This is a genomic window from Clostridium sp. C8-1-8 (assembly GCF_009928445.1).
Classification (GTDB): Bacteria; Bacillota; Clostridia; order Clostridiales; family Clostridiaceae; genus Clostridium_AR.
This window is the reverse complement of record NZ_JAABNO010000002.1, coordinates 1-57,671: the sequence shown is the minus strand read 5'-3', so window position 1 is coordinate 57,671 and position 57,671 is coordinate 1. Positions and strand designations below refer to the sequence as shown.

Genomic DNA, 57,671 nt, shown 5'->3' with positions numbered 1-57,671 from the left:
CATCCCAAGGTCTCTACAGCTGGTAGCTTTCTTACCAGTGCATTTCTCTTAAGCATTCTAGATACCCCTAGAGCAAGCGCTACAGTAACTATAGCAGGTAATCCTTCAGGTATAGCTGCAACTGCAAGACTTATACCTAACAGGAACATCTCAGTCAAATCATTTCCTCTTACTATTCCCATAACGGTAACAACAGCACATATTACTATACATAGAATAACTAAAACTCTTCCTAAAGACTCTAGTCTTTCCTTTAAAGGAGACTTCTCCTCTTCTATGTTTTGAAGTAAATTAGCTATCTTACCCATTTCTGTGTTCATTCCTATTTGGGTAACTTTAATAAATGCCTTTCCCTTTAACACGTTAGTGCCCATAAATACACTATTATCTTTTTTATTTGTACTTTTGTTTACACCTACGGACTCTCCTGTAAGAAGGGACTCGTCCACCATCAATCCAGTACATTCCACTACTTCTCCATCTGCCGGAACTCTGTCACCGGATTCTAACACCACTATGTCTCCTATCGTAAGGAATCTAGCGTTGATAACTTTTATGTTACCATCTCTATATGCCTTGCAGGTAGGCGCAGCTAAGGATTTTAGTGCCTCCAATGATTTTTCTGTTCTAAATTCCTGTATAAAACCCATAATAGCATTGATTATAACTATTATTAAAATAGTTATAGCATCTGCTTTTTCTCCCATCAATCCTGATACTATAGTCGCTCCTATAAGAACCCAAACCATAAAATCATTGAATTGGGATAAAAATAATATCACAGGAGAGACCTTTTTTTTATGACTTAGTTCATTTAAGCCAAAATTTTTAATTCTTCTTTCTGCCTCAGAAGAAGATAGTCCTCTTATAAGTTCCTTTTCCTGTATCACACTTCAGTTCCCCCTTTTTTCTGTAACATCTATAATAATATATGTAGCCATGCTATAAGTTAGAACATTGTAAATAATATCTTTACAGTAAGAATCTTTACAATTTATGTCCTAACTATTAGAATATATAAGTATAATAAATTATCACAAAGGAGGATTATTTCAGTGAAAGACGTTATATATGTTACTGGTCACAAAAATCCTGATTCAGATTCTATATGCGCAGCTATAGGGTATGCAGAATTTAAGAACAAAAGCGGAGAGATCCCTGCTATTCCAGTAAGACTTGGAGAACCAAATCAAGAAACTCAATTCGTATTAAATTATTTTGGAGTAGAAAAACCAGAATTTTTAGAAACAGTTAAACTTAAGGTAGAGGATTTAGATTTCGATAGAATCGAATCAGTTACTGCTGAAGTGTCATTAAAACAAGCTTGGAATGTGATGAAGGATAACAATGTTAAGTCTATCCCCGTTGTTGACTCTCACAAGCGTTTAGCAGGTATTCTTTCAACAGCAAACTTGACTTCTAGCTATATGGATACTTGGGACAATTGCATCCTTGGAAAAAGCAGTACTCCTATAGAAAATGTATTAGATGCATTATCTGCAGAAGCACAATACATAAACAAAGAAGCTAAGGTTTATCCTGGTAAAATTGTTGTTGCTGCAATGCAACCTGATACTATGAAGGAGATTGTTTCAACTGGCGATATCGCTATAGTTGGAGACAGAGCTGAAACTCAAGAAACTCTTATAGATATAAAGGTTTCTCTAATAATAATTACAGGATCACACAAGATGAACGAAAGACTTCTTGAAAAAGCAAGAGAAAATGGAGTTACAGTAATATCAACTCCTTACGATTCCTTTACTGCTTCAAGATTTATAGTTCAATCAGTTCCTGTTGGCTATGTTATGGCTAAAGATAACCTAGTATCCTTCTCTACAGATGAACTAGCAGATGATATAAAGCATGTTATGGCAGAAACAAGATACAGAAGCTATCCTGTAGTAGATGCGGAAAACAAAGTAGTTGGAAGCATTTCAAGATATCACTTAATCTCTAACCATAAAAAGAAAGTGATTCAAGTTGACCACAATGAAAGAGGTCAATCTGTTAATGGACTTGAGGATGCAGAGATACTAGAAATTATAGATCATCATAGAGTTGCTGATATACAAACTGGTAATCCAATATACTTTAGAAATGAGCCTCTAGGAAGTACTTCTACAATAGTAGCTAAGAGATTCTTTGAAAATGGACTTACTCCATCAAAGGAAGCTGCTGGATTACTTGCCAGTGCAATAATATCAGATACATTACTATTTAGATCTCCAACTTGCACTCCAGTAGACAAGGAAATCTGCCTAAAGTTAGCTGAAATAGCTGGAATTGAAGCAGAAGCTTATGCTAAAGAGATGTTTAAAGCTGGTACTTCTTTAAAAGGAAAAACTGTTGAACAAATCTTTAACCAAGACTTTAAACCTTTCAATATAGAAGGAATAAAGGTTGGTGTAGCGCAAGTTAATACAATGGATATAGAAGGCTTTATGCCATTGAAGGATGAAATGCTTGCTTACATGGAAAGAAAAGGAGAAGAAGCTGGACTAAAGGTAATAATGCTTCTTTTAACAGACATAATAAATGAAGGTTCTCAGCTGCTAGTTGCAGGTAAAATGCCTGAAATAGCTGAAAGAGCTTTCAACGTTACGCTTGTTGATAACACTGCTTATCTTCCTGGAGTTCTTTCAAGAAAGAAGCAAGTTATCCCACCAGTAACTAATGCCATTGCAAATCTATAATAATTAGTAAGATTTAAAAAAGCTAACATTAATTTGTTAGCTTTTTTTGCGCATCTGACTTTTCTGAACGTATGTGGAGAAATTCTGGCAGGCAACATGATTTTATTTTTTACTTTTTACCCTAAATAGCTATTTTAAGCCTTTGATATTACTAGTTTTAACTAGTAATAAAGCTTACCTTTCTACGAAAAAGATATGATTTTCCATTATACTTTCGCGAAGGTTTTAGTCTTCATATGGTATTAATAGACAGTAAAAAAAGTCAAGGTAAAGAATTAACCTTACCTTGACTTTAAGTTATTGATCATACCCCACATCTCATCTGCAGTAGTTATTGCCTTCGATCCAAGCTGGAAAGCTCTTTGAGTTATAATCATATCTGAAAATTCCTTACCTACATCTACATTAGCATTTTCTAGATATCCTTGAAGTACATCCACATTATTACTTTTTAATACCTGAGCTCCATCTTTAGGAACATAAAGATTATCTCCTACAGAAGTAAAAGCATCGCTTCCTGTTGCAGTGTATATAGGAACTTGTCCCACTGTAACATTACTACCTTTTAAAGTGATAGTACCTTTAGAATCTATTCTAAAGTTATCATCTCTCATTCTCTCATCTAGAGATACATTATCTTTATTGTAGCCTGCAGCATATTCTACATCTAGTCTATTTCCCTTTGAATCAACTAAATTGCCTAAGGAATCAATCTTGAAGGATCCATCTCTGCTATAGGCCACTGACCCATCAGATTTTTTAACTCTAAAGTATCCTTCTCCATCTAAGGCCATATCAGAAGCTTTGTTTGTCTGTTGTAACTGCCCTTGAGTATTATCTCTAACCCAAGAAGAAGTCCTTACTCCTGTACCAGTAAAAGAGTTCTTATCACTAACAGGATATCCTTGTCTATCTAAACTTTCCTTAACCAGGTCCTTAAAAGAAACATCTACACGTTTATAGCCTGTAGTACCAACATTAGCTAAGTTATTGGATATAGAGTCTAGCTTTTCTTGGTTTGCAAGCATCGCGCTTTTACCATTCCATAAAACTCTAAACATGTTTACCTCCTATTATCTCACTGAACCTATCTCATTAGCAGCCTTTGATAAAGTCTCATCCATAGTTTGTACTACTTTTTGAGTTGTTTCAAAGCTTCTCATAACGGTCATCATATTCACCATCTCATTAACTATGTTAACATTTGATTTTTCAAGAGTCTTTTGTTTTACACTTACCTGTGCGTTGTAATTAGGATTTTCACTTGCCTCATACAGATTGTCTCCAAGCTTTTTTAGATTCTTGTAGTCATTAAAATCGGCAGTCTGAATCTTATACTGAGGAGCCCCATTAACAATAACATTATTACTGTTATCAACGTTAAAGCCTCCATTGCCCACATTAATTGGTTCAGTTGCACCAGTTTTTATATTTCTTCCAAGAACACTATCACCTTCGCTAGTAACTAAATATCCTGCTGTATTAACTCTAAACTGTCCATCCCTAGTAAAATATGTATTATTGCCTCTTTTTACTGAGAAGAATCCTCTTCCATCAATGGCCATATCAGTATCTTTATCTGTACTTGAAAGATCACCTTGTGTAAACTTAACATCTGTTCCATCAATAGTTGCTCCAAGACTTAAGCTTCCTATGGTATTTTTTACATTTTGGCCAGCTACAACCTTATCCTTATTTTGAATTAATACATCTTGAAACTTTTTCACCTTAAGGTCTTCAGATTTGTATCCATTGGTATTTGCATTTGCCATATTACTTGTAATAACATCTTGCTTTGCCTCTAAAGTTACCATAGCATTTACAGCAGTATATAAACCTCTAATCACTTTTTCACATCCTTATTAAATATTACTTTGCTTTCATCCTCATATATCATACCATACCCTCTAGCCTTTTCTTCAATGGTTGCTCTAGACATACTTCTGTTATATTGATATCCAAACATGCAGAAAGTACCTATTAAAATTCCTATACCTATTCCAATTAGTAACTTTTTATCTGCTAAAAATAGGAATATCTCTCTTATTTTCTGTATAATCCTTTTATTAATAGTACTTCCCCCTTTCCTATAGCAAGCTCTTCACAGATTTGATCATCTGTAAAACCTCTGTCTAAAAGTTCCTTAACTGCTCTTGCTTTATCAGAAATCACATTCTTACTTGGATTTTTTGTTTCAGTCTCTTCATTATGCTCAACTTTAGCTTCAGTATGGTCTTCATCATCAGTATCAATATCCAAATCTAATATATCTATTCTATTATCGTTATCTTCTGAACTGTTCTTTATAGCTTTTAATCTTTCTATTTCTAATTGCAACTCTAATATAGTCTCACTGAACTCTCTTCTAAGTTTAGCTATTTCTATATCATGATCATTAACGCCTTCTTCTCTTTCTCCAAGAATTTTATCGAAGGACTTATCTTCTTTTTTTAAAGCTCTATAGTTTATCACAATAAGCAAAATTGCAATAATAATAAGTACAAATGGCATATTAACAACCTCTTTATATGTAATGAAGCTTCTTCATCGCTGCTCTAAGATTTCTTATAGCTCTACTATGTAATTGACATACTCTAGACTCCGATACCTCTAGTACCTTGCCTATTTCCTTAAGCGTCAGACCTTCGTAATAATATAAACTTAACACTATACCGTCTTTTTCATTTAGAAGCCCTAAAGCTTTACTAAGTACTTCTACCTCTTCTTTTTCTTCTAAAGTCTTTTCTGGACTAGGACTGTTCTTGTCTTCAATAATTCCCATAATAGAAATATCATCGTCTTCAGAAAATATTATATTTTCTAAGGATACAACTGATATGTAGTTTATATAGTTCTCTACTTCGCCTACATCCTCTAAGGACATATTTAGTGCTTTAGCTATTTCCTCATTGCCTGGTTCCCTGCCTAAGCTTTTTTGAAGAGAGTCTATAGCTTCATTATATCTATTAAGTTTATCCATAGCGCCTTTAGAAATTGGACTGTTTCTTCTTATCTCATCAATCATAGCACCTTTAATTCTTATAGAAGCATAAGTTGAAAACTTCATTCCCTTGCTCTCATCAAATTTATTCATAGCGTCCATAAGACCTACCATACCGTACCCAACTAAATCATCATATTCCACGTATTTACTCTTTCCAAGAATAACTCTAGATGCTATGTATTTAACCAGTGGTATGTATTTCTCTACTATCTTATCTCTATACGCTAAAGCACCTTGCACTGCCATATAAGTTCCTCCTTTAGAGTAGTTCTCTTTGTTTTCTCATTATATCGAATACCATTCTAATAATTCTATCCCTTGTTCTTTCATCTATTTCATCGAACACAACACCATATATCCATTTCTTATCTTCTGTAGCTTCCACTCTAACTACTGTTCCCTTAACAAATAGTTCTTGAGTACCATATTTAAGCTGAGATATTATCTTATCTCCTTTAGCTATCTGTTCCTTAACCTTTACTCTCATGCCTCCACCGCTTAAATCAAGCAGTATAGCATTATTCAATCTGAGTTCATCTATATCTGCTAAAGAATAATCTCCAGTTATGTAATTTATTATTTGAGCAACCTTTACTCTAACATAATCTCTTCTTTGAATTCTTTGAATTTCAAAGGGATTTGCCATTACATACATAGATATATTATTCTCTTGTGATCTAGAAATTATAGTAGATTTAAACTTATATACATCTCCATCATCACAAAAACTCATAAACTCTAAGTCTATACCTCTTGGAACTGTAAGATACTCACCCTCAGATACAGGAATGTTTATATTGAAGAAATTCTCTTCCAAGTCCTGTACCTGACACTTATAAATCTTTTCCTCATAAAGTACATCAAGTCTGTTGTTTACTGCCAAAGCTAAATTGCCCATTTACTTCACCCCTACGAAAACATCTTAAATATCTTTTTAAATAATCCTTGAACTCCAGTACCATCATCCTTAGACGCCGCTCCAAGTAGAGAATTACCTATATCTTGAATACATCCTGCAGCATCAGAAGATGGATATCTTACTATAAATGGCATTTGCTCTCTAACAGCCTGAACTAGCTTTCTATCATCTAACACGCATCCTAGATAGTTTAATTTCATAGTTAAAAATCTATTGACTACGTTATCAAATTTTGAAAAAGTATCTTCACCTTCTTTATAGTTAAGTGCCTTATTAACAACTATATTTGCCTTATTTTTTATCTTAAAATGGCTAGTTGCCTTAAGAAGACTATAGGCATCTGTCAGTGATGTAGGTTCTGGTGTAGTTATAACAATAAGTTCATCACAACATGATATAAATGCTAATACGGTTCTATTAATACCAGCTCCGGTATCCATGAAAATATAGTCGAAATCTTCTATCTGAGAGATTTTGTTTAAGAATACCTCTCTTTCTCTCTCAGTAAGATCTTCTACTTTATTAAGTCCTGATCCACCTGGTAATAACTTTATTCCATATGGTCCTGTAGCCAAAACATCATTTAAATTTTTATTATTATTTATTACATCAAATATATTATACCTCGAAGATATTCCCATTAAAACATCATCATTGGCCATTCCTATATCAGCATCAAAAATTAATACCTTTTTGCCCATCTTTTGCATATGAATCCCTAGATTTACTACAAAGTTGCTTTTTCCAACCCCTCCCTTTCCGGAGGTTATAGTTATTATCTTTCCTTTTTTTGATAAAGAAGGATTGCTACTCTGCGCAAGCTTCCTAAGGCTCTCAGCTTGATCTAACATATATTATCCTCCCCCATAATGAGCTTAGCTATCTTTTCTTTTGTAAAAATAGTTATATCATCTGGCACGGTCTGCCCTGTGGTCATAAAGCTTATAGGCTTATCTGCTAATTGCAATATATTTAAAATTGAGCCATATACAGAGGTTTCATCTAATTTAGTTATTATAACATGGTTATAATTTAAGATTTTGAACCCTTCTACTATGGATTTTATATCCCTATTTTTAGTTGTAGCACTTATAACCAAATGTATGTTATCTGAATTCACCTTTTGAACAAAAGCTCTAAGTTCAGATATCTGCATGGAATTCTTACTGCTTCTTCCTGTGGTATCTATAAGGATTACATCACAGTGTTCCATGGACTTTACTGCATCCTCCATCTCTTTAGTAGTAATAACTACTTTAAAGTCTAGATTCATGATTTCAGCATAAGTTTTTAACTGGTCTACAGCACCTATTCTATATGTATCTACGGTTATTAGTCCTACTTTCTTCTTTTCAATAAGAGCCATTCTTCCTGCAAGTTTTGCGATAGTTGTAGTCTTTCCTACTCCTGTAGGTCCTACTAAGACTACAGGGCCTTTCAAATCAACATTTTCTACAGCTATACGCTTCTCTATTGCTTCTTTTAAAGTGTTTTCATCTTGTTCTGCAGATAGGGGAATGTCCTTTATTATGTTCTCCACTAAATTTTCTTCTATATCATTATTTATAAGGCTTTTTCGAAGATTTTCATAGGGCTTTTCTTTAGCATCTTCTCCAGATATAACCTTGGTGATTAAACTTTTCATCTCTCTCATTTCTTTTACTAAATAATCTTGATTACTTTGTGAAGGATACTGATTTTTTGGTGTATCCTTCACATCTCTGATATCTTCTCTTTTATACGAATAATCAGTTTCATTTCTTCTTTCTGAACTATAACTTTGGCTGGCTTTAGAGCTGGAAATCTGATCATTCATCAGTTTTTTAATACTTTCAATCGAGTTTTCTAAAGTGTTTTCTTGCTTTTTATTATCAGTATTATCCTTTTTTGATGAATTCTCTACAGCAGCTGTTACTTCAATCATCCTAGGTGAAAATAATCCAAAAAAACCAGGCTTTTTTATTTTTCTTTGACTTATTATAACAGCGTCTTTTCCGAGCTCGTATCTTATCCTCGTCATAGCTTCATTCATACTCTTTACCATATATCTTTTAATTAACATTAAAACGTCACTACTCCTTCAGTTCTAATCTCTACGTCATTAGGAATCTCATTTAGAGATATTACCATAACATGAGGAAATACCATCTCAATAAGCTTTCTGAAAGGAGCTCTCACATTAGGGGATACTAAAATAACTGGTTGATTGTTGAAAAAATAAACAGAATCTAAAGTATTCTTTATAGAATTAAATATTATCGTTGTAGTATCTGGATCCACTGCAGGGAAAGAGCCGTTAATAGACTTCTGAACATTACTTGCTATAACCTCTTCTATTTGTGGATCTAAGGTTACAACAGATACTCTTCTGTTCTCATCAATTATTTGATTACATATAGTTCTTGACAATGCAAATCTAACATATTCAGTGAGAAGCTCAATGTCTTTAGTATTTCTAGAGTTATCTGCTAAGGATTCCATAATGGTTACCATATCTTTTATTGGAACCTTCTCTCTTAAAAGACTTTGCAATACCTTTTGTAATTCTCCGATTGTTATTAAATCTGGTATTAATTCATCTACAACTGCACTATACTTTTCTTTTGTATTATCTACTATTAGTTTAACTTCTTGTCTGCCTAATAATTCATATGAGTGAGCTTTAATTGTTTCAGTTAGATGAGTTACCATAACTGTGGTTGGGTCAACTACTGTTAATCCCTTAATTTCAGCATCTTCTCTTTGATCTTTATTTATCCACATAGCTGGAAGTCCGAATGTAGGCTCTATGGTTCTAATTCCTGGAATATCTACATTCTCACCAGCTGGATCCATACATAAAAGCATGTTTGGCATCATTTCTGAGCTTGTTACTACTGTTCCTCTAATCTTTATAACATATTCATTAGTTTTAAGCTGGAGATTATCTCTTATTCTAATAGGTTGTACAACAATACCCATTTCAATAGCACATTGTCTTCTTACTGAAGCTATTCTTTGAAGTAAATCTCCTCCATTGCTTTCATCCGCTAGAGGAATAAGACCATATCCGATCTCTACTTCCATAGGTTCAACAGATATTAAGGTCATAACATTCTCAGGTTCTTTTCTTTCTACTTCTGCTATTGCTTCTTCTTCTTGTACGATTTCTCTTACTATCTTAGCTTGCTCATCTTTATATAAAGCATATGCTGCTGCTCCAAAGCCTGCAGCCATTATTAAAAATGGAACCTTAGGCATAGCAGGGATTAAAGCTAAGAATAACATTAGTGCTGAAGCAAGTCCTAAAACAATAGGGAAACCTGTTAACTGTTTAGAAAGAACAGAACCAAAGTTTTCTGAATTACCAGATCTAGTAACCAATATACCAGAAGCTGTAGAGATTAAAAGCGCTGGCACCTGGCTCACAAGACCATCACCTATAGAAAGTCTAACGAACTTTTGAGCTGCTTCTGCTATTGGAAGATCCATCATAACTACTCCGATAATTATTCCACCTAGAACATTTATCATTGTGATTACTATAGCAGCTATGGCGTCTCCCTTAACGAATTTAGACGCACCATCCATGGCTCCATAAAAGTCAACTTCAGCTTGAAGATCTGCTCTTCTTTTTCTTGCAGTTGTCTCATCTATAATTCCTGCATTTAAATCAGCATCAATACTCATTTGCTTACCTGGCAAAGCATCAAGTGTAAATCTAGCTGCAACTTCTGATACTCTTCCAGAACCGTTAGTGATTACAACAAACTGAACTACCATTATGATTAAGAATATTATAATACCTACAACGTAGTTACCCCTGATAACAAACTCACCAAAGGCATCTATTACCTGCCCTGCATATCCTCCTGTAAGTACAAGTCTAGTAGAGGATATATTGAGTCCTAGTCTAAAAAGCGTTGTAACTAGCAATAATGTTGGGAAAACTGATAACTGCAATACATTGGTAGTAAACATTGTTATTAGTGCTATAACCACTGACAAGGTTATATTAAGAGCTATTAGTACATCTAGCATACCTGCTGGAAAAGGTATTATTATCATTAATATGATTCCAATAACACCTAAAGCAACTAGTACATCTAGATTCTTTTTTAAGCTTAACTTTTTACTGGTTCCTTCCATAAATTAACCTCATCCCTTTCCTACTTCTTTTTCATCTTAAAGACTAAAGCTAGAATCTCTGCTACCGCTTGATACATATCTGCTGGTATTTCTCTGTCTACATCTACCTGCTCATATATAAGCCTGGCTAGAGGTTTATTCTCTAGTATAGGAATATCATTCTCTTTTGCTATTTCCTTTATCTTAAGAGCTACATTATCAGCACCTTTTGCTAGTACTCTTGGTGCCTCCATGTTCCCCTCCTCATACTTTATTGCTATTGCTAGATGGGTTGGGTTTGTAATAACTACTGTAGCATCTGGCACTGCTTGCATCATTCTCTTTGTTGCCATTTCTCTTTGTCTTTGCTTTATTTTATTTTTTATCTGAGGATCTCCTTCCATCTGCTTGAACTCTTCTTTAACTTCTTGCTTTGACATCCTCATTTCTTTACTGTACATTCTTCTCTGCATAAAATAGTCTGCTGCAGCTATTACAACTAAAACTAAAGTTATTTTCATAAATATATTTAGTAGAAGCCTTTTAAACTCTGCACCTAGAGATGGCAAATATATATTGCCTATATTTATAATCTCCATGTAATTTGATTTTACAAAATCGTAGCCAATATATGACAACACACAAACTACTATAAAGTTTTTGCCTAACTCAACGAAATTTCTTTTAGAGAACATATTCTTTAATCCTTTTAATGGATTAAGTTTTCCTAAAGAAGGTTTTAGAGGTTCACTTGTAAATAAGAAACCACTCTGTGCTATAGAAGATACTATACCTATAACCATTATAGGTACAACTATAGGGATCAAATCCTTAAGTATCCTGTATACCACCATTAGGGATAGTCCGTTTAGGTAGCTTATGTTTATCTCTTGGTGAAAGTTATTTGACAAGAAATATATTAGATTATACTTCAAATCAGTAGATACATAGCCTCCTAAAATAGCTATTACAAGTGTACAAGCTACTAATGTCATAGCTAGGTTTACATCCTTACTACGAGCAATCTGTCCTTTTTTACGAGCTTCAGATTTCTTTTTAGGAGTAGCTTCTTCTGTTTTATCTTCTGCTGCAAATATCAAAACTAGGGGGATAGCCTTATATATGCCTTTGTAAACATCAGGCAAATAACTAAAGGCAGCTACCATAGCTTTAGCTATCATTGGAAGAGCTATCATAAATGCAGCCATGCCCACTAGCATCTTTATTGGCATGCCAAGTATCATAATATTTAACTGAGGTACTGTTCTTGATATTAGACCCATAGTTAAATCTGTTATTATTATTATCAATACTATTGGTATTGCAATTTTCAATCCTATTATAAAATACTGAGTAAAGGAGTTTATTATAGTCATTACGCTGTCCTGGAATATAATGCTCTTTCCTATTGCTACAACTTTATAACTACTAGATAACTCTCTTATCAGCATGTGATGTCCATCTACTATAAAAAATATCAATATTGCAAGCCAGTATAAAATTCTGGATAGAAGTGTTGATTGATTCTTTGTGACTGGATCAAACATAGAAATCATGCCTAGACCTATCTGTTGATCCATAAGGCTTCCTGCCATCTCCACAACGTAAAATATCATAGATGTGACAAAGCCCAAGGTTATTCCTGTCATAACCTCATTTAATGCATAAATTATAATAGTATAATTGCTTTGGATATTTTGTACGGCACCTATATCTACAGTGCCTACAAGTATAAACGCTAATATTACATTTAAAGATATTTTAAAGGTTGCAGGTGTTCCCGAAGGGAAAAAATTAGGTATTATCGTAAAGAATGTTACCAGTCTTAAGAATATAAAGAAAGTAGCTAAGTAATATGCTGTATCAATCAATCTTATCACCCTTAATGAACTATATTAGATATAAGTTGAAAAATACGTTCTGTAAAAGACATAAGTTGCGTTAACATCCAACTACCTAATAATAATCCTATCGCTGCAACAGCTACAAGTTTTGGAACAAAAGTAAGTGTCTGCTCTTGTATTTGAGTAGACGCCTGAAAAATACTTATTAATAAACCTAACACTAGTGAAACCACTAAAAAAGGTGCTGAAAGATATAATGCAGTTGTTAATGCATCTTTTATTATTCCTATAACTAATTGTTCACTCATAATAACTCACCTCAAGAAAAACTCAAAATTAACGATTTCACTAGTAAGTACCATCCATCTACCAATACAAATAAAAGAAGTTTAAATGGTAGAGAGATCATAGCTGGTGGTAACATAAACATACCCATGGACATTAATACGCTGGATACTACCATATCTATTATTAAAAATGGCAAAAAAATCAAAAAGCCAATTTGAAATGCCGTTTTTAGCTCACTGATTGCAAAAGCTGGAACCACAACATATAGTGGAACATTATCTTTAGTTACTTTTGTTTCATCAAGTTTTGCTGCTTCTATGAAAAGTTTCAAATCTTTTTGTCTAGTTTGTTTAAGCATAAACTGCCTTAATGGCTTTGAACCATTATCTATAGCCTGTTGCTGAGTTATCTTGTTGTCGAAATAAGGTTGCAAAGCATTGGTGTTAATATCATTATACACTGGCTGCATAATAAATATAGTCAAAAATAATGCCAACCCAATCAAAACTTGGTTAGGTATAGACTGTTGTGCTCCAATGGCATTCTTTAGGAAAGAGAAAACCACCACAATCCTTGTAAAGCTGGTCATCATGATAAGAAAAGATGGTAACACTGAAATTAGTGTAAGCATTACCAGCAATCTTATATTTGATACATAATCTTTAGGATTGGTTGATCCTCCAACAGAAAAATTTATGTTTGGCACAGGGGTGTCCTGTGGAGCTGCTTGTGCTTTATAAGTTACAAGTCCAACAAAAGCAAAAGCTAATATTAGAATAAATATGTATTTTTTTTTATATTTCATTTTATTTTTCCTTTGAATCCTTTTATCTTTATATTTCCTATCATATCAGAGTACTTCTTCATCATCTCTTGGCCATATTGCTCTTTATTTGCAATTATGCTTTTCATTGTCTCCTCATCAAGTTCCTCAAGTTTTTCAGTACTATGTGGGGAACAACTCATAACATAACCTTTATCTCCTGTCTGAAGAAGTACTATTGATATCTCTTTAGATAATTGAATCTTCTCTATTACTTTTATATATCTGCCTTTTTGTAAGCTATTATACTTGTTTCCAGTAAGTTTTAAAGATATTAATACCAAGCATAAAGTAAGTACTACTCCAAATACCAACTTTATAATAATAAAAAATAATTCCATATTATAATCATCCCTTACTGTACTATAAGTTCTTGGAAGTATGCCTCTATAAACTGTCCTTGTGATACTCTTTTATTAAGGTTATCAATAAGTTCTTTTTTTACATTTTCTAAATTTGTGGACTTAAAATCCTCTGCTTTTTTAGATTGCAAGTATTCAAGTGCTGTTGATTGAAGCGCAATAAGGTCTTCTGTAGCTTCTGTTCCGAGCTTTTTATTTGTCTTATCATAACCTACAGAAAGCTTTGCCTTAAGATAATGCTTTTCCTTATCATCGCTTAGATTAACTGTGTATTCACCTAATTCTAAGTAGGTTTGTTCTACTTTTACAACCACTTTAGTCTCAGGTGTAGCACTTTTACTTTTTTGATAAAAATAGAATCCTGCAAAGCTTCCTATCCCAATCAATATAAGAACTAGTAAAGCTATAATAATAAGATTGCTTTTCCCCCCAGGGTTTTCTGACTTTTCTTTTTTTGCTTTTTTCTCTTTTTTCTCAGCCATTACTTCTTCTCCCTTTCCGTTGCTACTATCAAAATGTTTATTCTTCTATTTTTAGCCCTATTTTCTGGTGTAGAGTTATCAACTAATGGTTTAGCATCACCATAACCAGAAGCGGTTAATCTAGTAGAATTAATATTTCCTTGATCAATAAAGAATTTAACAACATTTACTGCTCTAGAAGCAGAAAGATCCCAATTACTTTGAAACCTATATGTATTTATTGGAGCATTATCAGTATGCCCCTCAACAATTATATTATTTGGAACTGACTTCAATAGCTTACTTAACTTTTCCATAAGACTTTTACTTTCTGGAATAAGATCCGCTTTTCCGGTTTCAAAAAGAGTACTGTCTCTCAATTGAAGTAAAACTCCACTATCATCTTTTAAAACCTCTACCGAAGCCCCCAACTTATTTTCTTCTATAAAGTTATTTGCGTTTTCATACAAAGCATTAAGGTTTGCTTTTGCATTTAAACTTTCTTTAGTATTATCTAAAGCAGAAGTACTCTGCCCATTACCTGAAGTGCTTTTGCCACTTAGAACCTTTTTAGAAGCTGTTTCTATTTTTCCCTGATCCATAGTAGAGAATGCATATAGAATAACAAAGAATATTAGTAAAGCAGTTATAGTACTAGAAAAAGTAGTAAACCACTGATTTTCTCTTACTTCTACCTTATTTAAATTTCTTCTCTTCCTAGCCATTGGTTAAAAGCTCCTTTTGCATTTAAATTTCCCTTTGAGTACTCTGATTTTTCCTCAGGCGAAAGGTAATTTATCAACTTCTGTTCTATTATTCTAGGATTAACCCCTGACTGTATGGCTAATATCCCCTCTAAGATCATCTCTTTTGCTGACACTTCTTTTTCATTTTTATAATTTAAATTTGCTGCTATAGGATTAAGTATTGCATATGCCAATACCGCTCCATAAAATGTTGCCATAAGAGCCTTTGCCATTCCAGATGCTAAGGTACTAGTATCACTTAAACTTCCTAACATCCTTACAAGACCAAGTAATGTACCAATCATACCAAAAGCAGGTGCATAATTGCCCCACGTCTTAAATATATTGGCACCTTTTATATGTCTTTCAGAAACCTCATCGATCTCTAAATCCATTATCTCTTTTATTGTTTCCGGTTCAATTCCATCTATGACCATCCTAAGCCCACTTTTAAGAAACTCATCATCCATGGTACTTAAGTCTTTCTCTAAAGATAATAAGCCTTCTCTTCTAGCTTTTTTAGATATATTTGTAAACTGCTTTAAAATCTCTATTTTTGAATAGGCCACCTCTCTAGTGGATGCCATAAATATTTTTCCTATTTTCTTTATTTCATCTATGGAATAGTTTATAAGTAATGCACAGAAAGATCCGCCTATGGTTATCATTAGTGAAGGCAGATCAAAAAACATTTTAATTCCTGCGCTGCTACTCATGCCCCAGATCAACATTATCAAGCCAAGAAACAGCCCTATTAAAGTAAGCGAATCTAACTTTTTCATGCCTTACCTCCTACTATTTTAGGGTAATTATCTTATTTTTATATCTTATAACTTTGTCTACTACCTCTTCTACAGTTTCTAACACTATATACTTCTTTCCATTGGTAAGAGTTATTATAGTTTCTGGAACTTCTTCAATTTTTTCTATATGTTCAGCATTTAATACGAACTCTTTGTTGTTCATGCCAGTAACATTAATCATCAAAGCCTCCTATTTATTTGTATGGGACATCAATTAGATGTCCCATATATTTTTACTATCTCTTTAGGTTTATTATATCTTGAAGTATTTCATCACCAGTGTTGATCATCTTACTGCTTGCTTGGAAAGCTCTAGTTGCAGTAATCATATCTGTAAACTGCTCTGCAAGGTCTACGTTTGACATTTCAAGCATACCTTGAAGTGCATCTCCAAATCCCTTACTGTTATCGTCATCTCTTGTGTTTGATCCACTCTTTATTGTAGCTTCTCCAGAGTTTACTGATTGAGAATAAAGGTTTCCGCCTTGCTTTGTAAGACCAGAAGCATTCTTAAATGCAGCCATAGCTACTTGTCCAAGCGCTGCCACCTTACCATCTTCAAGCACTCCATTTATAACTCCATTTTTATCTATTGTGTAGCTCTTTATTCTAAGTTCTGTATCTGTTCCTGGAATTTTAACCTTTTCTGGTATTCTTAGTGTTTTTAATGCTCCATCATAAGCTCTAACAGTCTTAGTTCCATCAACGTAAGTAACATCTCCATTTGGATCTAAGCTTTCTACTGGTGTACCTCCATCAGTAGCATCTGAAGCTGATTGAGTTTGAGTTAAAGGTCTTATTGTTCCACTTACAACTAAAGTTTGATCTATTTGCGCATTCTCTAAAGCATTTTGAATTTCTCTGTTTATTCTATCTACAGTCACTCCAGGAGTTACAAAATCTCCATTAACTATTATTCTCTTATTTGTAGTATCTACAGATACAGATGGCTTAGTTCCTTGAGTTACAGTACCTATTTGTACTGAATAATTATTTAATGCTGCCCCTGGACCTGCTGCAAGACTCAATCCTAATATATCTCCCTTAATTTGAGGAGCTTGCTTTTCAGAACCTCCAGATATATCATTTGATACCAAACTTGTATAAGTTTTCCCAGTTCCACTTGCTACTGTTATCGCATAAGTTGAATCATAGTTACCAGCAGTAACTGTTGGAGAAGATGCATTACCAGTTTGTATTGCAGGTGATGCTGCTATAACTGCATTTCTAATAGCAGTTTGCAATTGAGCGGAGCTCACTGCATTTGGTGTTAAAAAGTCTCCTGATACCTTTATTACCTTATTGGCAGTGTCAACATTTGCATTTACAGTACTAGCTGATACATCTGCAATTTGGAAGGTATATCCATTGTATGTTGACCCTACTGGGAAGGATATTCTTAAATTAGCAAGAGTTACATCCGTTGGCTTGCTGTCATCACTACCATTAGCGATCTTACCTACCGCTGTAGAATCCGTCAAACTTGTACCTGTAACATTAGTTATTTGAGGAGCTGTGATGTTGTTCTTATTTAATTCAGTATTGAAAAGTCCTTTAATGCTAGCAATATTAGTTGCTGAAGTTGCAGCTGTAGTAAAGTCTCCATTTATAGTAATAACCATATTGGATTTATCTACAGTTACTGAAGGAGTCTTTCCAGTGGTAGTATCACCGTACTTTATAGAATAACCATTTAATTTTCCACCATCAGAGAAAGTAAAGCCTAATCCACCTATATCCGTTTTTGGATTTCCTGAACCATCAACAATATTTGGTACAGCCTTGTATGCTCCTAATTTATCAGTTGAAACATTACTTTGAGATAAAGTAGAAAGTGATCCTGTTATCTTGTCAACAGTTTGAGTAATCTTACTAGCTTGAAGCTGTTGATTTATAATATCCTTTAAGTCATCTGTACTTACGTTACCATTTACCATATCTGCATCTATTATTATCTTATTAGGACTTGTTGTTACATGTGCTCCAAGTGAAGTTCCTGCACCTATTTTACCAAATTGAATCACAAATCCTTCTAGTTGCTTACCATTACCAAATTGAAAGGTTAAGCCTCCAGCAGACACATTAGCTGGTGCTGCATCATCAAGACCTCCATTTGTCTTATCAGAAGAAAGTTTAGGAATAACATCTAATTTTCCTGCAACAGATACCGTTTGAGCTATTCCAGCAGATGATAAAGCTTTATTTATAGCTGTTTCAACCTGAGATGGTGTTAAAGCTCCTGCAGTTGCAAAATCTCCACTTACTACTATTTGTTTATTATCTTTATCGACATTTGCTGAAGTTACAGTTTGTGGTCCAACTTCTCCTGCAACTACCTTATATCCATTTAATGCTGAACCAGGACCAAATTTAATATCTAACCCATCTAAACTAACTTTGCTAGGAGCAATTCCGCTAGGTGATACTGAAGTATCATCGTTAGTCAATGCATATCCCATAACTCTATAACCATCAGCAGTTATTAGATTTCCTTGTTCATCTAAACTAAAAGCACCATCTCTAGTGTACATAAGCTGAGCTCCTGAGTTTGTTAAAGATTGAGCTGTTATGTTATGAGCTCCTGATCTTTGATTAACTTGAAGTTGATTATCTCCAAATACTGCTGCACCTTTACTTACCATGAAGAAGCCATCGCCGTCTATAGCCATATCTAAAGCTCTTCCTGTTGGTTGTAAGTTACCTTGCTTCATTACTGAGTCTATACTTGCAAGCTTTACTCCTAGACCAACCTGAGCAGAGTTTATACCACCTTGATTTGCATTTGGTGCCATTGAATCCTTAACACTTTGGCTAAGCATGTCCTGAAATCTTGCTGTTGAAGATTTAAAGCCTGTTGTTCCAACGTTGGCTATATTATTACCTATAACATCAAGCTTAGTTTGGTTAGCTTTCATTCCACTGATTCCTGAGTACATTGATCTTAACATATATATTGACCTCCCAAAATTTTTATAATTAATACCTTGCTTCTTTCCTTCCACAAGGTGAGGCCCCCTCTTTTTAGGTCCAGCCTCTTACTTATAAGATAACTACGCTATCTACATTAGTGAATACATTTTCCTTTGCTCTATCCTTCTCCACCGCAGTTATGATTGTTTTATTCTCTACACTGGCAATCAAAGCCACATCCTTGTATACCATAACCGTATTTTTTGCACCCTTATCCCTGGCTAAATCAAATCCTCTTTGAATTTCCATGTAATCTGCTTTAGAGAAATTTATACTTTTTAATCTTTCTGACGCATGACTTGATATCTTATATCCATAACTCTCAGAGTTTATCTTTTCATCAAGTATATCCTTAAAACTCTTCTTACTAGCATCAGTGACTATTCTTTTATTTTCTGAAGGTGCAGTTAGGTTGCCAACTAAATACGGCTTACCATTTACTATTCTGTAACTACTCACACCTACCACCCTATTCTACAGCATTTACTTTTGTTAGCTTATCATAAGTAAAGGTCTTTAAAGTATCTTGCCCATCAACCTTAACTGATAAGTTTATTACTCCATTTTCCTTTGATACACCTTTAACTATTCCCTTATATACATTACCACTAGCATCTTTATCTGAGAACTCTGCCTGTTTACCAATTAGTGATGCTGCTGATAAGAAGGACATATTACCGTTGATATTTGTTATTGGAGCTATTGTACTGTCAGGTACATCTAAAACCGTATCTATATTACTCATCGGAAAATCTTTATATTCATTCTGTCCGTTAACACTTACTGCAACACTTATCGTAGTTTCACCATTCTTTGTAGCCACAGCTTTAATTACTCCAGTATAAGGCGTCCCTGAACTATCAACGTCCTTCATAGTTACACCCTTACCTACAAGTGAATTAGATGCGAATGAACTCATAGTAGTGTTAAGGTTGGCCATCTGTTCCATTGAAGTGAACTGAGCCATCTGCGATATGTACTGTGTACTATCCTTAGCATTGTCAGGATCTTGGTTAGAAAGTTCTGCTGATAAAATCTTTAAGAACGAGTTCTTATCCATGTCCTTACCTGGCTGTATTATTTTTGTACCTCTAGTGGTTGCCCTTGAACCATCATAACTTGTTACAACATTATTTGAGCTTATATCTGTTGCCATCATCACACCTCCTAAACTAAATGATTAAGGTTATTATCTATAATAGCTTGTCTAGAATTTTCAGCTATATTAATATCATCATCCTCTATTTTCGTACTATTGTCATTAGTGTTCTTCTGCCTATTTCCCTTTTGTTCACTGCCAAACCCAAAGTTAGACATTTGCGAATTTTGATTTCTATTAGGATTGTTATAGTTATCGTTTCTTATCTCTATTGATACTTCTGGTATCTTTATATTGCTAGTCTCTAGACTTTTCTTCAAATCCTTTAGATTATCATTTAAAATGCTATACGCTTCTTTTGTATTGGCTGTGATTGTAGCCTTCATGTTAGAAGTATCAAGAGTAAGCTTTATAGTTATCTCTCCTAAAGTTCCTGGGTTAGTCTTTAAGGTCAGTTCCTTAACATCTAACTTTTCCATATACTTTATAGACTTAACTATGTCACTAACCATAGTATTTCTACCTATAACAGGCTGCTCCTTTGGTGCTTCTACAGCTTGAGTGGTATTTTTAAGCTGATCCATCATCATAGAAAATTTACTTTGAACATTGCTTTCCTTATCACCAATTATAGATTTAAGCACCTTATCACCATCATTAGAAGAAGAATTCAAATTTTTCGCTGAGCTGTCTGTTAATGTGCTATTTTCAGAAGCTTTAAATTTATTAACCACAGATAATAAACTAGTAGTATTAGGATTTTTAGCTTCTTTACCTTTATTTAAGTTAGCTTCACTTTCTTTATTATTGTTTTTTAAATCAACAAGTTCTAGAATTATCTGCTTAATATCAGACTTTGAAGAGTTTACTGTATCAGAGTTATTGTCAGATGAATGTGCAAGCATATTCTGGATACTGTTTTTAAGCTTATCTCCTAAACTTAATTCTTCTTTTCCATCAACCTTATTTAGCAGCGCCATTATTTCTTTAAGTATATTTTTTGATTCTGATTTTTCACCTAAAGACTGCTCAGCGCTTTGTTCCTTGAGGTTTAGCAAATTTTTAACAGCTAAATCTATAAGATTTGCATTCTGAAGTTTGCCATTGGCTGTATTCACATTCAAATTGTCTTGTGAAGCATCAACTTGGTTACCTGTAGTCTCATTATTGGTTTGAGTATTATTGCCCATTAGAAGCATAGTCAAAATTGCAATAAGCTTGTCTGTGTCATCTACTGAAGCCTTTTTGTCATCATCTTTTATATCAGTTTTCTCTTTAGCCGGATTCGCTGCCCCTGTTATACTATCACTATTGCTATCTCCAGAAATTTCTTCAATAACCTTTTCTACAGAGTTAATAACTTGGTCTACATTTTCTGGCTTCTCATCTGAAAATACTTTAGCAACTTGATCTTTTAAGCTTTCCTTATTATTATCAAGGTTCTGCTTAATCTGCTTTAACTTGGACATAGTGTCTTTTATATCATCATCATTTGATTTATCTTTTGTATCATCCTTTTTAGGAAGCGATTTCGATAAAACGGCTGAAAAGCTTGAAGCACTACTATCGTTAGCTTTAACTTTATTATTGCTATAGTCTTGGTTATATGAATTATTATTGCTAACTGGTGTCACATCATAGCCACTATTAAGACTGCTATTTATACTATTAATAGTATTGATGCTATTTTCAATGCTCGTATTGATACTATTTAAGTTCATACTCATATTCACTTTATTCACCTCCTTTCAGTGTTTCTAAGGTGAGCGTATAAAGCAAATTCATCATTAGCTATCTGCTCTTGTCTATCTTGTTCCTTGATGAAAGCTTCATATCTCTTTTCCTTAAGTATCTCTACAGTTTTCTTATCAATCTGCTTTTGCTTAAGGTCTTCTCTTCTGTAAGTTAATTCTCTATCTTTATTCTCGAGCTCTTTTTCCTTACTCTTTATACCAGCACTTAAGGCATTTAAGTAGTTTCTCTTTATTTTTTGATAAGCTCCTGATTCCCCACTTTTTATGCTTTTATACTGTTCAAAACTTTCATGCATCTCATTAATCTTTTGCTCAATCATTGTCTTTTCTTTTTGAGTCTTTTGAAATAATATTTTACTTTCTTCTTCTTTTTCAACTCTTATATCTAAAACCTTTTGAAGACTAAATTTAAATCCATTTGGCATGATATCCTATCCTTTAAACATTGAAATAAGTTTATTTTTACTTTCTTCATAGGTAGACTTCTCATCTATCCCTTGTTTTAAAAAGCTTATAATAAAATCATGATAATCTATTGCCATATCTATTTTTCTGTTGCTGCCTCTTGCATAAGCACCAATATTTATTAAATCTTCAGATTCCTTATATGTAGCAAGAAGATCTCTTGCAAAAGAACTTACTTCTTTATGTACATCTTCCGCTATGGATGGCATAAGTCTTGATACTGAGTTCAATATGTCTATAGCTGGATAGTGATTCTTATGAGCTAAAGCTCTAGATAAAACTATATGCCCATCTAGTATACCTCTAACAGCATCTGCAATAGGTTCATTAAAGTCATCACCGTCAACAAGAACTGTATAAAAAGCCGTTATAGAACCTTTTTCAGAGGTACCTGCCCTTTCCATCAATCTTGGTAGCATTGCGAAAACTGATGGGGTATAACCTTTAGTTGCAGGTGGTTCTCCTATAGCTAGTCCAACCTCTCTCTGAGCCATTGCAAATCTTGTAACCGAGTCCATCATAAGAATAACTTTTTTCCCTTTATCTCTGAAATACTCTGCTATTGCCGTAGCTGTAAGAGCTCCTTTTATTCTAACAAGTGCAGGTTGATCTGAAGTAGCACATACTACTACTGATCTTTTCATTCCCTCAGGTCCAAGGTCCTTTTCTATGAAGTCAAGAACTTCTCTTCCTCTTTCTCCTATAAGTGAAATAACATTGACATCAGCTTCGGCTTCTCTTGCAATCATACCTAAAGTTGTACTTTTACCAACTCCACTACCTGCAAATATACCTATTCTTTGTCCATCTCCACAGGTTAAAAATCCATCTATAGCTCTTACACCTGTAGGAAGTACTTCCTTAATTCTTCTTCTTCTCATAGGATCCGGTGGTGCATTGTCAAGTGGATAGTACTGACCTCCACTTATCTCCTTACCATCAAAGGGTATCCCTAGTCCATCCAACATCTTACCTAGTAGCTCATCACTACATTTTACACTTAGTGGTCTTCCCTCAGGCACAACCTTGCAGCCTGGAGAAATACCTATAAGTTCACCAAGTGGCATTAGTATAACACTATCGTCCTTAAATCCAACCACTTCACATTTTATAGGTTTATTTTTTTCATTATATATAGTGCAAAGTTCTCCTACGAAAGCTCTTATGCCTTCAACTTCTATGGTAAGACCTATTACCTTTTTTACTCTTCCTTCATAATGGTTGAAGTTTATTTCATCTATATTATTTAGTATACCTTCAAAATCAATTGAAATCATAGCAAACCTCCTATTATGAAAGAGCCTCTAACAGCTTATTCATAGATATATCAATTCCCACTACCACTAAGCCGTTTTCTTTTTCAACAATAGCATTTCCTGGTTCTAGTGAAGAGTCTTCTATGACAAATATCTCACCCTTTATAACAAATTTATTTTTCCATAACTCTAGTTGTGTCTTAATTGCTTCAACATGAGTAACATTACATTTTATTATAAAAGTCTGAGTGCCTTTTGATTCTGCTATTACATTTTCAACTATAGAATTAAGTCCATGATCTGAACCAAGTCTTTCTCTTAGAATTTTCTCTGTCATCTCTACAGATAGCCTTATTATTTCTTCTTTCTTTGCTTCTAAATATTGTTCATATTCTTGCTTAGCCTGAAAAAGTATATTATTAGCATTGCTTATTATAGAATCAGCTTCATTTCTAGCTAATTCTATATTTTTATCATAAGCTTCTCTGTAACCATCTTCATACCCATTTTCAGTACCTTGCTTATAGCCTCTTTCATAAGCTTCTCTTTCGATATCCTGAGCTTGGACATAAGCAGCCTCTAGCATCTTTTCTTTTTGTCTTTGAGCGTTTCTTATGATGTTATCACCAATATTCTTATAGCTCTCAACCATTCTAGCTGCTTCTTCTGGATCATTGTTTAACATATCCTCAACACTGTCTCTTTGTTCATAGTCAGTATTAATCTTTTTACTAGTTCCACTTGTTACACTATTACTCTTAATAACACTATAGGACGATTGCATCTTCTCCACCTCTTGCTAAGATGATTTCTCCAGCTTCATCTAATCTTCTGATGATAGCAACAATCTTCTGTTGTGCCTTTTCAACATCATTAAGTCTAACTGGCCCTAAGAACTCCATATCTTCCTTTAATGCAGCAGCTGCTCTCTTAGACTGGTTCTTAAATATAGAATTTGCAACTTCTTCTGAACAGCCCTTAAGCGCAAGAGCCAATTCCTTAGCATCTGTTTCTCTAAGAATTCTCTGAATAGATATATCGTCAAGAGTAATGATATCTTCAAATACGAACATACTGCTCTTAATCTTTTCAGCAAGATCTGCATCTTCTCTTTCTAAGCTTTCAGTTATATTCTTTTCAGTAGTTCTATCAACTTGATTTAATATATCAACTAAAGTATCTACACCACCTAATGAAGTTACTTCTGTTCTTACAATAGAAGATAGCTTGCTTTCTAGGACTTTTTCTATTTCTTTTATAACCATAGGTGATGTGTTATTCATAGTTGCAATTCTAAATGCAACATCACTTTGAAGTTCTTCTGGAAGCTCCGCTATAACCTGAGCCGACTTTTCAGCCTGAAGATAACACAATATTAATGCAATTGTCTGTGGATGCTCGTTTGAAATAACATTAAGCAATTGATGTGCATCAGCTTTTCTAGCTATAGAAAATGGTCTGTACTGCTGAGTTACCTCTGTAACTTTCTCTAGTATCTCAGCAGCTCTTTGCTGACCAAGTGCCTTTGCTAAAAGCACTCTAGCATAGTCCATACCACCTTCTACAATATAGTCTCTAGCTTTATTCATCTCAAGAAATTCATTAAGTATTTCTTCTCTTTGATCTGAACTAACTGAAGTTATGTTAGCTATCTCATAGGTTATCTTTTGTATCTCACTCTCTGGTAGTTTCTTTATTATGCCTGCAGAAGCTTCAGGACCAAGAGTGATAAAAAGTATAGCTGCTTTTTGTATTCCAGTTAATTTTGAACCTTCTCTTGGCATTATTATCCCCTCTCATTCTCTGCTAACCATGATTTAATTATTTCTGCTACTTGCTCTGGTTTATCCGTAGCATATTGCTTTATCTCATTTTCCATATGTGTTTTTTCGTTATTAGCTTCAAAGTTTATAGGATCAAATCTCTCTATATCCTTTGGCTCAAGACTATCATTTACTATTACATCTAAGATATGTTCTCTTTCTTCTTCAGGGTCTTTCTTTCTAAACTTTCTTATTATAAGTACTAAAGCTATAATTGCTGCAATAGCTGCTATTACTGCTACCCCTAAAGTCTTGTATAGAGCCATCTTTTTCTCATTAGCATCATCAGCATTCATCTGATCTATCTGCTTTTGAATCTCTGCTTTTTCTGTTGGATCAAAGCTCATACCAAGAACACTTATGGCGTCACCTCTGTCTTGATTAAACCCAATAGCACTTGAAACTATATTCTTTATAGCATCTTGTGTTGTAGCATCCATCTTTCCATCTACTATAACAGATGCAGTTATTCTCTTAACTTCCCCTGGTGCACTTATGGACTTTTCTTCTGTACTTCCTACAGAATACTCAGTGTTTTGTGACTCGTTTGTGCTTAGATTTTGTGCTCCAGTAGTAGCAGCTATACTATTTGTAGCATTATTGTCCACTGGACTTTGAGATGTTGTCCCATTATCAGAGGTACTACCTGTTTGCTTTGAAGTCTGCTGCTTATTTACAACTTTATTAGGATCATATGTTATTGTAGTCTTTTGCTTTGAATCTAAATCTAATGTTGCACTTACCTTAGCCTTAACCTTATCTTTTCCTATTACAGGCTCTAATAACTCAACTATGTTTTTCTCAAGGTTCTTCTCATACTCTGCTTGAAGACCTTGTCTCTTTTCAACGCTAGATGAATCAGCTTCTTGACCATTTTCATCAAATAACCCCTTTGATAAAAGATTCATCTTGTCATCAACCACTTCGATATTTTCTTTTGGAACATTGTCAACAGCTCCTGAAACTAGAGAAACTATCGACTTAACCTGGTCATTTGATATCTTTGTACCAGACTTAAGCTTTAGATAAACTGAAGCTTTTCCAGGTGTTTTATCCTTTACAAAAACCGAATCTGTAGCTGGTGTTATATGTACTCTTGCAGCTTCTACTGAACTAAAGCTCTTTATAGTCTTTTCAAGTTCTCCTTGCTGCATTCTTAATTTTTTTAACTTAAACTCCTCATCAGTCATACCAAAGGAGCTACCAGTGTCCATTAGCTCGTATCCTTTACTTCCATCATTTAGCTGTGGCGCAAGTTCCAGTCTCAATTCATCAATCTGATCTTTCGGTACAAGAATACTATTTCCTGATATTTTCATATCAACTTTATCTGCTTTTAACTTGTCAGTTACTGTCTTTGAGTCTTCAGCAGCTAAATTATTAAAAAGTATTCCGTACTTATTGTTACTGGATATAAAAGTATATGCTATGATTGCGACCACCACAGCTAAAAGAGAAATACCTAAAGCTATCTTCTTACCTTTACTCATAGCTTTAATCTTATCCCAAAACCCTCTTAGGCTCTCTAATAGCTTATTCATTAGTAGCACTCCTATCTATTACAACTGCATTCTATTTATTTCTTGGTAAGCATCTAGAAGTTTATTTCTAACTTGTACAGCTAATTCTAAACTCATCTTTGCTTCTTCTGTAGATAACATAACTTGATGTATATCCACATTGTCGCCTTTAACTAATTTATCTGTTAGATTATTTGCTTCTACTTGTTTGTCATTGACCTCATTAAGCTTTTGTTTTAATGTATCTAAAAAGCTTAGTCCACCATTACCAGTGTTGTCTTCCTTCTTTTGAGTTATATCTTTTTCAAAGATCTTGGTATCTGGTATAAAACTGTTTATTCTCATAAATTATTCTCCTTATTTACCTATTTCTAATGCTTTCATAAACATTGTCTTTCCTGCATTTAAAGTATCTACATTTGCTTCATAAGATCTTGATGCAGATATCATATCAGCCATTTCATTTAAAATATTTACATTTGGCATTGTTACATATCCATCTTTATCAGCTTCTGGATTAGTAGGGTCATACTCTTTTCTTAAGGGAGACTTATCTTCCTCAATCCCCACAGCCTTTACCCCGTTCATACCTAATGCACCATTTAGATTCTCTTGAAATACTGCAACCTTTCTTACGTAAGGTTTACCGTTTTCTCCTCTTGTGGTATTTGCATTCGCTATATTAGAGGATATAGTATCTAATCTTAATCTTTCTGCTGACAATCCACTTGCACTTATTCTTAATGCACCAAATAAACTTCCCATTAGTTATTACCTCCCACCACCAGTGATAACGTATCTTGTCATACTAATTTTATTATTAGCTTGAGTTATCAATGCGTTATAAAGCATTGTATTTGCAGCTTGGTTTACTTTTTCTGATTCTAAATCTACATTATTACCATCTGCTCTCATGCTTGATGAAGTATCCTTACCAAGTTTAACTTGTCCAAAACTTCCTTCGTCAACATTTGTATAACCTGTGTTTTCAATATCATTAGATGCATCTTTAAGCGTATCTTCAAAAGAAACTGTGTTTCTCTTATATCCCTTTGTATTTATGTTTGCTATGTTATTAGCGATAACCTTAGATCTAAGAGAAGATACATCTAAGCCTCTTTTGATAAGGTTATAGGTATAGTTGTCAGAATCCAATCTACTAATTGCCACTATAATCCACCACCATTCGAATGTTATTTATTTTATTATATACATCGTTCTTGTTTAATTGATTGTAATTCCTATTTTTTTACAAAAAAATGTAATTTAATTCATTATTTTGTAATAAACTAAACTTTTTTGTAAAAATAAAACTTATGATTAAAATTATATATCAAGTTGTTGGTTTTTTAAAGATAGTTTTTTAATTAAATGTAAAAAATAATTAAATTTCTGCTTTCTAATTTTTACAGCGTACATCTCGTAGGAAGTTTTCTGAATATTCACATTTGCATGAATTGTTTTTCGTCATGAATTGATTATATATAAAATATCGAATTTTGTCATTATATTTTTTTATATTTTTATTGAGTAATTTTGATTTTCTTACCAAAGTTTAATTTAATTAAAGAAAAAAGTAGATACTACAATATTCGTAGTATCTACTTTACTCTCGATAATATATTTAAAACGTCTTGAGGGAATTTGTTTGTTTGAGCCATTAATGCTGTAGATGATTGAACCAAAATGCCGTTTTTCGAGAACTCCATCATTTCCTGTGCAATATCTGTATCTCTCAGCTGGCTGTCTGCTCTTTGTAGTACTTCACTATTTTTACTTAAACTATCTGCAGCAGTCTCAAATCTGTTCTGTAAAGCTCCATATTTACTTCTCATACTAAGGACTTGATTTATAGAAGAATCTATAACTTGAAGACTATTATCAATCTTACTTGGATCAGTAACATCTAAATCCTTTAGAGCATTTCCTTTGTCATCCTTTAATAAATCTGTACCTATATTATACATAGGTATGTCTATGTTATCTCCAACATTAGCTCCAGCTAACATTGACTGCATATAAGGTTTGCTGTTGTCTGTAACAAAATCATTTTTAAGAAGCTTTAATCCATTAAATTCTGTGTTACTACCTATCTCATTAATATGATCCTTAAGCTGGTCTATTTCTGCTTGTATAGTTTTTCTATCCTGATCATTTACTGAACCACTACCTGCTTGTACTGTAAGCTCCTTCATTCTAGTTAAAGCATCACCTACAGAGTTTAATGCCCCATCAACAGTCTGCATCATGGACACCCCGTCCTGAACGTTTTTAGCTGCTGCATCAGCACCTCTTATTTGTATTCTTAAAAGTTCACTTCTACCTATAGCATTAGGATCTTCTTTAGCAGAATTAACTTTTGATCCTGAAGAAATTCTCTGCAAGGAATTGCTTTGTCCCACCAAATCTTTCTTATAATTCCTGAACAAATCTAATGAAGCTAAATTATGATATAATCTCATTTTCATCACTCCGTATACTTTTTATGGTATTTATATAAAAATATTTTTCATTAAAATCATTTTAATTCTATTTAAGTACTTCTTCTAAGTACTTTGCTTTCTACTATATCTGCATTCAAACATATAATAATTTATCTTTTTAGTCATCGCCTCATCCAAGTAAATGAAAAAACACTATATTTTATTTCAATTTATGATTGTTGAAAGAATTAGATAATAATATAAAGTGTATATACCTTAGTATCGTTTCTTTTCAGCTTAACTTTAGACTTGCAAAGAAAAGTAAAACTTTAAGACATAAAAACAAACTCTACACTTATATATAATTAAGAAGATACTCATCCAATATTATTCACTTGTATAAGCTTTATATAAGCTTAAAGCCTCTTCCGGCCCAATCTTATTATCCTGAAGCTTTCTATAAAGCATATACAGTTCAGCATTTAAATCAGGATTAGTACTCTTGGTTTCCTTCATCTTTTCGTAGATAATATCTTGTATAGATACGGGTTCATCCTCTGCATCTTCCTTAATTATGATATCCAAAACTTCCTGAACCTTCTCTTTTGCGTAAGAATCCTCCACAAGAAGCTTAACTATATTAAGTTTATTTTTTATCTTTTCTATATCATCTTTGCTTAACATCATATATTCATCATAGTACATGCTACTCACCTCATTACTCCCTTTATAAAAATGAAATACATACCTCAAATATTTAATGTGTACTATATGGACTTTCATTACTATATAATCATTTTATGGTATTTTATCGTGTTTTTCTAGAATTACTTTAGTTTTCATTGCCAATAATTTATTTCAAGCACTTATGTATCACAACTTTATAAAAATATTCTTTAATAATTAATGACTTGTTGTAAAATCAAATTGAACTAATAAAAAAATCCATAGTGGATTATTCTGTGTTATGATTTAATCGCTAAAGAAAATAGAACACGAGGATAATCACTATGGACTATCAAAATAATAACACAGAATCACGTAAAAATAAACATTTGAATTTTAAAGAACGTGTGCTTATTGAGCTTCATCTAAAAGATGGTTTTTCAGCTTATAAGATAGCAAAAAAGCTAGAACGCCCAATCAACACTATTTTAAATGAAATTCGTCGTGGAACTACCACTCAAATTAAGCAAGGAAAATGTCTTAAAGTATACCTTGCCGATACTGGCAAAGCTGTATATAAAAAGAATCGCATAAACTGCTGTAGTACTTTTAAGCGATTAGAATGCTCCGATTTTATCAACTATACTGTGGATAAAATAAAAAATCATTCATGGTCACCAGATGCTTGTGTTGGCGAAGCTATCGCTAACGGTAGATTTGTGCGATCTCAAATGGTCTGCACAAAAACATTGTATAACTATATAGATCTTGGTTTATTAGAAGTAAAGAACGCTGATTTACCAATGAAGCTACGTAGAAATACAAAGTCTACTAGAGTTAAAGAACACAAGAAGAAACTTGGTTCTAGCATATCAGATCGCCCAGTAGAGATAAACGCTCGTAATGAGTTTGGGCACTGGGAGATAGACACTGTTATTGGTGAAAAATCCAATAATGATAACGTACTTCTTACTATTGTTGAGCGTAAAACTAGATATGCTATGGTTGTAGATATTGCATCTAAAACCGCTGAAGCTGTTACTGATGCTCTTAATAGAGTACGCAGCTTGTTTGGCGACCAGTTTAGCCAAGTTTTTAAAACTATAACTGGAGATAATGGTTCAGAGTTTGCTAACTTATCCACACTTGAAAATGAAACTGATACAAAGGTGTACTTTACTCACCCATACTCATCTTTTGAAAAGGGGACTAATGAACGTCATAATGGTCTGATACGTCGTTTTATCCCGAAGGGTAACCGTATTTCAAACTATACTTCTGATGACATTGCTTTCATAGAAGAATGGATGAATACTCTTCCTAGGAGAATACTTAACTACAAAACTCCTGAAGAACTGTTTGAAGCACACCTAGATCAAAACTATGGACTCTAAGTAAATATAAGCATTTAGATCATAAATAGAAATTAGTTCAATTTGTTATTGCAATTTATCTTTAATAATTAATAGTCTTCACATAAAAATAAACACCATAGCTATTTCAGTAGCCATGATGTTCATCCTAGTATTTTCTCATCTTCAATTTTTCTACTTTCACTATCAATCGCCTTAACCTGCCCAAGTAGATTCTTCACTCTATTGTTTACCTCTTCTAGCTCTTCTCTAGTTAAGCCTTCATCTTTAGCTAGTTCAGACAATTACTTCATTTCTATAAGCTTTCTTTCTACTATATCCAGCATCATCTGCCTATACTTTACCCATTCCGACTCTTGCTCTAATTCTTGTCTCAACTCTTCTTTTTCATTCATCCCTAAACTCTAACATCCAAATACTTTCCCAAATTCGGATCCACTACAACATTCTTCAGCATTTCCTAAATCTGCTAAGCAATTTACTTCGTCATCTTTATATTTTTTCACAACCTTCTGCAACAATACCACATTTATTATTGGCTAAACTTATCCTCTTTCACACTGGTAATTGAAGAAAATGTATCAGTAAACAATTTTCTATTACAACTGTCTACATGAAAAATAGCCTAAGACAAATATCATTCCATCTTAGGCTTACTTCTTGAGCTTCTTATCATTTACCATAAGACGCTAAGATATGACTAGAAGTCAGTTCTTAAGTATCTTTAAGCTCCCCACTTGTTTCATCTAACTTATGTTATTTAGTGGCTCTTACTAATCTAAACTCAGAGTTATTACATTTTGCACATGGAGGAAACGGCTCACCTTTAACACAGGTTACTTCATTTCCACAGCTTGTGCATTTGTAAATACCTGACTGCTCTACTTTTTGACCACTTCTTGGCATATTCTTCCCCTCCTTTTAAATCTATTTAAGAAGTCAGAGCTTTCGCTCTGACTCTTTATTTTACTTTATTTTATAATCCTATCAATTATCTTAATAATTGAAGAACTTGTTGAGGTTGTTGGTTAGCTTGAGCCAACATAGCTTGAGCAGCTTGGCTAAGAATGTTGTTCTTAGAGAATGTTGACATTTCCTTAGCCATGTTAACGTCTCTGATTCTTGATTCAGCTGATGTTAAGTTTTCTGAAGAAGTTCCTAAGTTAGCTATTGTGTGTTCTAATCTGTTTGAGTAAGCTCCTAATTTAGCTCTTTCAGTTGAAACTTTATCAATTGCTGTTTGAATAGTTGTTATTGCATCATTTGCACCAGCTTGAGAAGTAACATCAATATTGTTAACTCCTAATGCTGTAGCACTCATGTTGTTTATTGCTAATTGAGTATTTTGATCTTCATTAGCACCAATTTGGAATTTAACAGATTTATCAATAACATTTATCGCTTTAGCATTTCCAGTAGCACCGTGATTTGTAAGGACAGTGAATTCAAATCCTCCAACATTTAATGTGTTACCTGAATATGCAGCAATTGCTGAGTTGTTAACAACTTTATCTCCTGCAAGATCAATTTCTAATCCATTAGAAGTCAAATCAAATTTTACAGTACCATTACCAGTAATATTTTCAGTAGCGAAGTCGAAATGAACTCCTGCTATATTTATAGCCGCATTAAGAGCTGCTCCTGTAACAGTAGTTACTTTACCATCTGGTCCTGTCAACTTAAGGTCTGCTGAAGTACCTGCACTGAAATTAGAAACATCAAGTGTATATGATCCATACTTAATTTGAGCTGCAGCTTGAACTGTAATATCGTTAGCAATAGTAGCTCCTGTAACTGCTGTAGCACCTGAAGTAACAGTAAAAGTATCAGTTCCTGCAGCAGTCATATTTAATGAGTAACTTCCACTTGTTAAATCAGTACCGTTGGCTTCTAAACCTGTATATACTGCAGCACCAGCCCCTTGTTGAGCTGTTTTTCCCATATCTCCATTTAGTAGCTTCTTAGTATTAAATTCTGTATCACTTGATATTCTTGTAATTTCGCTCTTTAATTGATCCATTTCTTTTTGGATTTGACCTCTATCTGTGTCATTGTTTGTATCATTTGCTGATTGAACTGAAAGTTCTCTCATTCTTTGAAGAATTGAGTGAGTTTCATTTAATGCTCCTTCAGCTGTTTGAATTAATGATATGCCATCTTGGGCATTACCTGAAGCTTGGTCTAAGCCTCTGATTTGGCCTCTCATTTTTTCTGATATTGCAAGACCTGCAGCGTCATCTCCAGCTCTGTTTATTCTAAGACCTGAAGAAAGTTTTTCCATTGACTTTCCTGCACTTGTTTGGTTAATCCCCATTTGTCTGATCGCATTAGCTGCGCCCATATTGTGATTGATTATCATAGTAGTTCCCTCCTTGAATTTTAAAGTGGACATCCTTTTCCACTGCTTTTTATTTATAGTTAAAGCCATTATGGCATTACTACCTTGGGTTAGTTGAGAATTTAGAGTGGAGAGTGGAGAGTTGATAGTTAAAAGTATAGTTATTTATTTATTTCACTCTTCAAATTCTCTTTGGTTGTTTTTACTATTGATGAAAGAATTTTATTTAGTTCGTTACAATCAGTTATCATTGATTCATAGGTTTTAACATCCAGATAACCAGTTTCTTTTAAAAGTTGTAGCCAATAATCGGTTTCAGAGGCTTCTTTTAATGCTATATTTATCTTCATTAAAAAGTCTCTTTTACTAGAAGCTTGTACAGCTTCTTTTGTATTTGCACCTATGCTTGTACCAGATCTTAGTATTTGTTTTGATATCACATACTCTTTCTGATCTTTACATAGATACTTATATAAACCAACTATCTTCACCGCAAACCTAAAAGCCTTTGTATAAACTAAACTTTCCTTCATTATTTCAACCTCCTAAATTCCTGCAATATATCTAAAATCATAGACACATTCCCCCGAATTTATTCAATTGAAACTATATACTTTTGTTTGTTGAAAATGTTTTTTTCGAACAAAGAGAGAAAGAACTTCCTCAACTCTCCATTCTCAATTATCCACTCTCAACTTCCTATTTATAAAGAAAAAGGAGTAATCTCATCCTACACCCCCAGCATCCTGCTAGTTTATAAGATAAAATTACTCCTCCTGAGTTTACAATAATTAAGTTTTAATATTTAAATAGCCTGTTCTTTCTTACGATCTTGCTCCCAGACCTCACCTCTTGTGATTTTTACATCCTTTGGAGCATCAATTGCAAGTCTTAAATCTCCATTTTCGCTTTTTACTACCTTTACAGTGATATTATCACCTATCACTACATATTCTCCTGGCTTCCTGCCTAATACTAACATATTCTTCCTCCTTGAAATCACAAAAATGGACGATTAATATACCTATCTCTTTTTTGCATCCTGCAAAATTAGATAAGTTTATTAATCGTCCATGCTTTATTTAATTTTCTAAAGTTTAACCTTTATATTTCTTTTTTCGAATATATAAAATAAAACTTTATACTTTACTTAAATATTTTTTTATTTTTTTTACTAACTTTTAAATAGGGAGCCAGAGCTTATACTCTGACTCCAATTTATTAAATTAAGTGAGATATCTGTTTAATTTACTATCTTAGTAATTGAAGAACTCCTTGAGGTTGTTGGTTAGCTTGTCCAAGCATAGCTTGAGCAGCCTGGCTAAGTATGTTGTTCTTAGAGAAATTCATCATTTCCTTAGCCATATCAACGTCTCTGATTCTTGATTCAGATGCACTTAAGTTTTCACTTGCAGTGTTTAAGTTAGCAATTGTATGTTCTAGTCTGTTTTGTACCGAACCTAAATTTGATCTTTCAGTTGAAACTTCTTTTATTGCATTGTCTAATGACTGAATTGAAGTTTGAGCTTTTGTTTGAGTCAATACATCATTTGTTGACAAGTTTAATACTGAACCAGTTGCTTTCATATTTCTTATTGATAAATTGATAGTTTGATCTTTATTTGCTCCCACTTGGAACTTAGCAGCTGCAGTTGTTATAGTTATTGTATCATCGGCAGCTCCACCAAAAGAAGTAGCCGCTAGTGCGTTATTTGCAGTAAAGCTAACTCCTAATTTATCAAAGTTTATTGTCTTTGTATCTGCTCCTGTTAGAATACCTACGTCATCTAAAACCTGAGTTGTACTGTTTCCACCTGCATCTGTAAATACAGCTGTCAATTTAACACCACTGTTTGTACCAGCTGCTGATGTGAACGCTACTGAACCAGCTTGTGCTCCACCTATGTTGTAGTCTGTAATACCTTTTGCAGCAACTATGTTAGCTCCTCCAGTAGAAGTTGCTCCGAATCCACCTTTTAAAAGATCCATTGTATTGAACTGTGTTTGATCACCAATTCTATCAACTTCCCCTTTTAATTGTTGGAATTCTTTGTCCATTGCTGATCTATCGTCTGTTGTTACAGTTGCAGTTGCTGATTGAACTGAAAGCTCTCTCATTCTTTGAAGAATTGAGTGTGTTTCGTTTAATGCACCTTCTGCTGTTTGGATTAAAGAAATACCATCTTGAGCATTTCTTGCGCCTTGATCAAGACCTCTGATCTGACCTCTCATCTTTTCAGATATAGCTAGTCCAGCAGCGTCGTCTCCAGCTCTGTTTATTCTAAGACCTGAAGATAGCTTTTCCATTGACTTACCAGCAGCGCTAGTATTAGAAGTCATATTTCTGTGTGCATTCATTGCGTTAAGATTGTGATTGATTATCATTATAAAACCCTCCCTGATTTTGACGGACATCCATGTCCAATAATTTATTTATAGTTAAGTTCTTTGAACTTACTACCACCTTAGTTTTGTTTAAGTAGTGTTTTATCACCCTTGTACTTTATTATCGTTACTTTTTTCTGATACTTTAGTACTTTTTTTATTTTTTATAAACTTTTATGTTACAGTTTATAATCTTCAGATAATTATATTAATTTATAATCCTTATTAATTAATATTTTATCTTTATACTTTATTAATCGTTAGATTAATCTGATACTTTAGTGTTTTTTTATTTTTTTATAAGTTTTCTTATCTTATAAAATTCAAGGTAAAAACTTAAGTTTCGTATTACTGTAATTGTTCTTACCCTTATACTATAATAATCGATACAACTACTAAACACTTTATAGTTTTTTAATATTTCGAATATTCTTTTTTCAACAGGACTATGTTAAAGAATATTGTTGAAATTAAGTGTTTATGCAGGAGATGCTATACGAACGAGCTACTAGAATTAAATATAATTTTAAAGCTACACACAAAACAAAAATGTTTCATGTGTAGCTTTGATTTATAAAAATACTTATCTCTATATTTTTATAATATTAAGTTAATAACCTTAGGTTTATTGTGCTCCTAAAGATGATGCAAGCCAACTGCTCTGAGAATTCAAGTTATTCATGTTCTGCTCTAGAGTCGCATACATTGAATATAGTCTTTGTTGCTTTTGAGTCATCATTGACTGCATATCTTTTATTTTCGCATTTTTTGTAGCAATGTTCTTAGACAAATCATTTTCACTTACCCATCTAGTATCGGTATATCCAGCTTTTTTAATTAAGGATCCATCTGTACCAACAGCATTGTTTAATACATCTTTGAATCTTTGAAATATCCCCTTTTCTCCATAAACCGTAGAACTTTGAGTAAATAGTTTTTGAACTAGATCTCCCTTTTGTTCAAGAGCAGCTTTTAACTTACTATCATCTACTTGAAGCTTACCCCCATCAGAATAAATAGAAGTCGTAGTTATTCCAATTTCAGTTATAGAAATTCCTGCTCCCTTAACTGTATCATAAACAGCCTGTCTCATCTGTGAAACCACATTGGTTAGATAACTATCTCTTCTTAATATACCTTCTTTAGCTTTATTCTCCCAAGCAGTTATTTCAGTATCTTTCATGGAAGACTTTTGGGTATCCGTTAAAGGTTTATAATCATAACTCTTCTTTTCATTTATTTTGGAGTTTATCTTATCTATAAGCTCATTATATTTATCTATGAACTTCTTAAACTTATCTACTTGTGCTGAGGCATCTGACTTAACATTCAAGCTTATAGTATCACCTGGTTTAGCTGATACCAAATTGTATTTTATACTGTCTATAGTAAAAATATTTGAACTCTTGTTTACTTGAACAAAACTTGTTTCTCCTGGAGCCTTTATTGATATATTGGCATCTTTTCCAAAGTGATCACCACTTAAACCAAATTTATTAAGAAACCCACTAGTGTCCCCGCTAAAGTTTATTTTCTCTGCTAAACCTGTATCCTTTGTTTCTATAGTCAGCTTTTTGGTCAAATCACTGAAGTTTATGTTTAAGTACTGTGTAATTGGAGTATCACCAGACTTTACAGTGAGCAAATCACTTTCAAACTCACTTATAGTTTTAGTATTATCTATAGCCACACTAAAAGTTTTGCCTTCCACTGAAACAGTAAAGGAACCTGAACCTATACCTAAATCTGAAAGCTTTGTGTCTCCTGTATAAGCTTTTAGAGTCTTATTGCTAGCGGAAAATACTCCATCGCCCGCTACATAAGTAACATCACTACCATAGCTAGAAGAAAGTGTTACCTTTCCTGATGAGCTGTTTACTCCTGCAGAAATCTTCCCGTTTAAGTTATTATTAGCACTTAACTTATTATTAATATCTGAAACAACATCATCTAACGTATTGATAGCCGTAAAAGTCCCCAAGGTTATATCAGTAGTTTTTCCATCTACTGTAAAGCTTAGCTTCTTACCACTCCATTGATCAGCAGTAGTTACACTGTCTGCAGTGACTGTATTGAAGTAATTTTGTGTTTTTGCGCTTTCTGCAAGATTATTTATCTGAACTTGGTAATTTCCCTTTACAGCCCCAGGAAGCGTCGTTGCAGTTAAATAATTGCTAGCATCTACACCACTAGTCAAAGCTGTAGAAGTAGTTGTGCCAGTATAAGCTCCTGACAGCATCATATTATCTGGTTTTACTATGTCAAAATAATTATTAAACTCCTTAAGATCTTTGATAAAACCTACATAAGCTTCCTGCTGCCATTGAGTATACTGTACATCTTGTTTTACAGCATCTATCTTAGTTTGATCAGCTGCTAACGCTTGTTTTACCATCCCATCAGTATCCATTCCAGTGGCAAGCCCTGTAATTCTACCATAATTTGCACTACTATTAGAGCTACTACTTGATGTACTTGAAATATTCAAATGAATCACCTCTCATTTTATATCTGTTTATTTACAAAACTATACCCTCTAAATGCATTGTTATATGCTCTATTAGCATTTTTCTTTTCGTCTAAATGCTTTATCTCACCTTTTATGTAAAGCTTCTTTTCCTCAATAGTTTTTTGAAGCTTTACATCCTGCTCAAGAAGGTCGAGTTCTTTAGCTGTTTCCATAAATAAAACCTTGTTATAATTACCCTTATCTATTAAATTAATCAAAAGTTGTTTTTCTGCAACTAATCTTTTGAATTCCTCTTCTTTTTCTTCAACTACCGAAGATATCATACTATCAGTTAACTCCTTGTACTTAAGAAGCTTTTCTCTTAAATCATCCATATTATCTAGCTACCTTTGCGAGCTTATCAGCTTCATACCATGTATCTCTTATGTCTTCAATTAATGGAATTATTTCATCCATTATGGCAACATCCTTCTTAATATTAGCTTGCATTAACTGATATTTTATGAATTCATAAACTGCGAAAATTTGTTTTGCCCACTCACCTGCATTTTGATCTAAGCTAACCATTAGCTCTGTAAATATATCTTCAGTTCTTGTAATGTTCTCATGAGCTTTTTTTATATCTTTATCTATTATAGCTTGTCTTCCTATTTTTGAGTATTTTACAGCTCCATCTACTAGCATTAGTAATAGTTGTCCTTTGGATGCATAGTTTACACTATTATTTTTATATACATTATATCCATTTGCTCCGTACATAATATCCTCCTATTTTTTAACATCTATAAATATTCCTCTATAGTTTTCTTTGGAGTCTTTTTCCTTAGTTACTTCAACATGAATTTCTTCTGGTTTGTAACCTTCTACAGTCACAGTTTTTTGCTCTTTTATTACTTCCTTAAAAGACTCCTTGTGCTTGTCTTTCTTTTTCTCTTTACTAGGTTCTCTATATTTATAGCTATCAATTTGTGTTTCAATTTTTATTCCATCCTTAGAATGAACCTTACCATCCCTAGTTTGTTCTTGAAGTTTTTCTCTTAGGTCGGTATCTATTTTATTTAATTTAAATTCCATATAGATTCCTCCTAAAGGGTTTTAAGAAGAATAAATCTATAGTATTAAAATCTAATAAGATAAAACCTATATAATTTTAATCTTATTTCCACCCTATAAAAATTTTTAGTTATGCTTTTTTATCAAATACTACGCCTACCATTTCGCATAGCTTGGCAACCATGTCCAAAATCTTTTTAGGAGGTACTTCCATCAGCACCTCTTTTGTTTGGTTATCAACAATCTTTATCATAAGATCATTCTTAAATTTATCGTGCATCTCATATACTGCATGAGCATTATCTTCTTCAAGAAACTTATTTAATTTATCCACTGCTTTCTTTATATCTCTATGTTCACCGTTATCTTTTGTATCTATAGATTGTTGATTATCCGTAATCTTTTTATCTTCCTGTACAGTTATATCAGTTGTTATAGCTTTGGGTTGACTAGTTAGATCCATATTACTCTGAGTACTAGTCGTCTGATTAACTCTTATCTCCATACATACACCTCTATTTTTTGAGATTTTTTAGCACACTCAAATCTACTACAGTAGCATTTTTATTTTCGTTTTCAACTTCCTTAACAAGTTCTTTTCTTAAGATACTTAGCTCCTTGGGAGCATTTATCGCTAGTTTAACACTTCCGTCATCAAGTTTTATTACTGAAATTTCAATGTTGTCACCAATAAGTATCGACTGACCTTTTTTTCTAGTTAGCACCAACATATTACTCACTCCTTAGTAGAGGATGCTTTATCTTATACTTTTCATTATCTAAGATTATTTGTTCCCCAAGCTTTAAATTTGTATTTATTATTATAGGCGCTTTTAAGTTAGTCGTAATATTTTCTACTTTAGAACTTAAGGTCACAGTATTTAACACAAGTATTTCATTTGAGTCCTTTATCTTAAGTCTTTCAACTACAGAATCTCTAAGTTCAAACTCATAATCACTTATAAAATCAAAGGGTGAAACTGCGACCAATCCTATCTCTTCATTTTCTATAGAGTGAAGAATTTTAAAAACCGGATTTTCTTCGAAGTCTATAAGTATAAATTTATTTAAATCCTGAAGTCCAGGCAGTCCCTTTGAAAAAGTAATTATATCTTCTTCTCCATAATTTAAAATCCCATGGTATTTAGTCTCAAGTTTCATCAATATCCCCTCCAATATACCTATCTCAAATAATCCATAAGAGAAGGTTGAATTATTTTTGCACTTGTCTGAAGCGAAGCCATGTATACAGTCTGCATAGTGCTATACTCCATTGTTTTCTGTGTTATATCTATATCTTCTGTATTTGACAATACTTCAGTTAAATTATAATTTTCTTCTGTATTTTTATCCTTAGCAGAATCCATTCTGTTCTGCTTTGCACCTACTTCAGCTCTAATCTTTAGTATATTACTTGCTGCTGAAGTTAAATCTTCTAAGTTTTCTCCAGTAAGCTTACCTTGTGCATCAGGAGATTTAGAATCTAAGTTACTAATTATATTATTCAACAAATTACTCACATTTATTTGCTTTCCTTTTTCGCTAGTGAAATTTAATACATCATAGGCACTAACATTGTAGTCCATAGTTACACCTTGCGATACTTCTACAGGAAGCTTTTGCTTTATCATATCCATCTGACTTGACATTATTATATCTGGTGAATTTAAGGAAAGCTCCTCACCATCTTTTCCTGCGAAAAATAAGCCTTTGTTTCCGTTGGCATCAATATCCTTTACACCTAAAGGTTTTGAAGTTACTTTGCTACCTCCAAAAACATATTTACCATCGAAATTCGCGTTAAGAATCTGAGATATTTCAGATACCTTTTGATTTAATTCATCTTTTATTGCTCTTCTTTCATCTGAACCATAAGCTGAATTTCCTGAGGATATTACAAGCTCTCTTATTCTTTGAAAACTTTGAGTAACCTGATCCAAAGAAGTATCTGTAGCATCTAGCCAGTTTATAGTATCACTAATATTTTCATTGTATTGCTTATTTGCTGATATATCTGTATTAAGCTGCATTATTCTTGCAGTCTTAAAAGGATCGTCTGACGGTCTTCTTATCTCCTTACCTGAGGATAATTGAGATTGAAGAGTTTTCATATTATTAAGATTTGTTCTCATATCACTTAAAAAGTTGTTTGACAACATTCTATTAGTAACTCTCATTTATATATACCCCTTTTCTATCTCTTTAGTCCGTTTACAACTACATCAAGAAGCTCGTCCACTGTTGCAATAACTTTTGCGTTAGCACTATAAGCATGTTGAAATTGCACCAGGTTTGCCATTTCTTCATCAAGTGATACTCCAGAAACACTATCTTTTGTTTGATTAAGCGAATCTAAAAGTTGCTGCTGGTTAGTTACCATTCTTGATGCTTCTTGAGCTTGTACACCTAACTTATCTATTCCATCCTTAAAATATGCTTCTAAAGTAGTCCCGTTATTATTATTTTCGACCTCTAGTCCATTATTCTTTAGTACTGCTTTACCCTTTGATGGATCAAATAAATCTGCTCTTGTATTAACAGTAGATCCAACATCTTGTATAGCTATTAAGCTGTTCTTAAGCTGTGCTATAGCAAGAGCTCTAGCTCCATCACCTTCACCATCAACAGTATTTTGTGAAGCATAGGCATAGTTTGAATCCCTAGTTTTTGTCTTCAATTGCATAACATCACTAATAATTGCTTTATTTACCGATATATTCTCAGCAGTTATATCTTGTTCACCTTTTAATATGTCATCAAGATTCATCATATCCCCACCAATACCGTATCTAGCTACAGACTTGTTTACAAATAAAGGCATATAATCCTTATCTGGATACCCTTTGCTTGTAGCACTTGTCATACCACTATGTACCGCATTTACTGTAAAGGCTATGGATTTTGCAAGTTTATTTACTTGATCTATATAGTTATCTATATCTTGCTGTATAGTTATATTACCTTTAACTTCTCCTGTAGAAGGTGTAAATAACTTAAGTTCTTGTATGTCTATGGTTGATCCGTCTTTTATAGGATAACCATCTGCTAAAGTCGCAGTTCCATCACTACTTGACCAAAGAACTCTTGTTTCGTCTATCTGCTTTGCTTGATCGGCACTAACATTCTTCAAGGTAAGAGTTTGCTTATTCTTTTCATTGTCCATATTTCCAAGCTTGTAATAAGTTATTTTATAAGTTGTTCCACTATCATCTGTAGGATCTTTTTCAATACTATTTATATATGAAAATCTTGCAACATTTGTGTCTCCATCAGCTTTTACTAGTTCTGGAGCTTTCATACCATTGGTATCAGCTGGTTTAAGATTTATTCCTTCAAATTGTTTTCTATCTATATTTAAGTTAAACTTACTAGATAACTGATCTATTAAAAGATCTCGCTTGTCCATAAGATCATTAGGAGTATCACCAGCATTTTTAACACTTATTATTTCCTTATTTAATTGACCTATTTGATTTAAAGTACTGTTCATATCAGTAACTGTATTTTTTATAAGACTTTGGGCGTTGTTCTTTAAATCTTTAAGCTGTGTATAAGCATGATTTAAAGAATCTGTAAGTGCTACAGTCTGCTGAACAGCTACTGTTCTTGCATTGGAGCTCTGAGGCTGCTTGGACAACTGTTGCCATGAATCAAAAAACTTCCCCATAAGTGTAGATATACCAGTATCAGATGGTTCTGTAAACACATCTTCAATCTGGCTTAAAAAAGTATTTCTTGTGTTATATTGACCTGATATACTCGTTTCATTTCTAACCTGATAGTCTAAGAAAGTATCTCTTATTCTTTCTACTGTAGATACTTGAGCCCCTGTTCCTAGCTGCCCAGCTTCCATACCTCCAAGAGATTGAGGTCTTGTAGTTTCAATATTTGCCCTCTGTCTAGAGTACCCTGCAGTATTGGCATTGGATATATTATGTGACGTTACATCTATTGCCTTTTGCTGAACAGACATACCGCTTTTTGCTATATTAAATGTAGAAAATAAACCTGACATATTTTCTCCCCCTGTTACTTAGTCATTTTCCCATAGGAATTATAAGTTTTTGTCCCTCTATTAGGATTTATATAATTTAGCATTTGATTAGTGTATGAGAGTTGTTGTTTTATTAACAAATCATTAGTATCCTTCTGAAGCCTAACTGCTTCTAAAAGTTTTAAGATACCTCTATAACTTTCTTCTAATACATCATCACCAGATGAGAACACAACTTCTCTCATAGAATTACTGCCTACAAGCCTTCTTCTTGCAACTTCTTGCTCTGCTACTTCTTTGTTGCAACCTTGTATTTTCTCAGCAACTGCATCTAATCCAAATACATCTTTATTTAATAGACATTTGTACTGCTCATCTAGTAACGAAAGAAGCTTATTAATCACTTCCTTTTCTCTGTCTATTATATTAATAAGCTCTTCGTACATATTAAACCCTTCCTTCTCTTATAGAATCGATCATAGCTTTAGCTGTTAGATCATTGTTTGGCTTATAAGTTCCATTAGCTACCTGCATTCTTAAAGCTTCTACTTTTTCACTTCTAGGCATTACATCATCTCCTAATGAAAAACTACTTAACGCTTTAGCTGCACCAGAAATCTCTATACTATCTTGCTTAACACTCTCAGCTTTCTGAGCAGTTTTTACTTTATTGTTATGATATATATCAATTACGTTTCTTGTTGAACCTACTCCTTTAATATTCATAACCTACCTCCACTGTACTATATTCACTACTTCTATTATCGTATATACAATAAATTAGTTTAGCCTTACTTTATGGTTTTGTAAAAAATTTCTATAATTTTAATGTATTTTAACTTAACTTTTTTACTTCTTACCTCTTATTCTGAACCTGTTAGAAAACTTCATAATTTGTTAACACTTTTTTAACATTTATATTATTTCCTAAATCTATTAATTTTATTAATTCTTTGCGTAAGCTCCTCCAAGCATCGGATTACTGACCACTTAATTTCAGCACTATACTTTAAAGTTGCTTAAGCATTTATATTAAAAAAGAGCAAAAAGCACCTTCCTGCCATATTCAGGAATGTGCTTTTTATCACCTCAGCGATTTTATTCTCTCTGCATTGCTGACAATACTTGTTATTCTAACACCAAAGTTTTCATCAACTACCACTACTTCACCAAAAGCAACTCTCTTGCCATTTACTAAGATTTCTACAGGTTCGTCTGCAACTTTATCCAGTTCAACAAGTGATCCATTACTTAAGGATAAAATATCTTTTATACTTTTCTTAGTTCTTCCTAGTACTACAGATATTTCTAGTGGAACATCTAAAATTAAGTCTATATTCTTATGTGCTGGTCCAGACGGATTAGCTGATAAATTATCAAAAGAAGCTTGATGTACTTCTACAGGAGGTCTATGTTCTTGATATATTGGTTTTTCTTGAACATAGTTATTATTGCCTCCATAATTATCATTATTATGATATGTATCAGATGGTGCAGAATATGTAGGTGCTGCATTGCTAGCTGCTCTTGTTTCTTGTTGAGGTGCTCTTTCTGGTGCTTTGTTCTCTTGCACTGGAGCTGGCTCTGCTTGCTGCTCTTCTCCCATCATTATAGAAACAATCTTTTTAGCAGTTTTCAAAGGTAGTAACTGCATTATATTACTATCTACTAAATCACCTATAGTTAACTTAAATGATACTTTAACTAAGGGATCATCTTCTCCAATACCTTCTGAAACTGGTTCATTTTCTTCATCCCAAGTTTTAGAAATAGGTGGAGATATATTTACTTCTCTAGCAAACATAGTAGCCATTGAAGTTGCTGCTGATCCAATCATTTGATTCATAGCTTCTTGAACTGCACTAAGCTCTATCTCTGACAGCTCTGTAGTACTTACAGTACCATCTCCGCCCATCATTAGATTTGCTATTACTGCAGCATCATTAATTTGCATTATTAATATATTCTTTCCTAATATACCTGAAGTATATTCAACTTCAAGAACTATATTAGGTATATGGAACTGCTCTTTTAGCTCTCCCAATGTAGTAGTACTTACTACTGGTGTAGTAATATTAACAGATTGATTAATTATTTGGGATAGAGCTGTAGAAGCCGACCCCATTGAAATATTTCCTATCTCACCTAACAGATCTTTATCAATATCTGTTATACCCTCTTCAGTGTTACCTGTTGTGGACTCTGCTGGTGTTGATGGACCATTCAACAAAGAATCTATTTCTTCTTGTGTAAGAAATCCATTACTCATAATCTTCCACATCCTTACCTATAACGTCTAGTATGGCTATTCCCATATTCTTGCCTACAATACCTGGTTTAGCCAGGTAACATTCTTCATCTTCAACAATTACTTTTACAGGGCTATTATATTTATTATCAAGCTTAATGACATCGCCTTTTACTAGTCTTAAGAATTCATCTACACTAACTTCTGTACTACCAAGCTCAACCATAAGATTAACGTCTACAGAATCTAATCTCTTTTTCAAGTCTTCTCTTGTATGCTCTCTATCTTCATCAGCATCTGGCTGGAACCAGTTTTGCATAACTAACTTATCTAGTAACTTCTCTATACTTAGGTAAGGAATACAAAGATTTATAAAAGTATTGCTTTTACCCATTTCTACAGAGAATGTTATAAGCGCAACTGGTTCATTTGGAGCCAGAGTTTGATTAAGAGCAGGATTAGTTTCTAAGCTTTCTACTTCGATATCCACTTCTAAAATATCTTCCCAAGCAAGCTTCAAATTGGATAGTAACCCTGTAGCTACTTGTATTATGATATTTTTGTCTATATCAGTGAATTCTTTACTTACATGTCTTCGCTCTCCAGTTCCTCCAAGCAGTATATCAATTACTTGAAAGGAGAAACTTGGATTCATCTCAAAGAGAATTGAACCATTTAATGGTGGCATCTTAAACAAAAGCAACGTAGTAGGATTAGATACACTATGAATAAATTCTTCATAGGTTACCTGCTCAATATTTTCTATATTAACCTTTGTATTTTTCCTCACCTGAGCAGTAAGAAAATTAGATATTATTCTTGCAAAATTATCATGTATAAGCTCAAGAGTCCTTATATGTTCTTTAGAAAACTTCTGAGGACTTCTAAAGTCATAGACCTTAACTTTTTGCTTTTCTTCATCTTTTTGCAATTCATCTGGCTCAAGTTCTCCAGCAGACAAGGCAGACAATAGGGCGTCTATTTCACTTTGTGATAATACATCTGCCATACTCTTACCTCACTTCACTAATTAAAATTTTAGTATTTTATTTATATCTACTAATGTAACTAGTTTATCATCAAAATTCACTATACCTTTAACATAGCTTTGATATCTTTCATTTTCAAGTTTTTGAAGTAGCTTTTCATCAATTTCTAGCACTTCTTCCACTTCATCTACTGATATACCAACCTGCTCATCATCAACATTTAATATGATTATATTACTTTGATCCTTTAGAGACTTTGGTATGTTTAATAGTAGATTTATGTCTAATAGTGGTATTATGCTACCTCTAAGATTTATTAGTCCTCTTATATGGACTGGGGCTTTAGGAACTTTTGTTACCTCGGTCATATCAGTAATACTCAGAACCTTTGCTGTTTCTACAGCAAAAAGTTCATCACTAATCTTAAATACAACAACTTGCATTTTCATGCCCCCTCATTTAGCCGATTGCCTTTTTTATTGCTTCCAGTACTCTGTCTGCTTGGAATGGTTTTACGATAAAGTCTTTTGCGCCTGCTCTTATAGCATCCATAACCATGCCTTGTTGACCCATTGCACTACACATTATTACCTTTGCTGCTGGATCAAATGCTTTTATGTTCTTTACAGCTTCAATACCATCCATATCAGGCATTGTTATATCCATAGTTACAACATCTGGTTTTTCCTTTTTGTAAAGTTCAACAGCTTTAATTCCATTGCTTGCTTCACCTACAACTTCAAATCCATTCTTTTCAAGAATATCCTTTATCATCATTCTCATAAATGCTGCGTCATCAACAATTAATACTCTAGCCATTTAGAATCCCCCTATCTATATTACACCTATTGAATTTAATATTTTTTCTAAAGATCCAGGATTAGGAACAAAATAAAAATGTCCACCTATATTTTCTGCATCTTCGCCTAATAGCATTGTTTCAATTTCCAATACATTATCTGAATACTGTGCTGACTCTACAAATGTAGCACTTAAAATTGCACTGAGCATATCAAAGGCCACAGCTGGTACTGATGGCATGATATTCAAATTTGTAAGTCTTGCAATAGCATTCATATATGCTGCGGAGATAATGTTACCTATCTCACATAAAACAGAACTTCCCATTTCACTAAAATCGTCTTCTTTCATTCCAGTCAACACTTCTATTATATTAGAAGCTGTCGATTTTTCAAATACAAATAATATATTCCCTGGCGTATCTCCTAGAACTTTGACTAATACTGCGGCCACAAGTTCTTCTTCTGAGATAAAGTTATAAATATCCATAAAATCTATTACTTTAACATTTGGAACTGTCATGTCAATTTTTCTATTTAGCAATTGAGAAAGAGCTGTGGCAGCATTTCCCGCACCAATATTGCTTACTTCCCTAAGGGCATCCAGCTGAAGTGCACTTAATTGCGTATAATCCATCACAATCCTCCTTCTAGGCTCTAAATTAAAGCACCTACATCAAGTATAAGTGTAACAAGACCATTACCAAGTATTGTTGCTCCTATATACTCTTTTAGTCCTTCAAGAGTCTTTCCTAAAGGTTTTATTACTATTTCCTGTTGACCTAGTAATGAATCAACTAAAAGACCAACCACTTTATCTCCGACCTTAACTATTATAATAAAATTCTTATCTTTTTTGCTAGTGTCAATTTGTAAAGTTTCATTAAGTCTTATTAGAGGTATTACATTATCTCTATAAACTATAACTTCTCTTCCATTGGTTTTCTTAATATTCTCTTCTTTATAATCGATAACTCTGTCTATAAATCCAAGAGATATAGCAAGTGTTTCTTCTCCAACTTTAACAAGCAACGCTTGAATTATTTGAAGTGTCAAAGGTAATCTTATTATGAAGCTTGAACCTTTGCCTATTTCACTAACTACATCAACGGTTCCTCCAAGTGCAGATATTTTTGTTTTAACAACATCCATACCCACGCCTCTTCCTGATATATCAGTAACAACTTCATTAGTACTAAAGCCTTGAGAGAAAATTAAATTCTTTATATCATTTTCAGTCATTCCCTCAGTGTTTATACCTATTTTTTCAGCTTTACGTCTAACTTTTTCTACATCTATACCAGCACCATCGTCTTCTACCCTAATTACTGCCTTTGTTCCTTCTTGGTATGCAGAAAGTTTGACAGTTCCCATAAGGTCTTTTCCTGATTTTGCTCTGTCTTCTTTGCTTTCTATACCATGATCAGCAGCATTTCTAAGTAAATGTATTAACGGTTCTCCAATTTCATCAATTACAGTTCTATCAAGCTCTGTATCTTGACCTTCTACTATGAAGTTAATATCTTTATTAAGCTCTACAGATAAATCTCTTATCATTCTTGGGAATCTATTGAACACAACTTCTAGAGGAAGCATTCTGATCTTCATTACAAGATCTTGTAAGTCAGAAGTAGTTCTAGCAACTTGTTCTAGAGTTTCATTCAATTCTGGCGCTCTATAACTTGTGCTGATCTGCTCTAATCTAGTTCTGTGAATAACTAACTCTGAAACCATGTTCATTAGTTTATCTAATCTCTCTAAGTCAACTCTTACTGATTGATGAACCTTCTTTTGAGGAGCTGCATTTCCGCTCTTCTTTTCTTCAGCTTTTGGCTTATTTGTAACTATAGGCTTAGGAGCCACTGTCTTTGACGTTTCATCTACTTTAACTGTATTAACTTCTTCTTTAGTTATTGCAACTTCATTTACCTTATCTATTTTTAATTCGACTTCTTCTACGGAAACTTTATCCACTTCTGAAATATTTTCTACAATTTTTTCAATTTCACTAGTTTCTAAGGTTGTAATTACAATAAGTTCTATAGTAAAATCAAAATTTTCATTTTCTATATCTTCTGTAGAAGGATAGGATTTTATTACTTCTCCATGCTCTTCTAATTCTTTAAATATCAAGAAAGCTCTAGCCGACTTAAGTAAAGTATTTTCACTAAGCGCTATAAATACTCTTATGGCTTTATAACCCTTTTCATGAGCTTGTTTAATTACATTAACATCATATTCATTGATGTCTATTATGTAACTTGAAGAATCAGCATTCTGAACTGCTACTACTTCTTCTACAGCTTCTGAAGGCGCTTCTTGTTGCTCATTAGAACTTATGTCATGCAAATCCTTCATTATCTTTTCTATGTCAACCTTTTCCTCTATACCTTCAGAGATATTGTTGACCATTCTTTCAAGAGTATCTAAGCAATCGAAAAGAACAGTAACAACATTTTGAGTAACCTTAAGTTCCCCTTCTCTAAACTTTGAGAGTACATCTTCCATTTTATGTGTAAGTTCTGCAATATCGCTAAATCCCATAGTTGCAGCCATACCTTTTATAGTATGTGCTACTCTAAATATTTCATTTAACTTATCAATATCATCTGGCTTTTGTTCCAAGTCAAGTAGAGATTCATTTAGAGTCTGTAAATTGTCCATGGACTCTTCTAAGAACATTGAAAGATATTGAGATGTGTCCATAATTATCCCTCCTGTTATTCTCCGAAGCACATAACAATTATTAATTGTTATGCCTCCTGTATTCCTTTTTAGCACGTAACAATTATTAATTGTTACGCCTCCTGTATTCCTTTTTAGCACACAACAATTATTAATTGTTGCGCCTCCTGTATTCCTTATTGGCACACAACAATTATTACTTGTCATGTCTCCTGTTATTCTTCCAAGCACATAACAAGTATATTTGTTGTGGCTTCTGCAATTCTGTGAAAGTATATTTTATTTAAGTCACTGTGTTATAATCTTCTAGTTTCACAGATTGTTACTTTTAATAAATCATTTCTAATAAACTATTTTATTTTCACAAAACTTATTGTCTAAATTAAAATATGAATGTTATTGATTATGTACACTTTAATAATCGTATAAAAGGTTATATTTCTTTATAGCAAATAATTCTATTAACTATTTTATATAATTTATCATCATATTAAAAGCTATTTTAGTCATAATCCTACAAATTTCTACCTATTTATTATTATTGTTATAAGTGCATTGATATATTATAACTTTCTATAGATAAAAGTAGAAGCTTTTTCAAAGCCGAAGTCTTTATAGTTATATATACTCTCTGTAGCTCCTACGAAAAGTAGTCCGCCTTTTTTAAGCGAAGCTGCAAATCTCTTATATATATCATTTTTTACATCCACATTAAAGTAAATTACTACATTTCTACATACAATTAAGTCAAAATTATTCTCATAGCTATCAAGTATAAGATCATGTTTCTTAAAAGTAATCATGTTTTTAACGCTTTGATCTATATAATATTTATCTTTTACTTTTTTGAAATATTTATCTAATTCTTTTTGCTTTACATTTTTCATTTCATTGTCAGTATACTCACCAAGTTTAGCCTTTGTAAGTATTGTATTGTCAATATCAGTTGCAATTATCTTATGTCTACCAGTTGGACTGATATTATTCAAAATCATAGAAATAGAATAAGGTTCACATCCTATAGAACAAGCAGCACTCCATATCTTAAGACTGTTATTAGATGCTACTTCCTTTTTCAAAATACCTTCAAGCTCTTCAAAAAGCTCTGGATTTCTAAAAAACTCTGTAACATTTATAGTTATGAAGTCTAAAAACTTTTGTCTGTGGTCTTTATCAGTTTTTATGAGTTTTGTATATTCCTCTAGAGATTTAACGCCTAATCTTGTCATTAAGCTATCAATTCTTCTGTTTAGCTGAGTTGGTTTATATGCTGACAAATTTATTCCAAGTTCCTTGTGTACCCACTGATGAAACTGATTGAAATCCATAACTCACCTATTATCCTTTCACTAATGTTACTATTTTTTTTGCTACATATCCTAAAGGTAATACTTCATCTACTTTTCCTGTTTCAAATGTAGCTTTTGGCATACCATATATAGTACAAGTTGATTCATCCTCAGAAATAGTATGTCCACCTGCATTCTTTATAGATACTGTACCTTGAGCTCCATCTTTGCCCATTCCTGTAAGCACAACAGATAATTGATTTTTCCCATATACAGCAGCTGAACTATGGAACAATTTATCTACAGCTGGTCTTACTCCCCATATGCTAGGTTCTTGATTTAAAGATATCTTTCTATCTTTTGAAACCTCCATATGAAATCCACCTGGTGCTATATATATTACATTTTTCTCGATATTCATATTATTTTCAGCCTCAACCACCTTAAGGTTACAGAGATTGTTTAGTCTTTCTGCGAAAGTCTTTGTGAATCCTGCTGGCATATGCTGTACTACTAATACTGGAACACCTAAATCTCCAGGAAGCTCTGTTAGCACAGTTTGTAAAGCTCTTGGACCTCCAGTTGAGGCACCAATTACTACAGCTTCAATCTTGCCGGTTGCTCTAGTATTTGTCACATATCTTGCTGGTTCTTTCTTTTCCACCTTAAAATCAAATAATGATTTTTTTATTGATGCTACTGCTCTTATTTTATGTACAAGTTCTAATTTAACTTTATTTATGTCTAGTGATATGGAGCCTGATGGCTTAGAAACAAAGTCAGCTGCACCAGCATCTAAACAATCTAATGTAGTTCTTGATGAACTGGTTGTTAAACTGCTAAGCATTATAACTTTTGCATTTCTGTTAGTGAGCTTAAGCTTTTTCAATGCAGTTATGCCATCCATCTTTGGCATTTCTACATCTAAGGTAATTACATCTGGATTATAACCTCCTACCTTCTCAACGAACTCCTCACCATTTCTTGCTGTAGCTATAACTTCCATATCTGTCTCTTCATTTATCATGTCAGAAATTATCTTTCTCATAAGTGCAGAATCGTCTACTACCATAACTTTTATTTTATTCAAGATTATCACTCCATTAAAGTTCTATAATACCTTGTCCTACAATCTTTATTATTACCTTACCAGTTTTTGAATCTAAAACCATTGTTCTTCCTTTATTGCCTCCTAAGTGCGAGGCTACCGCAGAAAGCTGCATAGCTTTAAGAGCTTTTTCTACTGCTTCTCCATTTCTTTTTCCAATATCACTTATCATACTTTTATCGGAAAAATTAAACATGGATGCTCCACCTGCGATCTTAACAATCAAGTTTCTCCTTTGACAGCCTAACTTCTCCATCTTATCAATTAGAATAGGTATTGCTAAATCTGCAAATTTGTAAGGATTTTTTACATCCTTAAACTGAGTAGAATCAGGAAGCATAATATGTGATAACCCACCAAATTGTTTGACCTTATCATATACTGCTATACCTACGCAAGACCCAAGTCCGATAGTCATTATCTTATCTGGATATTTTACTGTATTTAAATCAGCAATACCTACTTTGATTTCTGCATCTATCATAGAACCACCTTATAGCAATTTGCTTTTTTCTTCCTCTGTTAAGATTTTAGATAAATCTAACAGGATTACTATGTTATCTTTTAACCTTATCAGTCCTTTTATATATCTTCTAGAAATATTTGATGCTATCGCTGGTGGGTTTTCTATTAAATCGACCTCAACATCTTTTACTTCATATACGTTATCTACTATAATACCTATCTTAGAGCCACTTTCTTTAACCACTATAATCTTTGTTTCAGCCAAATTAAGCTTTGTAGCAAAACCAAACTTCTTAGATAGATTTACTATAGGAAGAATGCTATCCTCATAGTTAATAACTCCATCCACAAAATTAGGTGCATCTGGAAGTCCTGTAGGCGCTTCATAACCTAATATTCTTTCTACATCCATGATGTTTGTTGCATAATGTTCTCCATTCAAACTGAAAATAAGTAATTTAATTTCTTTGTTAGCCATTGTAATCCCCCTTATAAACGAAGCTTATCTATTATTATATCTCCAAGGTCATCCATGTATACATGAAGATTCCTTGAAGGTTCGTCTAAAATTATTTCTCTTTCTCCTATTGCAAAAATGGTATTATGATATGCAATATCTGCATATATATGTCCTCCTTTTGCTACAGAAGCTTTAGTTTTAACACCACCAGTACTACCAATAGTTTTACATCTTATTTCTGTTTCAGCTTTAAGATATCCACCTCTAGATACACTTCCATTTTGAGTGAAAATTATACTTCCACTACAAGTTAAGTGTGATATGTACTGACCTTTACCATTTATGTATATACTCCCAGATGAACTTATTGTAGAATCTTGGCAGTAATTAATAATTATATCAGCTGGTACATTTATACTGCGTTCTAGACCTTTAATTAAGTTCTCTGATAAAACCACTAGTTTGTCCAACTCACTATAGTGTTTTATAGTAGTTGGTCCTAGACCTATAAGCATCTGCCTAACCAATCTACTTAAGGTTTTTGAAACTTCATCGCCCTTAGAAAAAAGCCTTATTATATTCAGCGAATTGGTGATAATATTCTTAAATTTATTTTCTATCAAAACCTTTATTATTTCACCATCGGTTCTATCTGCTCCTAATAGATTGTGCTCTTTTATTTCTAACACGGTACTACTAAGGTTTACTATTGATTGTTTAAGCTCATTTAAAGCTTCAATTTGCTGTTGTACTAAAAAGTCTTTTCCACCAGCTTCAATAGTAGAACCAATTATATTTCCATTGATTACTGTAGAGTCACCAGAAATAATATGAGATCCATCCACAGCCCCATCAATGCTTACTGATTTTCCGGCCTTAATAGTCATACCTTGGCTTACACTTGCGCCAATATGTATATCTCCAGTAAAGGTCAAATTTCCACTAGCCATATTTACGTCTGAGGTTGCTTCATATATTCTATTAACAGTAATAATATTGTTCTTGAACTCTGGCCTGCCATCAATACAAGCAATAACATTACTTCCATCTAGTTTGCAGCCATCACCTACAGTTAATTTTAGTTCCTTATATGGTTCAACTTTAATAATCTTACCATAAATATCTATACCAGGTTTACCCTCTTCGCCTTTTTTTATAACTGCTATAATTTCATCTTCTGCTACATTAGGAGTATAGTTCATATTTCTAAAGTCAACCTTCTCATTGTCATCAATTGTTCTGATACCTTTGCCTTTAAAAAGCAAGGTTATTTCATCTTGAATGGTTTCTCTTTCTCGTTTTCCTTCTGCCACTAACACTTCATTTTCAGTATTACCAGAACATAGTTGTTTTAGATTGTCAAGAATTAGACCACTTACAATTCCTCTTTCAGCTAAAAGCTTTTTAATTTCAACTTCTGTAAATTTAGGAGGATATTCCTCGTATTCTAATTCCACTTTAAGTTTTAACACTTTTGTAATATCTGAATCAGGTATCTTGTATATTCTTTTAGGTATATATCTCACAGAAGCTACTGCAGTCATATTATCATTAGCTGTTACTATATTGACCTCTCTTTTAGCTTCTTGATTTATGATATCATACCTTATAACATTATTTTCGGATATATTACAAAAATCTTCAACTTTTTTATCATCAATATAAAGATTAATATTATCTGAAACATATATTTTAGCAAGTGTACCTTGATTTTCAGGATCAACTACTTTAAAAACCCCATTTTTGATAGATACAGTTCCATAAATACCATCATTTTTTTTATGAGGAAAAACCTTAATTTTATACTTTCTTTTAAGCATTCCTTTCTTTTCGACGACTTCGTAATCAAACTCGCCAGAGGATAAACCAAGATCATCTTCAGCTAGCCGTATACATTCTTCAATTGTGAAAGCTTCATATAAATATTCATTCATTTATAACTCCCCCAATCATTAATTGTTGCTTTTAGTATACCATATTAAGGTTTAATTGTAATTTAATTTTTAATGATACTTATAATTTCATTTAACTTCCTATTTATATTTTTTTATATAATCATTAATTTTTTTATTATATAAACCGATTAATGCTAAAACAATTTCATTTTCTGACGAATTTAAAATTATTCTATCAACATTTGAAATAGGAAGTATTTTAGGAGAAGTTCCTGTAATAAACATACCATCAAAAAACACAATATCCTTATATGACACTTTTTCTTCCTTAATAGAAAAGTTGTTTTCTTTGCATATGTCGATAATAGATCCCCTTGTAACCCCTGGCAAAACATCTTCTAACGGAGAAGTTAATATATCTTTTCCTCTTACCATAAAGATGTTAGACTTACTTCCTTCAGTTATAAAACCATCTCTATCAACAAGTATAGCTTCATATGCATCAGCTTTTTCTATTTGCTTATTCACTTGCTCTCTAAAATTAGTGTTAACTATTTTTGCATTTGGATTTTCTCTTTCACCAAAGAATAGTGTAGTACTAACGCCAGCTTTGTATTGCTCCAATGTAGGATAAGAATGTTTAACAAAGTAAACCAAAAGATTTTTCTCTACGCTTTCAGAATCTATTAATAGCTTTACATTGCCGTTTAATATATTTACTTCTTTTATTAGTGACATTATTTGTTCTTTAATTTCTTCTTTAGTGTGCTTTATCTCTTTGCCTATCAAAGAAAAAGATGTGTTCATTCTTTCAAGATGCTTTTCAAGAAAAAGTGGGACTCCATCTATAACTCTTATAACTTCATAGACTATTCCTTTTCTCTTTAATATATTATCGTCAAACTTTTCTATATCTCTAGATGTTCCATTTAAAATAAATTTATTTGAATAACATTCACTCATTTTTTACTCTCCTCTATATAATAAATATGATTGAAGTTATCTGCCTAATTAATTCATAGAAGCAACTAAATCCTTCAATGTTTTTCATATTAAAGCAATAACTCCTATATATATTATATATTAATAAATAATTACCATACAATTATGTGATGATAAAAAGTTGGAGAAGTGGTCTTTCTTCAACTATTTTTGCGCATCTGCCTTTTCTGAACGTATGTGAAAAAATTCTGGCATTTTATATAGAATAAAAAGTTGCTGAAGCGATTCTTCTTCAGCAACTTTTTTAGATATAAAAAAAGGCGGTATACACCGCCTTTTTATTCCTATTGAGCTAATTCAGATTCGTAATACTTAGTAACTTCTTCAAATTCTTCATCATCAGGAATAGCAAGTTCGCCTTCTTCGCCTTCTGATTTGAATAAGTATACTGATCCGTCATTAGGATTTTGAACTAATACATATTCTTTTTCTTTATACTCAAAAGCATCTATAACTTCACAACTAACTACGTTGCCATTTTCATCTTCTAAGTCTACAACAAAGCTTTCATGATCGTGATCATGGTCATGACCACATCCACAGCCTTCATCTTCACAGCCACAATCTTCGTCGCCGCAACCACATGTATTTTCTTCTTTTACTAATTCTAAATTATTATCTTCTTCGCAGCCACAGCCACATCCGCAAGTATTCTTTTCTTTATCTGACATATGTGATTCACACAATCTAAGTGATGTGTGAAATTCACCTCCTTTAATAAAATAGTATGTTTTAATTTTACCCTAATATTGCGATTAATAAAAGCTTTTTTTATTCAATAATAAATATTATTATTTTAAAGCTACACAATCCACCTAAATACTGGATATAGTCATATTATTTCTTGTCACAAGCACATTAAAGCATAAGATAGCCAATATATTAATTTATCAAATATAATTTCAATAATACCTAATATTTAAGCCTCTATCTCTTCAATAGTTTTAACAAACTAATATTTTTAATTCAAATAATCTATATTTTTTGCGCATCTGAATTTTAAATAAAGAAATTATGTTTAAGAAAACTGTTTAAATTAAGTGGTCATGAAGGAGATGCTATATGAGCGAGCAATTAGAATTAAATGA

General features: G+C 33.0%; 63 protein-coding genes and 2 pseudogenes (1 of these 65 running past the window's edge). 2 read left to right on the top strand and 63 right to left on the bottom strand.

The features are described 5' to 3' along the window. A protein-coding gene (locus tag GXK57_RS02155; RefSeq protein ID WP_160670765.1) for a calcium-translocating P-type ATPase, SERCA-type crosses the window boundary here: on the bottom strand, positions 1 to 890 show its 5' portion. Its footprint begins 1,660 nt before the window's first position; 890 of the gene's 2,550 nt are visible here — the first part of the coding sequence; it begins with the start codon at positions 888 to 890; the stop codon falls past the left edge of the window. A gap of 165 nt (positions 891 to 1,055) precedes the next feature. On the opposite strand from GXK57_RS02155, the gene GXK57_RS02150 reads away from it, so the two are divergent. Then, on the top strand, positions 1,056 to 2,696 hold the full coding sequence (locus tag GXK57_RS02150) for a putative manganese-dependent inorganic diphosphatase (RefSeq protein WP_160670762.1): 1,641 nt from the start codon (positions 1,056 to 1,058) through the stop codon (positions 2,694 to 2,696). A 281-nt stretch (positions 2,697 to 2,977) separates the two neighbouring features. On the opposite strand, the gene GXK57_RS02145 is transcribed toward GXK57_RS02150, so the two are convergent. From GXK57_RS02145 to GXK57_RS02000, 32 genes and pseudogenes are all read right to left on the bottom strand, one after another. Next, a complete protein-coding gene (locus GXK57_RS02145; RefSeq protein ID WP_160670759.1) occupies positions 2,978 to 3,757 on the bottom strand; it encodes a flagellar basal-body rod protein FlgG in 780 nt (259 codons plus the stop codon). 12 nt (positions 3,758 to 3,769) lie between these two features. Further along, complete coding sequence (locus GXK57_RS02140; RefSeq protein WP_160670756.1) at positions 3,770 to 4,543, bottom strand: flagellar hook-basal body complex protein; 774 nt, start codon at positions 4,541 to 4,543, stop codon at positions 3,770 to 3,772. Next, a complete protein-coding gene (locus GXK57_RS26810; RefSeq protein WP_275051650.1) occupies positions 4,540 to 4,662 on the bottom strand; it encodes a hypothetical protein in 123 nt (40 codons plus the stop codon). Before GXK57_RS26810 ends, GXK57_RS02140 begins: the two co-directional genes overlap by 4 nt. Positions 4,663 to 4,739: 77 nt before the next feature. Then, positions 4,740 to 5,207 carry a hypothetical protein gene (locus GXK57_RS02135; protein WP_160670753.1) on the bottom strand — a complete coding sequence of 156 codons (468 nt, stop codon included), beginning with the start codon at positions 5,205 to 5,207 and terminating at the stop codon, positions 4,740 to 4,742. Between the two features lie 13 nt (positions 5,208 to 5,220). After that, on the bottom strand, positions 5,221 to 5,946 hold the full coding sequence (locus tag GXK57_RS02130) for a FliA/WhiG family RNA polymerase sigma factor (RefSeq protein WP_128212506.1): 726 nt from the start codon (positions 5,944 to 5,946) through the stop codon (positions 5,221 to 5,223). A 13-nt stretch (positions 5,947 to 5,959) separates the two neighbouring features. After that, positions 5,960 to 6,598: a PilZ domain-containing protein gene (locus GXK57_RS02125; protein ID WP_160670750.1), complete on the bottom strand. Its 639-nt coding sequence runs from the start codon at positions 6,596 to 6,598 to the stop codon at positions 5,960 to 5,962. An 11-nt stretch (positions 6,599 to 6,609) separates the two neighbouring features. Continuing rightward, entirely contained in the window at positions 6,610 to 7,470 is an 861-nt protein-coding gene (locus GXK57_RS02120; protein WP_160670747.1) for a MinD/ParA family protein, read from the bottom strand. Next, positions 7,464 to 8,681 carry a flagellar biosynthesis protein FlhF gene (flhF, locus tag GXK57_RS02115; protein WP_160670744.1) on the bottom strand — a complete coding sequence of 406 codons (1,218 nt, stop codon included), beginning with the start codon at positions 8,679 to 8,681 and terminating at the stop codon, positions 7,464 to 7,466. The genes GXK57_RS02120 and flhF overlap by 7 nt, the downstream gene beginning before the upstream one ends. Further along, complete coding sequence (gene flhA, locus GXK57_RS02110; RefSeq protein ID WP_160670741.1) at positions 8,681 to 10,747, bottom strand: flagellar biosynthesis protein FlhA; 2,067 nt, start codon at positions 10,745 to 10,747, stop codon at positions 8,681 to 8,683. Before flhA ends, flhF begins: the two co-directional genes overlap by 1 nt. A gap of 20 nt (positions 10,748 to 10,767) precedes the next feature. Beyond that, a complete protein-coding gene (locus GXK57_RS02105; RefSeq protein WP_160670738.1) occupies positions 10,768 to 12,597 on the bottom strand; it encodes a fused FliR family export protein/FlhB family type III secretion system protein in 1,830 nt (609 codons plus the stop codon). An 11-nt stretch (positions 12,598 to 12,608) separates the two neighbouring features. Beyond that, complete coding sequence (gene fliQ, locus GXK57_RS02100; RefSeq protein WP_128212500.1) at positions 12,609 to 12,878, bottom strand: flagellar biosynthesis protein FliQ; 270 nt, start codon at positions 12,876 to 12,878, stop codon at positions 12,609 to 12,611. Positions 12,879 to 12,889: 11 nt separating this feature from the next. Beyond that, the gene (gene fliP, locus GXK57_RS02095; RefSeq protein WP_160670735.1) at positions 12,890 to 13,663 is read right to left on the bottom strand and encodes a flagellar type III secretion system pore protein FliP; all 774 of its coding nucleotides are present in this window, start codon (positions 13,661 to 13,663) and stop codon (positions 12,890 to 12,892) included. Beyond that, positions 13,660 to 14,022 (bottom strand): flagellar biosynthetic protein FliO, encoded by a 363-nt coding sequence (locus tag GXK57_RS02090; protein ID WP_160670732.1) that lies wholly within the window; start codon positions 14,020 to 14,022, stop codon positions 13,660 to 13,662. The genes fliP and GXK57_RS02090 overlap by 4 nt, the downstream gene beginning before the upstream one ends. Before the next feature lie 14 nt (positions 14,023 to 14,036). Continuing rightward, a complete protein-coding gene (locus tag GXK57_RS02085; RefSeq protein WP_160670729.1) occupies positions 14,037 to 14,525 on the bottom strand; it encodes a flagellar basal body-associated FliL family protein in 489 nt (162 codons plus the stop codon). Further along, a complete protein-coding gene (locus GXK57_RS02080; protein ID WP_160670726.1) occupies positions 14,525 to 15,229 on the bottom strand; it encodes an OmpA family protein in 705 nt (234 codons plus the stop codon). The genes GXK57_RS02085 and GXK57_RS02080 overlap by 1 nt, the downstream gene beginning before the upstream one ends. Further along, entirely contained in the window at positions 15,205 to 16,032 is an 828-nt protein-coding gene (locus tag GXK57_RS02075) for a MotA/TolQ/ExbB proton channel family protein (protein WP_160670723.1), read from the bottom strand. The genes GXK57_RS02080 and GXK57_RS02075 overlap by 25 nt, the downstream gene beginning before the upstream one ends. A 13-nt stretch (positions 16,033 to 16,045) precedes the next feature. Next, a complete protein-coding gene (locus GXK57_RS02070) occupies positions 16,046 to 16,234 on the bottom strand; it encodes a flagellar FlbD family protein (RefSeq protein WP_128212494.1) in 189 nt (62 codons plus the stop codon). A 55-nt stretch (positions 16,235 to 16,289) separates the two neighbouring features. Next, positions 16,290 to 16,682 (bottom strand): annotated as a pseudogene (locus tag GXK57_RS26970) (flagellar hook-basal body complex protein); the annotation flags it as partial. Between the two features lie 2,010 nt (positions 16,683 to 18,692). After that, positions 18,693 to 18,989, bottom strand: a pseudogene (locus GXK57_RS26965) (flagellar hook-basal body complex protein); the annotation flags it as partial. A gap of 103 nt (positions 18,990 to 19,092) precedes the next feature. Beyond that, positions 19,093 to 19,482, bottom strand: a complete 390-nt coding sequence (locus GXK57_RS02060) for a TIGR02530 family flagellar biosynthesis protein (protein ID WP_160670717.1) — start codon at positions 19,480 to 19,482, stop codon at positions 19,093 to 19,095. Positions 19,483 to 19,492: 10 nt separating this feature from the next. Next, a complete protein-coding gene (locus tag GXK57_RS02055) occupies positions 19,493 to 20,182 on the bottom strand; it encodes a flagellar hook capping FlgD N-terminal domain-containing protein (RefSeq protein ID WP_243156351.1) in 690 nt (229 codons plus the stop codon). A gap of 8 nt (positions 20,183 to 20,190) precedes the next feature. Then, positions 20,191 to 21,849, bottom strand: a complete 1,659-nt coding sequence (locus GXK57_RS02050) for a flagellar hook-length control protein FliK (RefSeq protein WP_243156358.1) — start codon at positions 21,847 to 21,849, stop codon at positions 20,191 to 20,193. An 11-nt stretch (positions 21,850 to 21,860) separates the two neighbouring features. Beyond that, a complete protein-coding gene (gene fliJ / locus GXK57_RS02045; RefSeq protein WP_160670708.1) occupies positions 21,861 to 22,301 on the bottom strand; it encodes a flagellar export protein FliJ in 441 nt (146 codons plus the stop codon). Positions 22,302 to 22,307: 6 nt separating this feature from the next. Further along, positions 22,308 to 23,618, bottom strand: coding sequence for a flagellar protein export ATPase FliI (fliI, locus tag GXK57_RS02040; RefSeq protein ID WP_160670705.1), 1,311 nt, complete (start codon positions 23,616 to 23,618; stop codon positions 22,308 to 22,310). Between the two features lie 13 nt (positions 23,619 to 23,631). Next, positions 23,632 to 24,381, bottom strand: coding sequence for a FliH/SctL family protein (locus GXK57_RS02035; RefSeq protein ID WP_160670702.1), 750 nt, complete (start codon positions 24,379 to 24,381; stop codon positions 23,632 to 23,634). Continuing rightward, positions 24,365 to 25,381, bottom strand: coding sequence for a flagellar motor switch protein FliG (gene fliG, locus GXK57_RS02030; RefSeq protein ID WP_160670699.1), 1,017 nt, complete (start codon positions 25,379 to 25,381; stop codon positions 24,365 to 24,367). The genes GXK57_RS02035 and fliG overlap by 17 nt, the downstream gene beginning before the upstream one ends. 2 nt (positions 25,382 to 25,383) lie before the next feature. Then, entirely contained in the window at positions 25,384 to 26,961 is a 1,578-nt protein-coding gene (fliF, locus tag GXK57_RS02025) for a flagellar basal-body MS-ring/collar protein FliF (RefSeq protein ID WP_160670696.1), read from the bottom strand. A gap of 18 nt (positions 26,962 to 26,979) precedes the next feature. Continuing rightward, positions 26,980 to 27,285 carry a flagellar hook-basal body complex protein FliE gene (fliE, locus tag GXK57_RS02020; RefSeq protein ID WP_160670693.1) on the bottom strand — a complete coding sequence of 102 codons (306 nt, stop codon included), beginning with the start codon at positions 27,283 to 27,285 and terminating at the stop codon, positions 26,980 to 26,982. Positions 27,286 to 27,297: 12 nt separating this feature from the next. After that, positions 27,298 to 27,705 (bottom strand): flagellar basal body rod protein FlgC, encoded by a 408-nt coding sequence (gene flgC, locus GXK57_RS02015; RefSeq protein ID WP_128212483.1) that lies wholly within the window; start codon positions 27,703 to 27,705, stop codon positions 27,298 to 27,300. Positions 27,706 to 27,711: 6 nt separating this feature from the next. Continuing rightward, on the bottom strand, positions 27,712 to 28,110 hold the full coding sequence (flgB, locus tag GXK57_RS02010) for a flagellar basal body rod protein FlgB (RefSeq protein WP_160670690.1): 399 nt from the start codon (positions 28,108 to 28,110) through the stop codon (positions 27,712 to 27,714). A 431-nt stretch (positions 28,111 to 28,541) separates the two neighbouring features. Then, positions 28,542 to 29,402, bottom strand: a complete 861-nt coding sequence (locus tag GXK57_RS02005; RefSeq protein WP_160670687.1) for a flagellin — start codon at positions 29,400 to 29,402, stop codon at positions 28,542 to 28,544. 348 nt (positions 29,403 to 29,750) lie between these two features. Next, on the bottom strand, positions 29,751 to 30,077 hold the full coding sequence (locus tag GXK57_RS02000; RefSeq protein ID WP_160670684.1) for a hypothetical protein: 327 nt from the start codon (positions 30,075 to 30,077) through the stop codon (positions 29,751 to 29,753). 296 nt (positions 30,078 to 30,373) lie between these two features. On the opposite strand from GXK57_RS02000, the gene GXK57_RS01995 reads away from it, so the two are divergent. Continuing rightward, complete coding sequence (locus tag GXK57_RS01995) at positions 30,374 to 31,423, top strand: IS30 family transposase (protein WP_160670681.1); 1,050 nt, start codon at positions 30,374 to 30,376, stop codon at positions 31,421 to 31,423. A gap of 122 nt (positions 31,424 to 31,545) precedes the next feature. Here GXK57_RS01995 and GXK57_RS26485 read toward each other — a convergent pair whose 3' ends face one another. The 30 genes from GXK57_RS26485 to GXK57_RS01845 all read right to left on the bottom strand — a co-directional run bounded on the left by GXK57_RS26485 (position 31,546) and on the right by GXK57_RS01845 (position 57,254). After that, positions 31,546 to 31,686, bottom strand: coding sequence for a hypothetical protein (locus tag GXK57_RS26485; RefSeq protein ID WP_243156350.1), 141 nt, complete (start codon positions 31,684 to 31,686; stop codon positions 31,546 to 31,548). A 472-nt stretch (positions 31,687 to 32,158) separates the two neighbouring features. Then, positions 32,159 to 32,308: a zinc ribbon-containing protein gene (locus GXK57_RS01985; protein WP_160670678.1), complete on the bottom strand. Its 150-nt coding sequence runs from the start codon at positions 32,306 to 32,308 to the stop codon at positions 32,159 to 32,161. An 85-nt stretch (positions 32,309 to 32,393) separates the two neighbouring features. Continuing rightward, the gene (locus GXK57_RS01980) at positions 32,394 to 33,761 is read right to left on the bottom strand and encodes a flagellin (protein ID WP_160670675.1); all 1,368 of its coding nucleotides are present in this window, start codon (positions 33,759 to 33,761) and stop codon (positions 32,394 to 32,396) included. A 140-nt stretch (positions 33,762 to 33,901) separates the two neighbouring features. Next, positions 33,902 to 34,273 carry a four helix bundle protein gene (locus tag GXK57_RS01975; RefSeq protein WP_160670672.1) on the bottom strand — a complete coding sequence of 124 codons (372 nt, stop codon included), beginning with the start codon at positions 34,271 to 34,273 and terminating at the stop codon, positions 33,902 to 33,904. Between the two features lie 272 nt (positions 34,274 to 34,545). Then, on the bottom strand, positions 34,546 to 34,722 hold the full coding sequence (locus GXK57_RS01970) for a carbon storage regulator (protein ID WP_160670669.1): 177 nt from the start codon (positions 34,720 to 34,722) through the stop codon (positions 34,546 to 34,548). 269 nt (positions 34,723 to 34,991) lie between these two features. Further along, the gene (locus GXK57_RS01965) at positions 34,992 to 36,125 is read right to left on the bottom strand and encodes a flagellin (protein ID WP_160670666.1); all 1,134 of its coding nucleotides are present in this window, start codon (positions 36,123 to 36,125) and stop codon (positions 34,992 to 34,994) included. 625 nt (positions 36,126 to 36,750) lie between these two features. Then, entirely contained in the window at positions 36,751 to 38,613 is a 1,863-nt protein-coding gene (fliD, locus tag GXK57_RS01960) for a flagellar filament capping protein FliD (protein ID WP_160670663.1), read from the bottom strand. A 17-nt stretch (positions 38,614 to 38,630) separates the two neighbouring features. Then, the gene (locus GXK57_RS01955; RefSeq protein ID WP_160670660.1) at positions 38,631 to 38,969 is read right to left on the bottom strand and encodes a hypothetical protein; all 339 of its coding nucleotides are present in this window, start codon (positions 38,967 to 38,969) and stop codon (positions 38,631 to 38,633) included. A gap of 1 nt (position 38,970) precedes the next feature. Beyond that, entirely contained in the window at positions 38,971 to 39,354 is a 384-nt protein-coding gene (fliS, locus tag GXK57_RS01950) for a flagellar export chaperone FliS (protein ID WP_160670658.1), read from the bottom strand. A 9-nt stretch (positions 39,355 to 39,363) separates the two neighbouring features. After that, positions 39,364 to 39,669, bottom strand: coding sequence for a hypothetical protein (locus GXK57_RS01945; protein ID WP_160670655.1), 306 nt, complete (start codon positions 39,667 to 39,669; stop codon positions 39,364 to 39,366). A gap of 109 nt (positions 39,670 to 39,778) precedes the next feature. Further along, positions 39,779 to 40,153, bottom strand: coding sequence for a flagellar protein FlaG (locus GXK57_RS01940; protein WP_160670652.1), 375 nt, complete (start codon positions 40,151 to 40,153; stop codon positions 39,779 to 39,781). Between the two features lie 10 nt (positions 40,154 to 40,163). Then, positions 40,164 to 40,379: a carbon storage regulator CsrA gene (csrA, locus tag GXK57_RS01935; protein ID WP_160670649.1), complete on the bottom strand. Its 216-nt coding sequence runs from the start codon at positions 40,377 to 40,379 to the stop codon at positions 40,164 to 40,166. Between the two features lies 1 nt (position 40,380). Next, complete coding sequence (gene fliW / locus GXK57_RS01930) at positions 40,381 to 40,809, bottom strand: flagellar assembly protein FliW (RefSeq protein ID WP_160670646.1); 429 nt, start codon at positions 40,807 to 40,809, stop codon at positions 40,381 to 40,383. Between the two features lie 20 nt (positions 40,810 to 40,829). Further along, positions 40,830 to 41,825, bottom strand: a complete 996-nt coding sequence (gene flgL / locus GXK57_RS01925; RefSeq protein WP_160670643.1) for a flagellar hook-associated protein FlgL — start codon at positions 41,823 to 41,825, stop codon at positions 40,830 to 40,832. Positions 41,826 to 41,842: 17 nt separating this feature from the next. After that, positions 41,843 to 43,663: a flagellar hook-associated protein FlgK gene (flgK, locus tag GXK57_RS01920; protein ID WP_160670640.1), complete on the bottom strand. Its 1,821-nt coding sequence runs from the start codon at positions 43,661 to 43,663 to the stop codon at positions 41,843 to 41,845. A gap of 14 nt (positions 43,664 to 43,677) precedes the next feature. After that, positions 43,678 to 44,088, bottom strand: a complete 411-nt coding sequence (locus GXK57_RS01915) for a flagellar protein FlgN (RefSeq protein ID WP_160670637.1) — start codon at positions 44,086 to 44,088, stop codon at positions 43,678 to 43,680. A gap of 1 nt (position 44,089) precedes the next feature. Beyond that, positions 44,090 to 44,368 carry a flagellar biosynthesis anti-sigma factor FlgM gene (locus GXK57_RS01910; protein WP_160670634.1) on the bottom strand — a complete coding sequence of 93 codons (279 nt, stop codon included), beginning with the start codon at positions 44,366 to 44,368 and terminating at the stop codon, positions 44,090 to 44,092. Between the two features lie 358 nt (positions 44,369 to 44,726). Next, a complete protein-coding gene (gene fliY / locus GXK57_RS01905; protein ID WP_160670631.1) occupies positions 44,727 to 45,911 on the bottom strand; it encodes a flagellar motor switch phosphatase FliY in 1,185 nt (394 codons plus the stop codon). Next, the gene (gene fliM, locus GXK57_RS01900; protein WP_160670628.1) at positions 45,904 to 46,899 is read right to left on the bottom strand and encodes a flagellar motor switch protein FliM; all 996 of its coding nucleotides are present in this window, start codon (positions 46,897 to 46,899) and stop codon (positions 45,904 to 45,906) included. The genes fliY and fliM overlap by 8 nt, the downstream gene beginning before the upstream one ends. Before the next feature lie 21 nt (positions 46,900 to 46,920). Then, positions 46,921 to 47,322 (bottom strand): chemotaxis protein CheW, encoded by a 402-nt coding sequence (locus tag GXK57_RS01895; RefSeq protein WP_128212446.1) that lies wholly within the window; start codon positions 47,320 to 47,322, stop codon positions 46,921 to 46,923. Between the two features lie 16 nt (positions 47,323 to 47,338). Further along, positions 47,339 to 47,698: a response regulator gene (locus tag GXK57_RS01890; RefSeq protein WP_128212445.1), complete on the bottom strand. Its 360-nt coding sequence runs from the start codon at positions 47,696 to 47,698 to the stop codon at positions 47,339 to 47,341. A gap of 15 nt (positions 47,699 to 47,713) precedes the next feature. After that, positions 47,714 to 48,316: a chemotaxis protein CheC gene (locus tag GXK57_RS01885; RefSeq protein ID WP_160670625.1), complete on the bottom strand. Its 603-nt coding sequence runs from the start codon at positions 48,314 to 48,316 to the stop codon at positions 47,714 to 47,716. Between the two features lie 20 nt (positions 48,317 to 48,336). Further along, positions 48,337 to 50,385, bottom strand: a complete 2,049-nt coding sequence (locus tag GXK57_RS01880; protein WP_160670622.1) for a chemotaxis protein CheA — start codon at positions 50,383 to 50,385, stop codon at positions 48,337 to 48,339. 542 nt (positions 50,386 to 50,927) lie between these two features. Continuing rightward, positions 50,928 to 51,692 carry a protein-glutamate O-methyltransferase CheR gene (locus GXK57_RS01875; RefSeq protein WP_160670619.1) on the bottom strand — a complete coding sequence of 255 codons (765 nt, stop codon included), beginning with the start codon at positions 51,690 to 51,692 and terminating at the stop codon, positions 50,928 to 50,930. A 10-nt stretch (positions 51,693 to 51,702) separates the two neighbouring features. Beyond that, on the bottom strand, positions 51,703 to 52,743 hold the full coding sequence (locus GXK57_RS01870) for a chemotaxis response regulator protein-glutamate methylesterase (RefSeq protein WP_160670616.1): 1,041 nt from the start codon (positions 52,741 to 52,743) through the stop codon (positions 51,703 to 51,705). Between the two features lie 13 nt (positions 52,744 to 52,756). Next, complete coding sequence (locus tag GXK57_RS01865; protein WP_160670613.1) at positions 52,757 to 53,245, bottom strand: chemotaxis protein CheD; 489 nt, start codon at positions 53,243 to 53,245, stop codon at positions 52,757 to 52,759. 9 nt (positions 53,246 to 53,254) lie between these two features. After that, positions 53,255 to 53,704 carry a chemotaxis protein CheW gene (locus GXK57_RS01860; protein WP_160670610.1) on the bottom strand — a complete coding sequence of 150 codons (450 nt, stop codon included), beginning with the start codon at positions 53,702 to 53,704 and terminating at the stop codon, positions 53,255 to 53,257. An 11-nt stretch (positions 53,705 to 53,715) separates the two neighbouring features. Then, positions 53,716 to 55,620, bottom strand: coding sequence for a flagellar assembly protein A (locus GXK57_RS01855; protein ID WP_160670608.1), 1,905 nt, complete (start codon positions 55,618 to 55,620; stop codon positions 53,716 to 53,718). 99 nt (positions 55,621 to 55,719) lie between these two features. Further along, positions 55,720 to 56,544: an aminotransferase class IV gene (locus GXK57_RS01850; RefSeq protein WP_160670605.1), complete on the bottom strand. Its 825-nt coding sequence runs from the start codon at positions 56,542 to 56,544 to the stop codon at positions 55,720 to 55,722. Between the two features lie 323 nt (positions 56,545 to 56,867). Further along, on the bottom strand, positions 56,868 to 57,254 hold the full coding sequence (locus tag GXK57_RS01845) for a DUF1292 domain-containing protein (protein ID WP_160670602.1): 387 nt from the start codon (positions 57,252 to 57,254) through the stop codon (positions 56,868 to 56,870). Positions 57,255 to 57,671 lie beyond the last annotated feature (417 nt).

Coding starts and splice junctions, on each gene's coding strand:
- GXK57_RS02145 (WP_160670759.1), bottom strand. CDS start 3,757: ATGTTTAGAGTTTTATGGAATGGTAAAAGCGCGATGCTTGCAAACCAA.
- GXK57_RS26810 (WP_275051650.1), bottom strand. CDS start 4,662: ATGTTTGGATATCAATATAACAGAAGTATGTCTAGAGCAACCATTGAA.
- GXK57_RS02135 (WP_160670753.1), bottom strand. CDS start 5,207: ATGCCATTTGTACTTATTATTATTGCAATTTTGCTTATTGTGATAAAC.
- GXK57_RS02130 (WP_128212506.1), bottom strand. CDS start 5,946: ATGGCAGTGCAAGGTGCTTTAGCGTATAGAGATAAGATAGTAGAGAAA.
- GXK57_RS02125 (WP_160670750.1), bottom strand. CDS start 6,598: ATGGGCAATTTAGCTTTGGCAGTAAACAACAGACTTGATGTACTTTAT.
- GXK57_RS02120 (WP_160670747.1), bottom strand. CDS start 7,470: ATGTTAGATCAAGCTGAGAGCCTTAGGAAGCTTGCGCAGAGTAGCAAT.
- flhF (WP_160670744.1), bottom strand. CDS start 8,681: ATGTTAATTAAAAGATATATGGTAAAGAGTATGAATGAAGCTATGACG.
- flhA (WP_160670741.1), bottom strand. CDS start 10,747: ATGGAAGGAACCAGTAAAAAGTTAAGCTTAAAAAAGAATCTAGATGTA.
- fliQ (WP_128212500.1), bottom strand. CDS start 12,878: ATGAGTGAACAATTAGTTATAGGAATAATAAAAGATGCATTAACAACT.
- fliP (WP_160670735.1), bottom strand. CDS start 13,663: ATGAAATATAAAAAAAAATACATATTTATTCTAATATTAGCTTTTGCT.
- GXK57_RS02090 (WP_160670732.1), bottom strand. CDS start 14,022: ATGGAATTATTTTTTATTATTATAAAGTTGGTATTTGGAGTAGTACTT.
- GXK57_RS02085 (WP_160670729.1), bottom strand. CDS start 14,525: ATGGCTGAGAAAAAAGAGAAAAAAGCAAAAAAAGAAAAGTCAGAAAAC.
- GXK57_RS02080 (WP_160670726.1), bottom strand. CDS start 15,229: ATGGCTAGGAAGAGAAGAAATTTAAATAAGGTAGAAGTAAGAGAAAAT.
- GXK57_RS02075 (WP_160670723.1), bottom strand. CDS start 16,032: ATGAAAAAGTTAGATTCGCTTACTTTAATAGGGCTGTTTCTTGGCTTG.
- GXK57_RS02070 (WP_128212494.1), bottom strand. CDS start 16,234: ATGATTAATGTTACTGGCATGAACAACAAAGAGTTCGTATTAAATGCT.
- GXK57_RS02055 (WP_243156351.1), bottom strand. CDS start 20,182: ATGATGGCAACAGATATAAGCTCAAATAATGTTGTAACAAGTTATGAT.
- GXK57_RS02050 (WP_243156358.1), bottom strand. CDS start 21,849: ATGAGTATGAACTTAAATAGTATCAATACGAGCATTGAAAATAGCATC.
- fliJ (WP_160670708.1), bottom strand. CDS start 22,301: ATGCCAAATGGATTTAAATTTAGTCTTCAAAAGGTTTTAGATATAAGA.
- fliI (WP_160670705.1), bottom strand. CDS start 23,618: ATGATTTCAATTGATTTTGAAGGTATACTAAATAATATAGATGAAATA.
- GXK57_RS02035 (WP_160670702.1), bottom strand. CDS start 24,381: ATGCAATCGTCCTATAGTGTTATTAAGAGTAATAGTGTAACAAGTGGA.
- fliG (WP_160670699.1), bottom strand. CDS start 25,381: ATGCCAAGAGAAGGTTCAAAATTAACTGGAATACAAAAAGCAGCTATA.
- fliF (WP_160670696.1), bottom strand. CDS start 26,961: ATGAATAAGCTATTAGAGAGCCTAAGAGGGTTTTGGGATAAGATTAAA.
- fliE (WP_160670693.1), bottom strand. CDS start 27,285: ATGAGAATAAACAGTTTTATACCAGATACCAAGATCTTTGAAAAAGAT.
- flgC (WP_128212483.1), bottom strand. CDS start 27,705: ATGGGAAGTTTATTTGGTGCATTAAGAATAAGTGCAAGTGGATTGTCA.
- GXK57_RS02005 (WP_160670687.1), bottom strand. CDS start 29,402: ATGAGATTATATCATAATTTAGCTTCATTAGATTTGTTCAGGAATTAT.
- GXK57_RS01995 (WP_160670681.1), top strand. CDS start 30,374: ATGGACTATCAAAATAATAACACAGAATCACGTAAAAATAAACATTTG.
- GXK57_RS01985 (WP_160670678.1), bottom strand. CDS start 32,308: ATGCCAAGAAGTGGTCAAAAAGTAGAGCAGTCAGGTATTTACAAATGC.
- GXK57_RS01980 (WP_160670675.1), bottom strand. CDS start 33,761: ATGATAATCAATCACAATATGGGCGCAGCTAATGCGATCAGACAAATG.
- GXK57_RS01975 (WP_160670672.1), bottom strand. CDS start 34,273: ATGAAGGAAAGTTTAGTTTATACAAAGGCTTTTAGGTTTGCGGTGAAG.
- GXK57_RS01970 (WP_160670669.1), bottom strand. CDS start 34,722: ATGTTAGTATTAGGCAGGAAGCCAGGAGAATATGTAGTGATAGGTGAT.
- GXK57_RS01965 (WP_160670666.1), bottom strand. CDS start 36,125: ATGATAATCAATCACAATCTTAACGCAATGAATGCACACAGAAATATG.
- GXK57_RS01955 (WP_160670660.1), bottom strand. CDS start 38,969: ATGGATGATTTAAGAGAAAAGCTTCTTAAGTACAAGGAGTTAACTGAT.
- fliS (WP_160670658.1), bottom strand. CDS start 39,354: ATGTACGGAGCAAATGGATATAATGTATATAAAAATAATAGTGTAAAC.
- GXK57_RS01945 (WP_160670655.1), bottom strand. CDS start 39,669: ATGGAATTTAAATTAAATAAAATAGATACCGACCTAAGAGAAAAACTT.
- GXK57_RS01940 (WP_160670652.1), bottom strand. CDS start 40,153: ATGGAGATAAGAGTTAATCAGACGACTAGTACTCAGAGTAATATGGAT.
- csrA (WP_160670649.1), bottom strand. CDS start 40,379: ATGTTGGTGCTAACTAGAAAAAAAGGTCAGTCGATACTTATTGGTGAC.
- fliW (WP_160670646.1), bottom strand. CDS start 40,809: ATGAAACTTGAGACTAAATACCATGGGATTTTAAATTATGGAGAAGAA.
- flgL (WP_160670643.1), bottom strand. CDS start 41,825: ATGAGAGTTACTAATAGAATGTTGTCAAACAACTTTTTAAGTGATATG.
- flgK (WP_160670640.1), bottom strand. CDS start 43,663: ATGTCAGGTTTATTTTCTACATTTAATATAGCAAAAAGCGGTATGTCT.
- GXK57_RS01915 (WP_160670637.1), bottom strand. CDS start 44,088: ATGTACGAAGAGCTTATTAATATAATAGACAGAGAAAAGGAAGTGATT.
- GXK57_RS01910 (WP_160670634.1), bottom strand. CDS start 44,368: ATGAATATTAAAGGAGTAGGTTCAACAAGAAACGTAATTGATATATAT.
- fliY (WP_160670631.1), bottom strand. CDS start 45,911: ATGAGTAATGGATTTCTTACACAAGAAGAAATAGATTCTTTGTTGAAT.
- fliM (WP_160670628.1), bottom strand. CDS start 46,899: ATGGCAGATGTATTATCACAAAGTGAAATAGACGCCCTATTGTCTGCC.
- GXK57_RS01895 (WP_128212446.1), bottom strand. CDS start 47,322: ATGCAAGTTGTTGTATTTAAGATTAGTGATGAACTTTTTGCTGTAGAA.
- GXK57_RS01890 (WP_128212445.1), bottom strand. CDS start 47,698: ATGGCTAGAGTATTAATTGTTGATGACGCAGCATTTATGAGAATGATG.
- GXK57_RS01885 (WP_160670625.1), bottom strand. CDS start 48,316: ATGGATTATACGCAATTAAGTGCACTTCAGCTGGATGCCCTTAGGGAA.
- GXK57_RS01880 (WP_160670622.1), bottom strand. CDS start 50,385: ATGGACACATCTCAATATCTTTCAATGTTCTTAGAAGAGTCCATGGAC.
- GXK57_RS01875 (WP_160670619.1), bottom strand. CDS start 51,692: ATGGATTTCAATCAGTTTCATCAGTGGGTACACAAGGAACTTGGAATA.
- GXK57_RS01865 (WP_160670613.1), bottom strand. CDS start 53,245: ATGATAGATGCAGAAATCAAAGTAGGTATTGCTGATTTAAATACAGTA.
- GXK57_RS01860 (WP_160670610.1), bottom strand. CDS start 53,704: ATGGCTAACAAAGAAATTAAATTACTTATTTTCAGTTTGAATGGAGAA.
- GXK57_RS01855 (WP_160670608.1), bottom strand. CDS start 55,620: ATGAATGAATATTTATATGAAGCTTTCACAATTGAAGAATGTATACGG.
- GXK57_RS01850 (WP_160670605.1), bottom strand. CDS start 56,544: ATGAGTGAATGTTATTCAAATAAATTTATTTTAAATGGAACATCTAGA.
- GXK57_RS01845 (WP_160670602.1), bottom strand. CDS start 57,254: ATGTCAGATAAAGAAAAGAATACTTGCGGATGTGGCTGTGGCTGCGAA.